Here is a 57671-nt window from a genome sequence, read left to right as displayed (position 1 = left end):
CCCGGCCTTCACCCTCACCGGCGACGACGTGGTGTTCACCGGCACCGACCGTCCGGAGTGGACGATCAGGGAACTCGGCGCGGGCCCGCGGCACGCCGCGGCCCTGGCCGTACAGGCGCGCCCGGTGACGGTGCGCGCGTTCGACTGGCTCCCGGCCGGAGCCCATCAGGAAGGGGTCCCGCGATGACCGATCCTCGGGCGGAACTGGAGGAGTTCATCGGCACCAAGGAGTTCAGCTGTCTCGGCGCCCGGTCCGCGCTGAAACGCGGGTCCATCGAACACGGCCACTACCCGGCGCTGGGCGACCCGGAGTCGGCACGCGCCAACTACCGCGACCTGCTGGGGTACGCGCGGGGTATCCGCCCGACGTTGTCGGACAAGAGCTTCCGCACGTTCGTGGCGACGTTCGAGACCCCGGGCGAGGTGCTGGACGAGCAGGTGCACGAGCGGCTGCTGTGGCAGCACCTGCAGCTGATGCACGACATCGACAGCCGCACCTACGGCCTCGACGACGGGGCGACGTCGGATCCGGACGAACCGAACTTCGGGTTTCACGTGGCCGGCCACGCGTTCTTCCTCGTGGGCATGCATCCGGGCGCGTCCCGGGCCAGCCGCCGGTTCGTCCGGCCGGCGATCGCGTTCAACTCGCTGATGCAGTTCATGTTGCTGGGCGAGAAGTTCTTTTCCATGCAGGACGCGATCCGCAAGCGCGAGGCGACCAACAACGGTTCGGTGAACCCGAGTTTCACGGAGTACGAGTACCAGATGCCCTCGCGCCACTTCTCCGGCCGCATGACCGAGGAGGACTGGAAGTGCCCGTTCACCTCGCGGCACGAGGCCTCGTCGGTGAAGTACACGTCGGATGTGATGCAGCGCCCGGCGGGCTGAGAGCACGTCCGCCTGACGCAGCGGGACCGCACCCGAGCAGGGCGGCCGCGACCCGGTACCGGGCGTGGCCGCCCTGCTTCGCATAGCAACCGGGTGCTCCTCCGTCAACCCATCGGGTGGTAACTGGCATCGTTCTGGTGACCGCTGGCACACGGCCAGTATCGGGTCGCAGCCGTTGTCGGCGGCCCGGTCGTGGAGCACGGTGGAGATCGTCTTCGCAAATCCGGTCAAGGCGGTGTCCCGTGCGTTTCGATCTTCTCGGCCCCCTCGACGTCGTCCACAACGGACGCGCGGTCGTCCTGCGCGGGGCGACCCAGCGCGCCGTGCTCGCCTACCTCCTGCTGCACCACAACGAAGTGGTCGCGACGAGTTCCCTGCTGTCGGCGCTGTGGCCCGAGGGGATCCCCGCGACCGCGCGGAAAATGGTGCAGAACGCGGTTTCCGGGCTGCGGACGATGTTCGCGACGAGGACCGGGAGCGACGGTGCCCAGCCGATGCTGCTCACCCACGCGCCCGGGTACCTGCTACGGGTCGAGCGCGACCAGGTCGACGTCGCGCGGTTCCGCCTGCTGGCCGCCGACGGACGGACCGCGTGCGGTGCCGGCGAAGCCGACCGTGCCGTGACGGCCTACCGCGAAGCCCTCGGCCTGTGGCGCGGCCGGATGCTGGCCGACCTCGCCGAGAACGGTGTCGACTGGCCGGAGCTGGCCGCGCTCGAGGACGAACGCCTGGCCGTGCACGAGGACCTGTTCGCTCTGGAGCTCGAACGCGGCCGGCACCACGAGGTGCTCACCACGCTGCGCGGGCTCGCCGAGGCGCACCCGCACCGGGAACGGCTCAACGCCCAGCTGATGACCGCGCTGTATCGCTGCGGCCGGCACGTCGACGCGCTGGAGGTGTTCCGCGCGACGCGGGCGAGCCTCGCCGAGGGGCTGGGTCTGGAGCCGGGCAAGGAACTGCGCGAGCTCGAGCGCGCCATCCTGCGGCACGACGAGACCGTGCTCGCGCACGGACCCGCGCCGGTGCACGTCCGGGAGCCCGCCGCACCGCCCGCGCCCGTTCCCGCATCGGTTCCCGTGTCGCCGCCCGTCGCCGCGCGGTCCGTCGTTCCGCCGCTCGTCACCACGCCGGCCGGCATCGTGCCGCCCGGCATTGCGCCGGCCGGCATCGTGCCGCCCGGTATTGCGCCGGCCGGGCCGCCGGTGATCGCGCTCGCCGGACCGGTCGAAGAGCGATGCGAGACCGAGCGGAAGCCCGTCGTCGCGGTCGGGATCGTTCCGGCCGAGTCCGACTTCGATCCCGAGGACGTCGCCGAAGCCCACGCCCGGCTGCGCGCCGTCGCCGAAGAGGAGGCGAAGGCGGAAGGTGCCCACCTGCCCGGCGGGCCGGGTCCGGTCCTGCTGGCGGTGTTCGGGGTGCCCGCCACCCACGACGACGACGCGGTGCGCGCGGTGCGCACCGCGCTGCGGATCCGCGACCGGCTCGCCGCGGTGGGCATCACTACGCAGATCGGCGTCGAAGCCGGTGACGTCCTCGTCGAGTTCGCCGACGCCGCCCCGGTCGCTGTCAGCGGGCCGGCGTTGGACCGGTGCGTCCGGTCCGCGCTGACGGCGCCCGCGGGCCGGGTCCGGGTGGCGGACGCGGTGCGGGAAGCCAGCGAACCCGCGGTGGTCTACGGCACCGCCGACGACTGTGCCGGCTGGTGGGAAGCGGGGCAGGTGCGCCCGCATCCGCTCGCCGAGCCGGCGGACCCGGGCACCTTCGCCGGCCGTGGCCAGGACCTCGATCTGCTGGAGCAGCTTCTGGAGTTCGTCGAGCGTGGCGGTCGCCCGCATCGGGTGACAGTGGTGGGGGAGCCGGGCATCGGGAAGACGCGGCTGCTCGCGGAGTTCGGCGAGCTGCTGGCGAAGCGGCCGGAGGTACGGGTGCTCGAAACGGCAGGCGACCTCGCCGAGACGTTCGCCGCCGCGCCGGGCCTGCTTCCCCGCACGGCGTCTCGGCTTCGCTCGGGAGGCGCCGGCGATGCCCTGCGTGCGGCCGCCGCGGAGCTGACGGCCCACGGCCCGCTCGTCGTGCTGGCCGACGACGTGCACGCTTCGGTGGCGAAGGACGCGCTGGCCGGTCTGGGCGGCAGCTGCGCCGGCCACCCGGTCCTGGTCGTCGCCGCGGCGCGGCCGGAGCTGCTCGACACGACCTCGGACTGGACTTCGGCCCGCCACGCGGGCACGACGCTGACGCTGGCGCCGCTGGCCGACGACGCGGTGGCCGACCTGCTCGACGTCCTGTTGCCGGACACGACCCGCTTGGCGAGGGGCCGTCGCGAGCTGGTCGCCCGCATCGGCGGCAACCCGAGGTTCGCCCATGCGTATGCGGCGGCGGTGCGCGGCCGGACGACGCCGTTCCCCGCGCCGGATCAGGCGGCGACGACCCCGCCGCTGGTCCGCCGGACACTCGCCGCCCTGCTGGACAGCCTTCCGAGGACGGAGAAGGCAGTGCTGAAGGCGGCGACGCTGACCGCGGAGGTGTTCGACGCGGCCGAGGTGGCCGAGGTGTGCGACCGGACCCCGGCCGAAATCGCGACGGCGCTGACGGCGCTGACGGAACGAGACGTGCTCAGGCGCACCGACGACGGCTACGCCTTCCGCCGGGCGGCGCTGCGGGAGGTGGCGTACCAGCGGATTCCCCGCGCGGTTCGGACCGAACTGCTGCGCCGCCCCACCGGCCGCCCCGCACGGCCCGCCTGAACTCGCGCCCGCGCGAGAACCGGGACGGTCACGACCCCTTCCGCCGATCCATCCGGTCCCGGTAAGTCCTCAGGCCGGCGATCACGAGGTGCAGGCCGAAGCCGAACTCGTCGACGAGCGGAACGCTGCCGACGCCGCCGGCGGTGCTGTCCCCGCGTTCCCCGTCCGCTTCCGGAATGCCCGGTGATCGGTGGCTTTCCGATCGGAGCTGAATGCCGAAGCCGAGAACGAAGCGCGCGACGGTGGCGTAGGTCTGGACCGCTTCTGCCGTGCTGAACCCGTTTTCCAGCAGGACCGAGGTGCACCGATCCCGCAGCTTCAGTGCGTGCGGTCCGGACGGCACCTGCTCGACCGCGAGGGCGGCGACGTTCTCGTGCCGGACCAGCGCGGCGAACAGCTCCTCGGCGATGTGTGCCACGCACTGGTGCCACGGCTCTGCGGCGAGGCGTGCCTCGTCCAGGGTGATCTCGGCGAGCATCGCGTCCACGACCTGCCGCGCGAGGTCGTCACGTCCGGTGAAATGCCGGTACAGCGTGGCGGTACTGCGGGACGCGCTGTGCTCGGTGCGTGATGACACGGCTCCAGTATCGCCGAGTTGCGCGACATGACAGGCTCTTTCATTTTCGGCTACGGCGTAGTCGAAATACCCGCCCGTCAGTGTCTTTAGGAGCCGGCCGATGACCGATCCGGCACCACCCCCGCGCTCATCCCGGATCGCGATCGTCTGTGGTGCGTCCTCCGGACTGGGGCTCGCGACCGCGGAACGCTTGCGCGTCGGCGGTGTCGAAGTCGTCGCGGTGGCGCGGAACGCGGAAGCGCTGGAAACCGAGGCACGGCGCATCGGTGCTGTCCCGGTGGTCGCCGACCTCGCCGGAAACGGTGCCGTGGAACGCATAGTCGACTACACCGCCGGCCGGTTCGGCGGGATCGACATCGTGGTCTGGAAAACCGGAGGTCCCCGTCCCGGGTCCGCGCTGCAGGTGACCGAGCACGACGCCGAGTCCGCGTTCCGCTCGATCCTGCTGCCGCTGGTGCGGCTGGCCGGTGCCGCGGTCCCGCACCTCAAGGCCAGCGCCGCGGGCCGCTTCGTCGCGATCACGGCTTCCACCGTGAAGGAACCGACCTCCCAGGTGGCGGTGTCCAGCCTCGTCCGCCCGGGTGTGGCCGGCTAGGCGCATCAGCTCTACCCGGACGGTGTGCCCGACGACGCCGCCGCGGACATCCCGATCGCTCGATGGGGAAGGCCGGAGGAGTTCGCCGCGGTGGTCGCCTTCCTGGTCTCGCCGCCGGCTTCGTACGTCACCGGCACCACCATCGCGGTGGACGGTGGGCTCAGCCGCGCGATCTTCTGACCCTTCGCGCCGCCGCTTGCGCGGCGAGGCCGGTCAGTCGGCGGAGGATCGCCCCGATTCGGGCGGGTGGAGATGGGTGCGGCGTCCGTCGTGATCGAGGATGACGAGGATTTCCGCGGGTCCGCCGTGTGCCCTGATGGCGTGCGGGGTCATGGTGGAGAACTCGGCGGCCTCGCCGGCTTCGACGCGGACGGTCCGCTCGCCGAGGAACAGCGCGACGGTGCCCGACAGGACGGTGAACCATTCCTTGCCGGGGTGCACGCCGAGCTGAACGGCCTGGGGGCCGGCGGCCTCGTCGGTGATGCGCATCTTGGCGACGGTGACCCCGGCGGGCGCCGATCCGCGGCTCAGCAGCCAGGTGGTCAGGCCACGATGCTCGTCCCGCTCGGGCCGGATCACGACGTCGTCGTCGTTGATGGTCTCGGCCAGCTGATCGATCGAGGTCCCCAGTGCGCGGGCCAGTGCGGTCAGCTGGTCGAGTCCGAGGCGCTGGCGGCCGGTCTCGATGCGGCTCAGGCTGGACGGACTCATGACGGCGCGCTCGGCGAGGTTGTCCAGCGACCAGCCCCGGGCTTGGCGCAGGCTCCGGATGCGCATGCGGACGGTGCCTTCCAGATCGCTTTCTTGCGTCATATGCAAGAGCATATGTAATTTGTGCAAGGCGACGCTACCTTCGAAGTCATGAAAAGCACCGAGAGCAGCCCGTTCGACCCGCACCGGGACCACGCCGCTGCCGGTGCCGGCACCGCCGCGATGGCCGAGCTCCTGGAACTGGACGCCGAGGTCCTGCACGACTACCTGGCGGAGCTGGTCGACTGGCTGGGTGAGCTGTCCGACGAGGAACCCCGCCACATCGTCGATCTGGGCAGTGGGACCGGGACTGGCAGCTTCGCCCTCGCGCGGCGCTTCCCGCGCGCCGGCGTCACGGCCGTGGATCTTTCCCCGCAGATGCTCCACCGGCTCTCGAAGAAGGCAGCCGCGCTCGGCCTCTCCGACCGGGTCCGTGGCGTCCAGGCGGATCTCGACGAGGGCTGGCCGCGGCTGGAGACCAGCGACCTGATCTGGGCGGCCGCCTCGGTGCACCACCTGGCCGACCCTGACCGCGTCCTGGCCGAGGCGTTCGGCGCTCTGCGGCCGGGCGGCCTGCTGGCGGTGACCGAAATGGACTTCTTCCCGCGGTTTCTGCCCGACGACCTCGGCGTGGGACGTCCCGGGGTGGAAGCCCGCGTCCACGCCACGCTGAACCCGTACCCGCCCGCCGACTGGTCCGCACACCTGGTCCGCGCGGGATTCGTCCTGGAAGCGCAGCGGCCGTTCGTCATCGATCTGCCCGCTCCGCTGCCGGCCGCCACGGCCCGTTACGCGCAGGTGTGCCTGCAGCGCCTGCATTCCCACCTCGAGGGCCGGCTGCCCGGCGACGACCTGGCCGCGCTCGACGCGGTCCTCGCCGGCGACGGCCCCCACAGCGTCCTGCGGCGCGACGACCTCACCGTCCGGACCACCCGCACCACCTGGGTCGCCCGCCGTCCCTGAGTCCGGCCACCACCCCTGTCCTTTCCGAGCACCACCCGCTCACCCCCCAGAAACGGTCCTGTCATGCCCGAAGAACGCCTGTTCCGTGGCCCCGCGCCCGCCGTGGCACCACCCGCACCCCCTCTCGACTCCCGGCGCTGGTGGATCCTCGTGATCATCGGCGTCGCCCAGCTGATGGTGACCCTGGACACCTCCATCGTGAACATCGCTCTGCCCTCGGCACAGGCGGACCTCGGCTTCTCCGACGGCAGCCGGCAGTGGATCATCACCGCCTACGCGCTGGCTTTCGCCTCGCTGCTGCTGCTCAGCGGCCGTCTCGCCGACCTCTTCGGCCGGAAGCCCGCTTTGCTCATCGGTGCCGCGGGCTTCGCCACGGCCTCGATCCTCGGTGGTGTGTCGACCAGCTTCGGCATGCTGGTCGCCGCGCGCGCCCTCCAGGGTGTGTTCGCCGCGCTGCTCGCACCGGCCGCGCTCTCCCTGCTGAACACGACGTTCACCGATTCCCGGGAACGGGCGAAGGCCTTCGGGATCTTCGGGGCGATCGGCGCTTCCGGCACCGTCGTCGGACTTCTGATCGGCGGCGCGCTCACCCAGGCCCTCGACTGGCGCTGGACGATGTTCGTGAACGTCCTCTTCTCCGCGGTGGCTCTCTTCGGCGGCTGGAAGCTGCTGACCAACACTCGCGACGCCGCGAACTCCCGGCTGGACCTGCCCGGCACGGTGCTCATCTCGGCCGGCCTGTTCGCCGTGGTCTTCGGGCTGTCCAACGCCGAGTCCCAGCACTGGGATTCGCCGCTGACGTGGGGATTCCTCCTCGCCGGTGTCCTGCTGGTCGCCGCGTTCGCCTGGTGGCAGACGCGCGCGGAGCACCCGTTGCTGCCGCTGCGCATCCTCACCGACCGCAACCGCGCCGCCTCCTTCGCCACGCTCCTGCTCACCGGCGCCGGTCTGTTCGGGGTGCTGCTGTTCCTCACCTACTACCTTCAGCTCGATCTCGGCTTCAGCCCCATCACCACCGGTCTGGCGTTCCTGCCGATGATCGTCCTCATGATGGGCGTGGCCCAGTTCTCGACGATGAAGCTCGTTCCCCGCTCGGTCAACGCGATGCAACAGGTCGGCGGCTCGATCGGCACCGCCCTGCTCAACACCCTCGCCGCCGGCGCCGCGGCCGCCTTCCTCGTCGGCAAGAATCCCGCGGACCCCACGGCACGCGCGGATGCCGCCATCGCCAGCTACACCACTGCCTTCTGGTGGGCGGCGGGACTCTTCGCGGCCGGCGCGGTGCTCACCGCCCTGCTCTACCGGCGCAAGGCCGTCGAACCGGCCACGGCCGAAGCCGCGCCTTCTCCCAGCTGACCCACCCGACTCCACGACAGCGCGCAGGAGAGTTCTCATGACCACGATCCACGGCTTCGCCGAAGAAGGCTTCGGGCCGGTCGCCGACGCCTTCAGGGACAACTTCGCCCGCGGTGCCGAGACCGGCGCTGCTCTCGCGATCCACCACCGCGGCCGGCTGGTCGTCGATGTACACGGTGGTCTCGCGGACGCCACCGCCGGACAACCCTGGAACGCCGGCACCGTCGCCGTCGCTTTCTCCGCCACGAAAGGTCTTCTTGCCCTCGCCGGGTACCTCGCCCAGCAGCGCGGTCTCCTCGACTTCGATGCGCCCGTCACGTCCCTGTGGCCGGAGTTCGGCGCCCACGGCAAGGAAAACACCACGATCCGCGACGTGTTCGCCCACCGCGCCGGCCTGGTCGCCCTCGACACCGACCTGACGTTCGCGGACCTCACCCGGTGGACCCCGGTGACCACCGCCATCGAAGCCCAGCGGCCGCAGTGGGAACCCGGCACCGATTTCGCCTACCACGCCCTGACCTTCGGCTGGCTCACCGGCGAGATCCTTCGACGTGCCACCGGTCTGCGGCCGCATGAGCTGCTGGCCGAGTACCTCTCGGCTCCCTTGGCAGCCGACGCCTGGATCGGTCTCCCCGCCGACATCGAGCCCCGTGTCGCCCGGATCCACCCGGCGCCGGAGGTCGCCGACGCGGAAACCCGCGCCCTCTTCGAGAAAGTGATGGCCATGCCGGCCGTCCTGAGGTCGATGACGCTCGGGGGAGCACTGCCCGCCCGGTTCCTCGGCGACGGTCCCGCCGACTTCAACTCCCCGGCCCTGCACGCCACCGAGATCCCCGCGGCCAACGGCATCATGTCCGCCGCCGCGCTGTCCCGGATCTACGCCGCGGCGGTGTCCACGATCGACGGCACGCCGCAGCTCCTCGACGACAAGAGCATCGCCGACGCGGTGACCCCCCGTTCTGCCGGCGACGGCTGGCCCGGCGTGCTCACCCCACCCGGGATTCGCTTCTCCACCGGGTTTCTCGTCAACGGATACCCGGGCCGGCCCCTTCTCTCCGATCGTTCCTTCGGCCACGACGGCGCCAACGGCGGCCTCGGTTTCGCCGACGCCGACGCCGAAATCGGTTTCGGCTACCTCAACAACCAGCTGGCCAACCCCGGCGACGAACGAGCCAACCGCCTCACCGCGGCGCTCCGGAAGTCCCTCGGCGCCCGATCCGGGTACGCAGCGCCGGTTCCCCGGCCCGGCGCCGCTGTGCTCACAGTTCGTTCTTGTGGAACCGCCCGGCTTTCATGATCACCGGCAGCGTGGCGCCCTGACGGCCCAGCACGCCGATGTCGGTCAACGGATCGCCGTCGACGACGAGCAGATCGGCGTGCGCGCCCGGGGCGATGACCCCCAGCCGGCCTTCCTGTTGCAGGATTTCGGCGGCGACGCTGGTGGCCGAGAGCAGGATGTCGTGGGGATCGAGCACCTCGGCACGCAGCTCGAACTCGATGCCCTGGCGGACGTGGTGCGCGCCGAGCAGGTCGGTGCCGAACCCGGTCTTGACGCCGGCGGCGTTGAGCAGGCTCAGCGCGTGCAGCATCGCGTCGTAGGTGCCGGCGAGCTTGCGGCGGCTGGCCTCGGGAAGGCCCAGCGCAAGCCCGTCGTCCTCCAGCGCCTTGACCACGGCCAGGGTCGGCACGGCGAAGGTTCCGTTGCGGGCGAGCACTTCCGCGGTCTCGGGCGTCAGAAAGGTGGCGTGTTCGATGCAGCGCACCCCGAGTTCGGAGGCGCGGCGGATGGCCGCGTCCGGATGGCAGTGCGCGAAGACGTAGCTGCCCCGCATGGTCGCCTCGTCGACGGCGGCGCGGATCTCGTCGTCGGTGAACTGCAACGCGTCGATCGGATCGCTGGGCGATGCCACGCCGCCGGAGGCCATGATCTTGATGGCGCGGGCGCCGCGGCGGAACTCCTCCCGCACGGCGCGGCGCACCGCGTCGGCGCCGTCGGCGATCGCGGTGAACCGTTCGTGCCGCGGCGGGCAGCACTCGCAGCCGGTGAGGTCCTGCTGCGAGCCGGCGCGGAAGTCCCCGTGCCCGCCGGTTTGCGAGATGTAGCGGCCCGAGTGGAAGAACCGGGGTGCCGCCAGCCAGTCGCGTTCGATCGCGCGGGCGTAGCCGGCGTCGGTGCCGCCCGCGTCGCGGAGTGTGGTGAAGCCGTGGTCGAGGCTGGTCTGCAGGAACCGGGCGGCGAACAGCGAGTAGTACTCGGTCGGCTGCTGGGCCAGCCTGGTGACGTCGAGGTCCGCGGCCCAGATGTGGACGTGCAGGTCGATCAGCCCGGGCATCAGCGTGCGGCCGCCGACCGCCACCGTCGTGTCGGCTCCGGCGATCGGGCGGTCGGAGATCTCACGGATCACTCCGTCCTCCACGAGGACGTGGCCGGGGCGCAGACCGGGGTTGATCCCGTCGAAGATGGCGGCGTCCCGGAACAACGTCGTGCTCATGCGTGGCCTCCCGGCGAGTTCGTGGTGCGCGTCTGCGGTCCGGGCAGCCGCCCGGTGCTCCGAGAATGCCCGACAGCGCCGCGCGGCGCATGCACCGGTAAGTCGACGCCCCCGCGCGCGAGGCGGGTAGTGACATCTGTCGGGAAACGGGTTCCGCTCGGTGAACGGATGTCGATGGCGCGGGCAGTGGAAGAGCGGGCACCGTCCGGCCCACCGGAGACTTTCCGGCACGGCGGGCGGCCGGGCGGATCCGGCGCGTCCCGCCCGCGTATCCGTCCGCCCGGGACGAAATAGCGCCGGAATCCGGCCTCGTACTCCGATCGGTGAGCACCTGTAGGTCCTCGGGCTCGACAACACCTACAGCCAGGTCCGGATCTGCACACTCGAGGGCGAACTCACCGGGCCGGGGATGAGCCGGGGTCCGACTTCATCGGGGCGACGGAAGAGACTCTCGGGCGCTATGTCGTCGGCGTCGACTATGGCGATCAACGGAACAGGCTCATGAGTCCCTCACTTCCGGAGTGCGTCGCGATGCGCGTGCCACGCGGTCCGCGGTTTCGTGCCAGGGCCGGCTGCGATCGCCGAAGACCGTCGCCGCGAGGTCCGGGGTCTGCTGCACCGCCCGGTGCAGCCTCTGGGTGATGTTCATGCCAGCTTGCCCGCCTGCGCGGCGAACTCGTCGAGGACCTCGGCCGCATGGTCGCGGTAGCTGCGCTGCCCGGGGTCGGAGATCCAGCGGCGGTAGGTGATGTCGAGTGCGAGAAGTCCGACGGCCGCCAGGAAGCGGGCGGCGACCTCGCCGCGTCCCTGCTCCCGTACCGCGTTCTCGATGGCGCTCTCGAGCTTGGCGGCCTTGAGCAACTCGCGTTCCCGCAGTTCGGCATGCGCGGCGACGACCGTCGCGCGGGCCGCCGCGGTGGAGCGGTATTCCGGAGGGAAGTAGCCGGCGAACACTTCGAGCACGGCGGCGAGGACGTCGGCCGGCGGTGCCCCGGCCGGGGTCGCGCGGACAGCTTCGGCCACCTGGGCGGTCATGCCGTCCTGGCCGAGGAAGAGGACCTCGCGTTTGTCGTTGCAGTGCCGGAAGAAAGTGCTCTTGGTCAGCCCCGCCCGCTCGGCGATGTCGTTGACCGTCGTCGCGTCGTACCCGCGCTCGGCGAACAGGGTCAGTGCCGCCCGTGCCAGCCGCTCCTGCGGGTGGGGTTCCCATCTAGCCACGGCGCCATCATAGGTCACGGGAGAAAGTCCCGTGGAAACGTTATCGTGATGGGACGAGCTCCCGTGATGCGGCGCGAGACCGTGCGCAGGAACCCACGGCGCAGGAGAAGAACGAGGGCACACCATGGCGACCATTCCGCCGGGACAGGGTCGGCCCACGGGGCCGGAACTCGCTGTGCCGCCACCACTGCCGTTCGACCCCGAGTTGGCGACAGCGCTGGCGGAGCTGGTCGACGCGGGGCCGGTGGTGCCGTCCCTCACCCCGGACATGATCCCGCCCATCCGGTCCACTGCCGTGCGCTCGGTCCGGCTCACTCCCGGGCGGCTGGGCCGCGACGGGCGGTTCGAAGTGGCGGAGCTGCCGGTCCCCGGCCGCGGTGTCGCACCGGAGGTGAGGGTGCTGATCTGCCGGCCGGCCGGCGCGGCGTGACCGGCCCCCGTGCTCTACCGGATACACGGCGGCGGCCTGGTCGCCGGAACCAATCAGACAGGGATCGGCGAGGCGCTGGACTACGCCGAGCACCTGCGGGCGGTCGTGGTCTCGGTGGAGTACCGGCTGGCGCCCGAGAATCCGTACCCTGCCGCGGTCGAGGACTGGGGCCACGACTCCGGGTTTCTTTCACAGCTGGTCGGCGAAGCGAACGTCGGGTTCAGGGGTGCCGGAACCGCGGTCTACGACTGGATTCTCGACTTCCACGACGCGGTGTTGCAGGACCGCGCGCCCGACCTGCCGAAGGTGCGGGCCTACGCGCTGGGCGCCCGGCAGTGGGTCGATCTCGAAACCTGGCCGCCGCCGGGCACCGGGGAAGTCGTGCTCGACCTGACCGCGGGGCACTTCACCGTCGACCCGGAGAACCCGGTCCCGACCCGGGGCGGACGAGGCGTGCAGGTCTTCGTCAACGGCGGCTTCGGCGTCATCGACCAGCAGCCGCTCGTGGGCCGTCCGGACGTCCACGTCGCGCTCCGGTATCGCCTCGAGCACGAGACGCTGCTGGCCGGGCCCATCGTGGCCCGGCTCAAGACCCGGACACAGGCCGAGCAGGCGGCACCGGACGCCACCCCCGGCCCGGCAATGGCGAGCCTGGGCATCGACGCTCGCTTGTGGACTGCCACCCTGTGTGTCGACCACCCCGACGGCCGGCTGCACAACCTCGTCGAAGGGGTCGCCACCAGCTCCCCGGACGACGATGAGGTCACCGTCGAACTGGGCGACACCTTCTTCCTGCTGCCGGCGGGCACGGAAATCGTCCTGCTCGTCGCCGGCTCGTCCTTCCCCCGATGGCCGATCCCGGACCTGGGCGTCGGACAGGCCGTGCTCGCCGGCTCGACGATCAGCCTCTCCACTGTGGACACAGCGGTACTCGAAGGAGGAGACAGTCAGGGCTGAGTACTTCGGCAGCTGTGACCTTCACTCGAGCCGACACGCCGACTGTCGACGCTGACCAAGATCAAGGGGCCGGCCGTACGGCACCGGGCTCACGGGCGGGCAGGCCACGCAACAGTGTGTCGAGGAACAGGTCGAATCTCGGTGCGTCGGCGCCGAGATGGAGGAGATTCTCGGTTGCCGCCAGCCAGCCGACGACACAGGTGATGAAGATCTGCCAGCTGTGCCCGGCCATCTCGGCGGTGACGCCGGACCGGCGGAGAGCGGCGTTGACCGCGCCACCGAGCCGGTCGATGGAGTGCGCGTTGTGCTTGTGCGGACGGGACAGGTGCGTGGCATAGCCAGGCAGAGCGAGGAATCCGTCGTGCATCGCCCACGCGAGCCGGGTGAGCCAGGCTCGGTATTCCGGGTCCCCGGCGTCGGCCTGCTGCAGGATGCGTTCGACAACGACATCGCTGACGAGATCGAAGAGTTCGTCGCGGTTCCTGACCCACCGGTAGAGCGCGCCGTGGCTGACGCCGAGGCGCGCCGCGAGCTCGCGCATGGTCAGCGTGTCCACGTTCTCGGCCAGCGAGACCGCTTCGACGATCTTGTCCCGGCTGATCCGGGCGGGACGTCCCGGACGCCGTCGCTCGGCCACTTCGTCGGTCATGGCACGACGATAGCCAGGACCCGCCGCCGGGCGGGCCGTCGTGGGCCGCCGGGGGTGACAAGTCTGACAACGGCACACCCGGATTTATTAGTGACCACTGGTTATTAACTAGCTATCGTGGGTCGTGTTCGGCGGATCGGCCGCCACCAGGGACAGCGGGAGGCACGATGAGGCAAGCAGGCGAGGGTGCGGCTGCTGGTGTCCAGGGCACAGTCGCGCCGGGATTCGAGGCCGTGCGCGAGCAGTTCGCCGCGCTGCTGGCGACAGAGGGCGGTGAACTGGACGTGCAGGTCGCGGCCTACCACCGCGGGGAGAACGTGGTCGACCTGTGGGCCGGGCCGGACATGAACACCGACTCGATCATGGGGATCTACTCGGCGAGCAAGGGGGTCGCCCATCTGGTGGTGGCGCTGCTGGTCCAGGACGGCGTGCTGGATCTGGACCGGAAGGTGAGCCACTACTGGCCCCAGTTCGCGGTCGAGGGCAAGCAGGACCTCCTGGTGCGCGAACTGCTCGCCCACCAGGCCGGTGTGGTCGGCGCCACGGACGGGTTCACGATGGAGGAACTCGCCGACGACCAGGTCGTGGCCGAACGACTCGGCGCGCAGCGCCCGTTCTGGCGACCGGGCCGGGCAGCGGGATACCACGCGCTGGTGCTGGCCGCGCTGAGCGGGGAAGTCGTGCGCCGCGCCACCGGCCGCTCCGTCCAGGAGCACTTTGCCGAACGGCTCCAGGCGCCGCTGAAGCTGGACCTGCACCTGGGCCTGCCCGCGGGGCAGGACGACCGGTTCCTCAGCGCGCAACCGATGTCGGCGACCCCGGAACGCCTGCGCGAGCTGGCCGCGGCGGCGACCGCCCCGGACAGTCTCAGCGGTATCGCCTTCAACCGCCACCATCCGCGCAACCGCGAGGTGTGGGAACTGCCCACCCTTCCGGTCGTCCGCGCCCGCGGGCCGGCCTCGTTCGGAGGCATCGGCACCGCCCGCAGCCTGGCCAAGCTGTACTCGGCACTCGTGTCGCCGGTTGACAGCGGCACCCCGCTGCTCGAACCCGCCACCGTGTCGGCGTTCGGCCAGATCCAGTCTCACGGTTTCGACCTGGTCCTGCGGCAGCCCAAGGCGTGGGCAGTCGGATTCCACGCTGTGTCAGAGACTTACCCAGTCCTCGGCGCCGGCGCGTTCGGCCACAGCGGAGCCGGTGGACAACAGGCGTTGGCCGACCCACGCCACGAGCTTTCCTACGCCTTCCTGCGCCGACGCTTCCTGTTCCCAGCCCAGGCCGACGCCGATCACCTGCGACTGCTGAGCGCGCTGGTCACCGCCGCGCGAAGGGCCACCGGGTGCGGGAGCACGGCACGGGACTGATGACCGGTCCACGTCCCTAGTGGGGCCATGAAACACGCTGACCGGCGCCCGAACCGGGGCCCGGTGCCGCGGCGGCCCGGGCTCCGCCCGAACGAGAATGGACGGACCCCATGCCACTGACGACAATCCGCCTCGGCGAGCTCGCCGGCGGCGGTGGCCGACTACGGGATTCCGATGCCGGTGGCCGACGTGATCGGCCTCCTCGACGCTGCCGGAGTGGCCGAAGCACACCTCGTCGGCCATGACTGGGGCGCGATCGTGGCCTGACACACCGCCGTTCTCCACTCCGACGCGACAGGGCAGCGCCGGTCGCTCTCGGCCGCGCGCGGAAACGGTCGCCCGCGTAGTAGCTTCGATTCGCGATCGAGAGGAGCGCAGGGGAGTGGCACGTCTTCATGTCGGATGCGCGATGTGGACCCACAAAGCGTGGCCCGGCCGGTTCGTGCCGCAGTCGCTGCCGGCCGGGGAGCGTCTGCGGGCCTACGCCGGCTGGTGCAACGCCGTCGAGGGCAACACGACCTTCTACGCGACCCCGGCCAGTGCCACCGTCGCGACGTGGGCGCGGCAGACCGGCCCCGGCTTCCGGTTCGTCGTGAAGGTGCCCAAGGCCGTCACGCACGAGCGACGGTTCGCCGGGGTCGAGCCCGAGATGCGCGCGTTCCTGGACGCGATCGAACCGCTGGGGGAGCGGGCGGTCCTGTGGACCCAGCTGCCCGGCTCGTTCGGTCCCGCGGACGTCGATGTGCTCGGCCGCTTCCTGCGGCGGCTTCCCGCCGACCGCCGGCGCGCCGTGGAGGTGCGGCACCCCGGGTTCTTCACCGAAGCCGGGTCGACGTCGCTGCTGGAGCGGACGCTCGCCGGCGCGGATGCCGAGTGGGTTCCGTTCGACACCACCGTCTTCTTTCAGAGCCCACCGGTCAGCGAGGCCGAGCAGGAGGCTTGGGCCAAGAAGCCGCGGCTGCCGCGGCGGACGCGGGCGCTGACCGACCAGCCGATCGTCCGCTACCTGGGCCGGGACTCGGTCGAGGAGACCGTCGCGGGGTGGCGGCCGTGGACCACGGTGGTCGCCGGCTGGCTGCGCGAGGGCCGGTCGCCGACGGTCTTCCTGCACACGCCCGACAACGTCGACGCGCCGGCGCTCGCCCGCCGCTTCCACGACGACGTGCGAGCGCTGCTTCCCGGTCTCGAGGCACTGCCCGAGCCGGAGCCGATCGAGCCCGCGACCCTGTTCTGAGGGCACTGAGCAGTTCGTCACCGGGCACCGGACCGGCCGCGCCGCGTGACAAGGCGCGGGCTGCCGAAGACGCGCGAAGTAAGCGAGCCGACGCAAGCGGGCCATCTGCTGTTCGCATCGGCTCAAGCAGCCGGGAATAGCGTCCGGTTCGCCGAGTGATTCTCCCTGGAAACCCGAATGAGGCAGAGCATGCGCGAAAATCAGGTGGGGTCGGACCGACGGTCCTTCCTGCGGAACGCAGGGCTGGCCGGCGTCGGCGCGACGGCGCTGGGTGCGCTCGGGGTCGCGCCCGCGGCCGCTGACAGCCCGGTCAGCGCGAACAGCCGCGGCGGCAGGTGGAACCCGGACGGCGAGAGCCGCCAGTTCACCGTCGCGGTGATGCCCGACACCCAGTATCTGTATTGGGGCAGCCAGAACAGCATCAACCCGGAGCCGCAGGAAGCGTCGCTGCGGTATGTGATCGAGAACAGCCGCGGGCCGGACGCCAACGTCGTCTTCATGGCCCACCTCGGCGACCTGACGCAGGACGGTGACGTCACGTCGTTCCGGGCGGTGGACCGGACGTTCAAGACGGCCGACTCGGCGGGCGTCGCCTACAGCGTGCTTGCCGGCAACCACGATGTTTCCGGTGACGACACGCGTGGCAACACGCCGTATCTGCAGATGATGGGACCGCGGCGGTTCCGCCGCCGGAAGTCGTTCCTGGGATCTGACGCCAGTGGTTACAACACCGCGCACGTTTTTCGCGCGGCCGGGCAGGAGTGGCTGCTGCTGGCCATGGACTGGCGCACCTCGGCCGCCGGTTTCGCGTGGGCCAATGACGTGATCGCGAAAAACCCGCGAATGCCGGTGATTCTCACCTGTCACGAGATCGTCGCGCCGACTTACGGTGACGAGGTCTACCCGTACGAATCGGGCGATCCCGAGAGCAACGCCGAGATCACCGACTACGGGCAGACCGTGTGGGACTCGCTGGTCAAGGACAACGACCAGGTCTTCCTCACGCTCAACGGGCACTACTGGCCGTCGGGCCGGATGACGAAGAAGAACGCGGCCGGCCACGACGTGCATCTGCACATCACGAATTACCAGAACCGGTACATGAGCGGTGGCGGGATGCTGCGCCTGTACCATTTCGACCTCGAGCGCAACACGATCGACGTCGAGACGATTTCGCCGTGGATCCTCGAAAAGGACCCGGCGAAGCGCAACCGCATGGAGGTGCTGGAGTCGCGGCTGACGACGCCGGTCGACCGTTTCTCGATGCCGTTCGACTTCGAACAGCGTTTCGCCGGCTTCCTCCCGATTCCGGTCCGCCCGGCGCGGCCGGCCGGGAGGATGCTCGTCCCGGGCACGGTGGCGTACTGGCGCTTCGACGGGGTCGGCGCGAACGGCAGTCCCGTCACCGGCGCGCAGCGGGTACGCGACCTGTCGGGCCATGGCAACGACCTCACGCTGCGGGCGGTCGCCGGCACCGCTCCCGATGCGCTGGTCTGGACCGACGAACACCATCCCGACCAGCCGGGCCACGCCAGCCTGCGGTTCGACGGCGGCAAGGAGCCGCTGCACGGCGCGTACCTGAGCACAGGCTCGCGCGCGCCGCTGAACACCGAGACGTTCCGGCGCGGCTACACCATCGAGACGTTCGTGAAGATCCCGCGCGACTGGGACGGTGGCACCAACGGCAACATGCCCGTACTCGTCCGCCGTGGCGCGTCCGGCGACGCGGGCAAGCACGGCAAGAACACCGACCCGAAAGAGCCGGTGGCACAGCTGATGACCACGAACAACGGTCGCGAGGTGCAGTTCAACTGTTATCCGCTCAACCAGACCTACCCGACCACCAACTGGAGCCACGGCCTGCCCGAAGAGCAGTGGTGGCACATCGCGGTGGTCAACGACGGACACCGCACCACGCTGTACGTGGAAAGCTCCCCGGTGGCCGACAACCCCTTCACCGACTCCGCCGGAATTTCGTCCCTCGGTCTCACCTGGCTGTTGGGCGCCCACGAATACGGCGGCGGTCTCGACAACGTATTCCACGGCTGGATCGGCGACGTCCGCATCGTCAACCGCGCACTGCGTACGGACGAGTTCATGACCACGTGACCAGCCTCTGTCACGCGTAAAGAATGTGGCGATTCACGCAGTTTCGACCGGCTGCGTGCCACCGTTGTAGCTCCACTCCGGTTTGCCGCCGGCGGCGTTCGACGTGACCGAAGGGCCGATGATGAGGAAACGGGCTTCGTCGCCGGCGACCGGGCAGTGCTCCACCCCGCGCGGAATCACGAACAGGTCGCCGGGTCGCAGTCGCACGTCTCCGGCACGCAGTTGAATCGTGAGTTCGCCGGCGAGGAGAAGGAACGTTTCGTCCTCGTCCTCATGGGCGTGCCACCGCGTTGAACCGATGCCCTTGGCCACCTTGAAGAGGCTGCCGTTGGCCTCCGCGACGACACGTTGGGACCAGTATTCGGTGAGGGCGTCGAGGTGGTCCGCCAGCGTGACCGGTGCGTTCATGCCCTCGACAGTAAAGCCGTCGGCGCCGGCCCGGCAGTGGTATAAATGGCACGTGACGAAAGAATCCTACCGATCTGCCGGTCCGCGCTCCGTTGCGTTGCTGGTCGACGAGGGGTCCAACCCGTTCGAGATGGCGTGCGTGTGCGAGGTGTTCGGCGCCCGCCGCCCGGAGCTCGGGTTCGAGGCGTACTCGCTGCGGATCGGTTCTCCTCGTTCGACCACGGTGATGCGGGACGGCCTGTTTCGCCTGTCGGGCGTCGCCGGTCTCGATGCGATCGCGGAGGCCGACACCGTGATCGTGCCCAACCGTCCGGACGTCGACGCCGGCACGCGTCCGGCTGTCCTCGACGCCATCCGGAAGGCGCATCGACGCGGGGCGCGGCTGGTCGGACTGTGCACAGGTGCCTACACGCTCGCCGAAGCAGGGGTGCTCGCGGGGCGGCGGGCAACGGTCCATTGGCAGCTGCTCGACGATTTCGTGGGCCGCCACCCCGATGTGCGGGTCGAGCCGGACGTCCTGTTCGTCGACGACGGCGACGTGCTGACTTCGGCAGGCAGCGCCGCGGCGCTCGACCTCGCGTTGCATATCGTGCGCAAGGACTGGGGCGCGGACGTCGCGAACCAGGTGTCCCGACGACTGGTGTTCAGTGCTTTCCGCGAAGGCGGCCAAAAGCAATTCATCGAACACTCGGTGCCCGAGACGACAGTACGCCCTCTCGCCGCGGCTTTGGAGCGGGTGAGCAGCCGCTTGAGTGAGCAGATCTCGGTCGCCGAAATGGCCGAACAGGCACACATGAGCACGACGACTTTTCACCGCCGTTTTCAGGCCGAGATGGGTACGACACCGTTGGCTTGGCTGACCACACAGCGCGTACAGCTGGCGCAACGGCTGTTGGAGCAGACCGATCTTTCCCTGGAAGCAGTCGCCCGTCGCAGCGGCCTGGGCACAACGGCAAACCTGAGAACCCTGATCCGACGGCACACCGGACTCAGCCCCGCCACGTATCGCCAGCAGTTCGCACTCGTCCGAGACTGAAAACGCAGCGCGACCGCACATTCCACGGTTCATGCGCCGTTTGCGCTTCAACGGGCGACCACGCCCGCCGAAAGATCGATGTCCGCCCCGGAATTACCGTTGTGGCCGCCGGGTTGCGCACCGGCACCGATTCGAACAGAGATCCGCGGATTCCCGCGGGCGATCAGGCGAATCCCTCCAGCTCGGCGATGCGGCGGAAGACCTCGCGGGTGTCGACCCGTTCCATCCCGGGATCCAGTTCGTAGTAGGCGGCCAGCACGTTTTGTGCGATCCGGCCGCGCTCGTCGAGTCCGGCGAAGCGACCGGGGGAGATGTCGCGCATGGCCTCCTCCGCGGACATGTCTTGCACGCGGCGATCCAGTTCGACAAAGGCCGGCCCAGCTGATCGGTGTGCCACCGATGAACAGCAGATCGCCCGCGTACAGCACGCCCTCCGAGGGCACGAGCACGACGCTGTCGCCCTCGGTGTGCGCGGGACCGAGGCAACTGGCCTGCACCGGTGCTCCCTCGAGGTCGAGGCGCAGCCTTCACGGCGCGCTTCGCGGAGCGGTTCGCCGCCTGAACGAACGAGACCGCAGAGGTGCGGGGACTCGCTCGTACCCGGTCCTCGCAGGCGATCGCAGCGGATGCGGTCGTCGTCGGCTCTGCTGATGCCGCCATCGGCCGAAGCCGAGGACTCCCACTGGCCGGGATAAGAGCTTGTCTCATGTGGTGAGTTTGCGGAGTTTCTTGTGGCAGGTGAGTGCTGCGCCGAGGATGAGGAAGGCGAGGAAGTGCTCGGCTTTGCGTTCGTAGCGCAGGGTCAGGCGCCGGTAGCCGGTGAACCAGGCCATGGTTCGTTCGATCACCCAACGGTGTTTACCGAGTTTGTCCTTGGATTCGATGCCTTTGCGGGCGATCCGGACCTTGATGCCGCGGTCGCGGACTGGTCTGCCCCGGGTTTCGTGGAGTCCGGTTGCTGGATTGTCATGCCACGATGGTTGCTTTTTCGTACTCTACTGGGCTGAGCCAGCCGAGGCTGCTGTGGCGTCGTTGGCGGTTGTGCCAGATTTCGAGGTACTCGAAGATCGCGTTGGCCAGCTCGACCCGGGTACGCCATCGGTGGCGGTCGAGTAGTTCGACCTGCATGCGCGACCAGAACGACTCCATCATCGCGTTGTCGTAGCAGTCGCCGACGCTGCCCATCGACGGAACCAGCCCAGAATCCTTGGCGCGCTTGGTGAAGGCCCATGATCCGTATTGGACTCCCTGGTCGGAGTGGATGATCGTGCCAGACTGCGGTGCCCGGTTGTCGATGGCCATGCCGAGCGCGTTGGTCACCAGGCCCGCTGTCGGTGAGGAATCGATAGACCAGCCGACCACACGGCGGGAGTAGACATCGAGAACGACCGCGCAGTAGACCTGGCCCTCGCGGGTGCGATGCTCAGTGATGTCTGTGAGCCACTTGCGGTTCGGCCCCGCGGCGGTGAAATCACGCTTTACCAGATCCTTGGCGATCTCATCGGGCTTGGTGCGCTTCCACCGCGGCCGCCTCATCGCGCCGACCAGACGGGCGCGGCGCATCAGCATCTCCACTGCCCCGTGACCGACCTGGATCCCCCGCCCCAGCCGCAGCTCGGCGTGCACGCGGCGGGCACCGTAGCGCCCCTGGGAGTTCTGGTGGATCTCGGTGATCAGATCGGTCAGCCAGGCATGCCGGATCGATCGGGCTGACGGTGACCGGGATCGCCGGGCGTAGAACCCCGACTCCGACACTCCCAGCACGCGGCACGCGAGCTGGGCCGGCAAACCCTCCTCAGTCATCGCCGCGATCGCGGCGTAGCGGGCTTTTGGGCGCACCGCCTCCTTCAGCAGCTCGGTCGCTCGCCGATGCACCGCCAACTCGCTCTCCAGCTCGGCGATCTTTTTCTTCGCGGCGGTCAGCTCGGCCTTCTCCGCGCTGGTCAACCCGGACTCCAGGCCCCGGTCGATCCGATCCTGTCGCCGCCAGCTGTAGATCGTCTGATCGCTGAGCCCCAGATCATGCGCCACGTCGGCGACCTTGCGGCCGGCCTCGATCAGGTCCAGCACCCTCCGCCGGAACTCCGGCGGATACCCACGTCGTCCCATACCACCCTCTCAAGATCAAGTGGCATAAGAGCGTGTCTCATTTGGCGAGTTTCTTGTAACAGGTGATGGTGGCGGCGAGGGTGAGGAAGGCGAGGTAGTGGCTGGGTTTGCGTTCGTAGCGGATGGTCAGGCGCCGGTAGCTGGTCAGCCAGGCGATGGACCGTTCGATCACCCACCGGTGTCTTCCGAGTTTCTCGGTGGATTCGATGCCTTTGCGGGCGATGCGCGGGATGATCCCGCGCCGGCGGAGCCAGTCGCGTAGGGCTGGGATGTCGTAGGCCTTGTCGGCGTGGAGCTTGGCCGGTTTCCGGCGGCGCGGTCCGCGGCGAGACCGGATCGGCGGCAGCGCGTTGACCAAGGGTCTGAGCGCGTGACTGTCGTGAGTGTTGGCCGCGGAGATCCCAACGGTTAACGGAAGTCCGGCCCGGTCGGACAGCACATGGATCTTCGAGCCGGGCTTGCCGCGATCGACCGGGCTCCGACCGGTCAGACCGCCCCCCTTTTGGCCCTGACGGATGCTCCGTCCAGGACCGCACGCGACCAGTCGATCATGCCCTTGCCGCCAAGTTTGTCCAGCACCGCCCGGTGCACATCGCGCCACAGGCCGACCTTGGTCCACTCGGTGAACCGCCGATGCGCTGTCGGCACGGTGCCCCCGAAGCTGCGCGGCAGATGCCGCCAGGCGCAGCCGCTGGTCAGCACGAACACGATCGCGGTGAACACCGCCCGGTCGCCCACTCGTGACATGCCGCCACCCTGCGGGCGCGTCTTTCCCGGCGGGATCAACGGTTCGACCAGCGCCCACAACTCGTCGGGCACCAGCCGTCGCGACAACTCGTCCATCACAGCTCATGATCATGCCCACACCTCAACCAACAACCAAGTGAGACACGCTCTAACTGGGATAAACACTCACGAGGCCTGTTAGACGTCCCGCCGGCGCAGTGTCAGGTAGCCGCCTAGCACGGCTGCCACAGCCCAGCACAGTGCGATGACGATCGCCCCCGGCCTGCCGTAGTACTCGTTGGGAATCCCGGACATCAGCACCGATCCGGCCTTGCCCTGCAACATCGCGCCGACCACCTTCAGCCCCACCGAGGGCAGCAGGGACGGCAGGATCAGCAGCAGGACGAACGCGGCCACGGTGGCGCTCGCCGCGCTGCGCAGCATCGTGGCCAGCCCGAGGCAGAACACCCCGACCATCGGGAGGTAGAGGGCGATGCCGAGGACGACCTCGGTCGCGTAGGACAGGGGGTAGGGCTCGCCGAACTCGCCGAGCCCGATGATCGCCCCGCCGATTCCGACCACGCCGACCGCCAGGCCGACGAGGAACAGGATCGGCACCAGGACCAGGACCTTCGACATCAGCATGCGCCCTCGGTTGGGCACCCACTGCAGGGTCGTGCGAATGCTCCCGGTGCTGTACTCGCTGGCGATCATCAGCACCGCGAGGATCACCGCCGCCCACTGCACCAGGAAGTCCGCGGTCTGCGCCGCCACGTACGGCGCCGAACTGGAGAAGGCGTCCGCGCCACCCGCCGCGTGCTGCGACCTCGTCGACACCGACGCGACGATGACACCCGCGGCGAGCAGGGCGAACGCGACGCCGAGGGTCCACCAGGACGAGCGCAGGGTGCGGAACTTCGTCCACTCGCTGCGCACGGCCCCGAGCAGGCCCGCCTTGCCTCGTCCGGTGTCCGCGCGGTCGGCGGCCACTTCGTGCGCGACCGTCATGACTGCCCCACCTTCGCCTTCTGCTCCATCAGCGCCCCGGCTTCGGGGACCCGCTCGACCGGTGCGGCGTACTCGGCCGCTCCCGCTGTCAGCTCCATGTACACGTTCTCCAGCGAGGCTTCTGAGGTCTGCAAGCGGTGCACCGGCACGCGATGGCGGAAGCACGCGTCGCCGACTTGCTCCGGTGCAGCGCCGCGGACCACCAGTTCGTAAGGCGAGGGACGGCGGACGTCGTGGAACGCCGCGCGCAACTGCTCGGCGACGGCGCCGAGCCCGCGCGTCTCCGGGCTGCGCACGGTGACGGTGTTGCCCTCGTTGTTCCTGATCAGGTCGGCCATCGAGGTGTCCGCGATCAGCTCGCCCCGGCCGATGATCACCAGGTGGTCGGCGGTCAGCTGCATCTCGCTCATCAGATGGCTGGACAGCAGCACGGTCCGGCCTTGCCCGGCCATCGCGCGAACCAGCTCGCGCACCCAGCGCACCCCGTCCGGGTCGAGACCGTTCACCGGCTCGTCGAACATCAGCACCTCGGGATCGCCGAGCAGCGCGCCGGCGATCCCGAGCCGCTGGCTCATGCCCAGCGAGAACTCGCCCGCGGGCTTGCCCGCGACCTCGGTCAGGTGCACTTCGGCCAGCACCTCGTCCACCCGGCGAGCGGGAATGCCGTGGCTGTGCGCTTGGGCCAGCAGGTGATTGCGGGCCGAACGCCTCGGGTGCAGCGATTTGGCCTCCAGCAGCGCGCCGACCTTGCGCAGCGGGTCCTTCAGCTCCCGGTAGGGCTTGCCGTCGACGAGGGCGGCGCCCGACGTGGGGCTGTCCAGCCCGAGGAGCATCCGCATCGTGGTCGACTTCCCGGCGCCGTTGGGGCCGAGGAAGCCGGTGACCTTGCCGGCTTGCACGGTGAAGCTCAGGTCGTTGACGGCGACCCGGTCACCGAAATGCTTGGTGAGTCGTTGAATGGAGATCATGGTCGTCCTTCGGTCGCATGCGAGCGCAGGGGGCAGACGGCACGCCGTTCCCGTTGCTGCCGCAGCTGGTCCTCGACGTGGTGCCGGAAATGCCCTGCGGTGAGGGAGACATCCGGGTCCAGTGCGCTGTCCGGGAAGCGGACGCCCAGCTGTTTCTCCAGCCGCAGCACCAGTTCCACCACGCCGATCGAGTCCAGGCCCGCTTCGGAGAGGTCTTGGTCGTCGTCGATCGTGGGCTCGTCGGCCAGCGCGGGGATCAGATCCCGCATGATCCGGTCGAAATTCGCGCTCTGGTCGGTTGAGCGCATAGGCCACCTCCACAGTGGACGCGGCACCGGCTCGGTGCCACGGAGGTGCGGCCCTGGAATCGGAGTCAGACCCGGATTCCAGGGCGACGTACGGTCACCGGTGATCGCGGCTGCGCGGGTCGAAACCGGGCCGCGGCTCGGCGCGGCCGTCCGAGGGCCAGGCGGTCTGTCCCCGGTCCGGCGGCGTCTGGCGGGACTGCGGGGGGCCAGACCTGCGGGGCTGGTCGCCGTAGCCGTGGTCGGCGGGCCGGTTCTGCCGCGGGTGCCGCATCGGTTCTTGAACGTTCGGCGCCTGCCGCGGCGCGGGGCGCCCCTGCGGCTGCATCGGCTGGCCCTGCCGTGGCCTCCTCAGCTGCTCCGTGGGCTGCTCGGCCGGGTTCGCGACGCGCCGGGCCGAGGGAGCCCTGGCGGCAGCACGCTCGCTCGGTTCCGCCTGGGCCGGGGCCTCGGCCGTGAGCAGCTTGCCCACCAGGGGGTGGCCGGTGAACCGCTCCACGAGGCCGGTCATCACGCCGGTCGAGAAGTACACGGCCGCCGCCGCGACCACCGCGCCGAGCAAGAGCCCGACGAGCACGTCGTGCGGGTAGTGCACACCGACGAAGACCCGGGAGAAGGTCATCAGCAGCGCGATGGCGATCACCCACGGCATCAGCTTGCGCCAGGCGAAGATCAACCCGACCGCGCCCGCGGCCGCGATCGTGGCGTGGTTGCTCGGCATCGACCAGTCGCCGACCTCCGGGCACTCCACCACCGTGGCGGTGCCGGGCAGTCCCCGGCACGGGCGGTCTTCGCTGACGAGGGTCTTGACCACTTCGCTGATGATGTAGGCGACGCCGGTGGCCAGCGGAGCGAGGATGGCCAGCGCGACCTCCCGCGGATTGCCGGGACCGCGGCCGCGGGCACGCCACCAGGTCACGAGGTACAGCACGGCGATGATCAGCAGACCCGCCTTGGTGAACGCCGCGCCGAGGCTTTGCATCCACGACGGCGTGCTCGCCGCGAACTTGATGACGGCGTCGTACAGGCCGTTGCCGGTGCCCGCGCCGATCGCGTCCGGATCGGCGGCGGCGTAGGCCGGAGCCGCGCCCAGCACACCGATCGCGGCGGCGATCCCGCCGGCCGCACCCACCTTCTTGATCATCGCTGTCCTTCCCCGTTCGGCTCGCGGTGTTCGCCGCGCTGCCTGGCTTTCATGATCACCACGGTAGGTAACCGAACGGGTCCGGCGCTGCGATCGATCGGCAACGGCCGCCGCATCCTTCGTCAGGTCCTCACCTGACTTTCGTTATAAAGCCCTGGTCACGACCTTCCAGGTAGCCGGCGAGCAGACGTCCGATCTGGCCGGTGGGCGCGGACTCGGTGAGCAGCTGTTCGTGCTCCGCGTCGATCTCGTGCGTGCGCACCTCGCCTCGCAGGTAGGGCGCCCAGGAGTGCGGCCCGAGCACGCCGGCCAGCTTCGCCGGGACTCGCGCCGCGGTGAACAGCACGGCTCCGCTGTCCAGCACCCTCGGCCGGTAGCCCCGCATCAGGCGAACGTTGTTGACGTAGACGTCCTTGAGCCCGCCGACGCGGTCCTCGCCCACGCCGCCCATGGCCTGGCCGGTCTCGGCCAGATGACGGACGAACCGGGCGAGCACGGCATCGGGGTCCGCGGCCAGTTCGCGGTCGTCGACCTCGAAACCCGCCGCCCGCAGGTTGCCCGCGACGAGGGAGTGCTCGTCCAGGTCCCCGGGATCGAGCCCCTGCTGCGGAGGGAAGGCGTCCACCAGCGCCAGCAGGGACACCTCCTGACCGCTGTCCTGGAGCAGGCGGGCGGCCTCGTGGGCCACCAGTCCGCCGAACGACCACCCGAGCAGCCGATAGGGCCCTTCCGGCTGGATCCGCCTCAGCTCGGCGACGTAGCCGGCGGCCATTTCGGGCACGCTCGCCGCGAGCGGGTCGGCCCGGTCCAGCCCGCGGGCCTGCAGCCCGTAGACGGGCACTGTCCGCGGCAAGTGCGTCATCAGCCCGGCGTAACACCAGCTCAGCCCCGCGCCCGGATGGACGCAGAACAGCGGCGGCTCGTTTCCGGTTCCGCGCAACGGAAGCAGGGCGTCGTACGAGCCCGCCGAGCGGCGCTCGCCGCCACGCCGGACCTCCTCGGCGAGCAGCCGCACCGTGGGTGCTTCGAACAGGCTGCGCACCGACAGTTCGACGCCGACCCTGGACTTGATCCCGGCGACCAGCTTGGTGGCACGGAAGGAATGGCCGCCCAGCGCGAAGAAGTCGTCGTCGATCCCGGGCTCCGGCACTTCGAGGATCTCGGCGAACAGCCCGCAGAGGGTCTCCTCGAGCGGGGTGCCCGCGGCAGCGCCGCCGCCCGCGCTCTCGGGCTCGGGCAGGGCACGCCGGTCGAGCTTGCCGTTGGGGGTCAGCGGCAGCGCTTCCAGCACCACGAACGCCGAGGGCACGAGATAGCCGGGCACCCGTTCGGCGAGATACTTGCGCAGGACTCCCGCGTCCGGCGCGGCCAAAGCCGGCACGACGTAGGCGACGAGCCACAGTTCCCCTCCCGCCGCGCGCTTCGGCACCACTGCCGCCCGCGCGATCTGCGGGTGCTCGGCCAGCACGGCCTCCGCCTCGCCCGGTTCCACCCGGACGCCGCGGATCTTGACCTGGGCATCGGACCGGCCGACGTACTCCAGCAGCCCGTCGGCACGCCAGCGGGCCAGGTCGCCGGTGCGGTACATCCGCGAACCCGGCACCCCGCCGGTCGCGGCGACGAACCGCTCCGCGGTCAGCCCTGGCCTGCGGTGGTAGCCGCGGGCCAGCGCGGCGCCGGAGAGGTACAGCTCTCCGGGCACGCCGGGCGGGACGGGCCGCAGCGACGCGTCGAGCACGTGCGCGCCGGCGCCCGGCACGGGCCTGCCGATCGGCGGTGCGGCGGGCCACCGGTCCGGATCGCCTGCGACGGCGGCGCTGGTGACGACGTGGCTCTCGGTCGGTCCGTACTGGTTGACCAGGTCCCGGTCCGGCCCCGTGCGGTACAGCGAACGCAGCGCGGCGCGTGGCACGAGCGCCTCGCCCGCCTGCACGATCCGGCGCAGCGCAGGCAGTTCCGCACCGCGGGCGAGCGCGGCTTCGGCGACGGCCTCGATCACCAGGTTCGGGGCGAACAGCTCCGCGATCTCCTGTTCGGCCAGCCAGCCTGCCATCCGGTCCGGGTCCGTGCGCACCTCCTCCGGGCAGACGACGAGGGTCCGGCCGGTGGCCAGTGCCAGCAGCATTTCCTGCACCGAAACGTCGAATCCGACGGCAGTGGCCAGCGCGGTCCGGGTGCCCGGCTCGGCGGGCAGCTGCGCCCGCTGGCCCTCGATGAGGTTGACCATCGCTCCGCCGGGCATCGCGACGGCCTTCGGCTGCCCGGTCGAGCCGGAGGTATAAAGCAGGTACGCCAGCTGCGCCGGTCGTACTCGCCCGGAGAGGGCGGCGGCCGGCTCGCCGAACGCGGCGAGGTCGAGCCTGATCGCGTCGGTCTCCTCGGGCAGCAGCCTTTCGTGACCGGGGGCGACAAGCACGACGGCGGGCTCGGCGTCGGCGAGCATCAGCTCGATGCGTTCGGCGGGCAGGTCCGGGTCGAGCGGGAGGTAGGCCAGGCCCGCGTGCACCGTGCCGGCCAGTGCGACGACCAGCTCCGCCGAGCGCGGTGCGAGCACCGCGACGACGGCGTCCGGCTCGGCCCCGGCGGCGAGCAGCGTGCCTGCCAGCCGTCTGGCGGCGAGGTCCAGTTCGCGGTAGGTCAGCCCGGTGTCCGCCACGGCGACGACGTCCGGGGTCCGCGCGACCTGGTCCCTGAGCAGGTCGGACAGCGTGCGGCCGGGCAGCGGCCGGGGGAGCCCCGACCATTCGGCCAGCCGCCCGCGCTCGGACTCGTCGAGCAGGGGAGCCGCGCCGATCCGGCGGGCGGGCGCGGAGACGAGCGCGTCGAGCAGCCGGACCAGCCGCGACATCATGACCTGCACCGTGCCGCGGTCGAACAGGTCCGCGGCGAACTCGGCGGACCCGCTGATCCAGCCAGGCAGGCCGGTCTCGGCGTAGCGCTCGGCGAAGGACAGCATCAGGTCGAACTTGGCGATCTGCTTGCCCGGGAGTTCGGGGGTGACCGCGAGCCCGGCCGGGCCCGTGGCGAGCGCGCCGTGATCGTTGTTGTCCCAGGAGAACATCACCTGAAACAGCGGGTGCCTGGCCAGCGAGCGCTCCGGGTTGAGCGCCTCCACCAGCCGCTCGAACGGCACGTCCGGATGGTCGAACGCCGCGAGGTCCCAGTCCCGCACCCGGCCGACCAGTTCGGCGAACGCGGGGTCGCCGGAGGTGTCCGTGCGCAGCACGAGGGTGTTGACGAAGAAGCCGACCATCCGGTCCAGCGCTTCGTCGGAGCGGCCCGCGACGGGAGTGCCCATGACGATGTCCGGCCCGGCGCCGAGCCGGGACAGCAGCGCCGAGACCGCCGCTTGCACGACCATGAACGCGCTGGCCCGGTATCGCCGCGCCACGTCGAGCACCTTGCGGTGCACCTCGGGAGGCACTTCGAAGCGCACCGAGCCCCCGCGGTGCGAGGCGACCGGGGGCCGGGGCCGGTCCGCCGGAAGCCGAAGCTCCTCCGGGGCGTCGGCGAGCGCGTCCCGCCAGAAACCGAGCTGACCGGCGACGACGCTCGCCGGGTCGTCCTCGTTGCCGAGAAAGTCCCGCTGCCACAAGGCATAGTCGGCGTACTGCACCGGCAACGGCGTCCAGCCGGGCGCGGTGCCGCGGTCGCGGGCCTGGTAGGCGGTCAGCAGGTCGCCCGAGAGCAGCGGCAGCGACCACCCATCGCCCGCGATGTGGTGCAAGACCAGGACGAGGACGTGCTCCTCCGGCCCGATTTCGAGCACGGCGACCCGCAACGGAGGTTCGGTCAGGTCGAACGGTTCGTGGACGATCTCGTCCACGGCGGCGGCCGCCTCGTTCGCGTCGATCCGGGCGACCCGCACCGGCGGAGTCTCCGTCGCGGGCAGCACTCGCTGGAACGCGTCCTGCTCGTCCTCGCCGAACACGGTGCGCAGTACCTCGTGGCGCGCGACGAGGTCGGCGACCGCCGCGCTCAGCGCGTCCACGTTCAGCTTTCCGGACAGACGCAGCACGACCGGCATGTTGTAGACCGGGCTGGCGCCCTCCAACCGGGCGAGGAACCACAGCCGTCGCTGCGCGAACGACAGCGGCAGCCGGTCCGGCCGCTTGGCTCGGACGACCGCGGGCCGGACCGGCCCGTCGCCGTCGAGGATCTCCGACAGCGCCGCGACTGTCGGAGTGGAGAACAACTGGCGCAGCCCGAGTTGCGCGCCCAGCACCGAGCGGACGCGGCTGACCAGCTTGGTGGCGAGCAGCGAATGCCCGCCGAGGGCGAAGAAGTCGTCGTCGATAACGGACGGGGTCGGCCGCGAGCACGACCGGGCGCAGCCCGCGGGCGCGGGCGGCCCGGCAGAATTCCCGGCCGGACCCGGTGGTGTTGCTCTCCACCAAGGCGAACCATTGTTCTCGCCGGGTGCTCATTTCGCGGTCTCCCCGTTCATCATCGCGGCGACAGCCATGTCGAGTTCCTCGCGGGCCGTTTGCTGGGCCGTGCGCGCCGCGGCGAGCCAGCTGCGGTGCTCGGACCAATCTCGGCACGCTTCGGCGAACACCTCGTCGAACGCGCCGGGCCCGCCACCGAAGGACGCCGCTTCGGCGGCCGCGGCGACGTCGTAGGACCGGCCGGACACCGCGGCGCGATGGTCCTGCGGCAGGTCCGCCGCCTCGACGGCCGAGCCGCCGCGTTCGAGCGCGGCGCGGACCGCGGCGCCCACGAGATGATGCGCGGCCCGGAACGGCACTCCCGCCCGGACGAGATCGTTGGCCAGTGCCGTGGCGGTGACGAATCCGCGCTCCGCCGAGGCCCGCATCCGGTCGGGCATCGGACGGGCCCCGCTCGCGACCACTTGCGCCAGCAGCACGCCCTCGGCCACCGCGTCCAGGCCGGGCCAGATCGCGGCGACCGCCTCGGTGCCGGTTTCGATGGAGTTGGTGAACGGGGTCGACTTCATCGTGCTGGCGGCCGCGGTCCACGCGCCGATCGCGTGCCCCGCCTTCGCCTTGAGGTGTTCGAGCAGGAACGCGTTGCGCTTTTGCGGCATCGCGGAGCTTCCGCCGACCAGCCGCTCGGGGAACGTCACGAACCCGAACTCGGCCGACGACCACAGTTGCAGGTCGGTGGCGAGCCTGCTCAACGTCACGCCCAGCCCGGCGACCGCGCCCAGCACCCGCAGCGGGACGTCCCGGCTGGCGACCGCGTCGAGCGCGTGCCCGGCGGGCCGGGCGAACCCGAGCAGCCGGGCGACCGCCGCCGGATCGATCGGCAGGTCGGTGCCCGCGACCGCGCCCGCGCCCATCGGGCACCGGTCGAGCCCGTCCACGGCCTGCCGCAGCGCGGCGAGGTCACGGCCGAGCAGCTGGGCGATCCCGGCGAGGTAGTAGCCGTAGGTGATCGGCATGGCGGGCTGGAAGTGCGTGTGCACCGGCATCACGGCGTCCCAGAACGTCCTGGCCCGGTTGAGCAGAACGGCCTGCAGCCGCACGGCCTGCTCGCCCGCCTCGCGCACCCAGCGGCCCAGCCGCAGCGCGGTGCAGGCGGCCTTGAGGTCGTTGCGGGACCTGCCTGTGTGCAGCATCCCGCCCGTCCGCGCACCGAGTTCGGCGACCAGGAAGTCCTCGTACATCAAGTAGAGCCCGCGCGGGGCGGGCCGGCCGGCCACTTCGGCGAAGTTCCCCTCGCGCAGCCGCGTGATCAGCCGCAGCAGCTCGGCCGCGGCGAGTCCGTCGAGCAGGCCCTGCCTGGCCAGCATCACCACGTGCGCGAGGTCGACGGTCGTGCTCAGTTCGAGCTCGGGAGCGATGTCGTGCTGACGGGACGTGCCGAAGACAAGCGACCCCGTCCGGCGACCGAGTCCTGCCTTCAGCCGTCCGGTGTCGGTCACTGCCGCCCCGCCGAGGGCGCCGTCCCGAGAACCTCCGAGTACTCCCGCCTCGCCCAGCGGAACCGGTTCCAGTCGCCGTCGGCCGCGCGCGGTTCGGACACCTCGACCGGCTCGGCGGCCGGCAGCACGGCCGTGAGACCCTGACCGGCCAGCCACTGGTCGTCGTAGACGGTCTCCTGGTAGCGGTAGCCCTCGTCGGGCATCATCACCACGCACAGGGCGTCCGGGTTCTTGGCCGCCCACCAGCGCGCCGCGACGTAGGCGGCGCCGCTCGTCGGCCCCTGGAACAGAGCATGCCTGCGGTGCAGCTCGCGGGTGGCCGCGTACGCCTGGCCCGCCGAGCACCAGTGCACCTCGTCGAAGATCCGGTGGTCCAGGTTCGCGGGCCAGAGACTGTTGCCGAGCCCGCGCAACGGGCGGACCCCGTCCTCGTGTCCGAAAAGGACACTGCGATGGGTGTCCACCGCGACCGCGGCGGTCAACGGCGACCCCGAACGCAGCGCGGACACCGTGCCGCACAACGAACCTCCGGAGCCGACCGGCCCGATCACGCAGTCGATCTCGCCGAGCGAATCCCGCAGGTGCTCGGCCACGACCTGATAGGACTTCGGGTTGTCCGGGTTGGTGTACTGCTCGGGGCAGAACGTGTCGGGCCGCTCCGCGCGGATCTCGGCGAGCCGCCGCAGCCGCGCGCCCTGATGGCCCCCTTCGGCGGCGGGCTGGTCGACGATTTCGACCTCGGCCCCGAGATCGGTGAGCCTGCGGTACAGGTTCCGGTCGATCACCGGATCGCTGACCAGCACCAGTTCGCGTTCCAGCAACGCGGACTGCATCGCCAGCGCCAGCCCGAACGTGCCGGACGTCGTTTCGACGATGACCGTGTCCGGCCCGATTTCGCCCCGGTCGTAAGCGGACCGGAGGATGTAGCGGGCGGGCACCAGCTTCATCAGCGTGAACACGGCGCCGTAGAGGTTGGGACCGAGCCGGACCAGCCGGGGCAGCGACTGCGCCTCGGTGATTTCCCGGAAAGGTGTTTTCGCTGCGGTCATGACTTCCTTCGTCGGGTGTGGTGGACGGTCAGCGCAGCGCCGCGGGCTCGAACGGGTCGGCGAAGGCCGCCACGACGTCCCGTTCGCCGCGGTAGGGCTCCCTGCTGTGCGCCATCCGGATGTTGTCGACCAGCAGCAGGTCGCCCCGCTGCCACGGTTCGCGCGAGGTGCGCTCGCCGTAGACTTTGTTGACGAGGTCCACGGTGGCCCGGTCGAGAGGTTCGCCGTCGCCGAACCTCGTGGTGAACGGGAGCCCGGCCGGGCCGAACGCCGCCAGCAGGTAGTCGCGGACGTCGGGTTCCATGGTGTGCTCGTTGAGGAAAGCCAGCTGGTTGAACCAGCAGCGCTCGCCGGTGCCGGGATGTGTCACCACACCGGGCCGGAGCTGGCTGGTGCGCAGCCCGCCGTCCGTCCAAGCGAACTCGATGTCGTTGTCCCGGCAGTACTTTTCGACCGCGGCGCGGTCAGAGGTGCCGAAGGCCGCTTCCCAGGGAACGCCGATCTCCTCGTGGTAGTTGCGGTCCAGCCACCACCCTTCGCCTGCCACCCGGCGCACGAGGTCGCCGGGCAGATCGCCGAGCACCGCGGCGGCGTCGGCGACGGCCGTGGCGCCGCCTTCGCCCGGCGCGGTCAAACACGAGAACATCAGCAGGCTCGGCGCGGTGCGCAGGTAGCTGAGCTCGTGGTGCATGCACATCACTTGGTCCGAGGGCCATTTGGTGCCGGAGTAGAGGTGGCGTCTGCGCTGTTCCCTCGGCGCGAAGCCTTCTCGCTCGACCATGACGCTCGTGCTGAGCAGCCTGCTGGCCAAATCGATCCGGGGCAGCTCGACCAATTCGAGCCCGCGCACGACCACGGCGCCGTGGCCGGCCACAACGGACCGGATCCGGTCGCACTGCCGCTCGACCCACGCTTCGGGACCGCCGACCCGCTCCGGCTTCGCCAGGATCACGGCGGGCTTTCCCCGCTCCGTTACGACATCGAACTCTTCGCGGCTTTCCGTCATGCTGTGTGAGTCCCCCTAGAAGTGGCAGAACGGCCAGCCCGGCCATGACATCGTCAGCCCCGCGCCGATTCAACCTGGCTCCGCGCGGAGCCGACAAGGCTTTAAGCCGACCGTTAACCACGTGGTGTCCCGCTCCGGCGGGCACTAGCGTTCGAGCCGAAACCGGTTCGAGACGAGGTGCCCGCCGTGCCCAGCAGGATCGACGTGGTCTGCCCGACCTACAACAGGGCCGAGCTGCTCAAGGCCGCGGTGCTGGGCGTGCTCGAACAGCGTGTGCGCGACTGGCGCCTGATCATCGTGTCGGACGGGTCGACCGACGACACCGAGGAAGTCGTGCGGTCGTTCGACGACGCGAGGATCAGCTTCGTCGCGGCGCCGCACAGCGGGCACCCCGGCGGACCCCGCAACCGGGCGCTGGAGTTGGCGACCGCTCCGTACGTGGCCTATCTCGACGACGACGACCGCTGGCGGCCGAACCACCTCGAAGTGCTGCTCGGCCTGCTGGAGCGGGGTGCCAGGTGGGCGGGCACCGGCAACGTGCACGTCGCCGGGGACGGCAGGGAACTGAACAACCCCAGTCTGTTCGGCACCGTGTGGCATCCCGATCTGCAGCTGATGCTGCCGATGTACGAGCCGTCGCGGATCGGCCACGTGCGGGGCATCGCCGAGGCCGCGGGCGGCTGGGCGACCGAGCGCATCGCCATGGAGGACTGGGATCTCTGGCTGCGGCTGGCCGAAGCGGGCGAGCGGCTGACCGTGACCGGCGAAATCACCGTGGTCACCAGGTTCGACCCGAAAAGCAGGCAGCGCACGGCCGAAGAGGGCTTCGCGGACCTCGTGCTGGGCACCGTGCCCAGCGAAGAAGCCGCCGAGCGAGTACTGGCCGAAGCGCGCTCCGCACCCGTTCGCGCCGATCTGCGCCGGTTTTTCCACGAGGACATGCGGAAGTGGCTGCTGGACATGTACTCGTCCGGGTCGATGTCGCTTCCCGCCGGCCGTACCGATCGCGATCTGGTGCGGGCGTGGGACGAGATGGACGCCAAGATCCCGGTGACCGCCGAACTTCCCCTGACCAGTGCGCTCACCTTCCGGCCCGGCGCGGACGGCTATGCGGTCGTGATCCCCGTCCCGTGCCTCGGCGGCACGCACGCCGACCGGGTCCGCACCTTGCTGTCCACAGTGGACCGCCGGCGGCTGGACCGGCTCCGCGACCTCGTCTTCTCCGGCAAGGACGAAGCCGCCTCGGGACGCTAGCTCAGTTTCTCGACCACTCCGGCCTCATAGGCGATGATCGCGGCCTGCACGCGGTTGCGGACGTCGAGCCGGTTGAGGATCGTGCTGACGTAGCTCTTCACCGTGCCCTCGACGAGGTAGAGCTCGCGCCCGATTTCCTGATTGGAGCGGCCCGCGCCGACCAGCGCGAGCACCTGGAGTTCCCGCTCGGACAGCGCTTCGATCCGTTGCCTGGCCGCGTCGCCGCGGGCGGTCCGGTCATCGTTGAACGAGCCGATCACGGTCGTGGCCGCGTGCGGCGAGAAGTAGGCGGCGCCGTCGGCGACGGCCCGCACCCCGGCGATCAGCTCGCGCGGGTCGCCGGACTTCACCAGGAACCCGCTGGCCCCGGCCCGCAAAGCCTTGGCGATGTAAGTGCTTTCGGAGAACGTCGTGAGCATGATGACCGCGGTCCGGTTCGACTCGGCGGCGCAGATCCGTTCCGCCGCGGCGAAACCGTCGAATTTGGGCATCCGGATGTCGAGGACGGCCACGTCGGGCCGGTGCCGGGCGACCAGTTCGATCGCCTCCAGCCCGTTGCCCGCCTCGGCGACCACTTCGATCTCCGGATCGGTGGTCAGGATCCCGCAGACCCCAGTGCGCACCATGGCCTCGTCGTCGGCGAGCACCACTCGGATCATGCTTGTGCCTCCTCATGTTCCGCGGCCATGCTAGCGGACCGCCGTTGTCCGCGGCGCCGCCGCAACTATTATGGACCTTGTGAAGATCGCCGCCGCCCGCGTCGCGAGATTACGCGCGCTCGCCACCGACAGGACGTACCGGGAACTGGGCATGTGGGCCGGGCTGATCCTGCTGGTGCTGGCCGAGCGCACGCTGCAGGGGGAGCGGGGCGTGCCGTGGCTGTCCCTGCTCGCCGGGGTCGGCGCGCTCGCCGTCGCGGGCGCGCTCGCCAGAGCGGTGCCGCTGGTCTCCTGGCTGCTCGTGGGAGCGGTCGCGCTGACGCAGGTCTCGAACCTGAGCATCAGCCCGCCGTTCCTGCTGTCCTACGTCGTCGCGCTGGTCGTGGTGAGCTACCGCATCGGCCGCACGGTCGATGCCGTCCGCGGGCCGCTGCTCGGCTTCTCGTTCAGCGTGCTGGCCGGGCTGCTGGTCGCGGTGGCGGCGGGAGTGCTCAGCGGCGGCTCGCTGCCGCGGATCGCGAGCAATCTGCTCTACTGGTTCTACTTCCTCGCCGCGCTGCTGTTCCTCGGCGTGCTGCCGTGGCTGGCCGGCCGGTACCGCAGGCTGTACGCCGGATTGATCAGCGCGGGCTGGGAGCGGGCACGTCAGCTGGAACGCGAGCAGGAGATCACCGCGGAGCAGGAACGGCTGCGGGAGCGGGCCAGGATCGCGCAGGACATGCACGACTCCCTCGGCCACGCGCTGAGCCTGATCGCCTTGCGGGCCGGGGTTTTCGAGGTGGACCCGGCGGTGGACGAGCGATGCCGCGAGTTCGCCGGGGACATGCGGCTCGCGGTGACCAACGCGACCAAGGAGCTGCGCGCGGTGGTCGGGGTGCTGCGGCACGATCTGGCGCCCGCGCCGGCCGAGCCGGTGCACGAGAGCGTCGCCGAACTGGTCGAGCGCACCCGGGAATCCGGTCTCGCCGTCCGGCTGGAGCACGAGGGCGAACCGGTCGAGCTGGCCCCGCTCGCCGACCGGGCTGCCTACCGGGTCGTGCAGGAGTCCCTGACCAACGTGACCAAGCACGCGCCCGGCGCGCAGGTGCTGGTCAAGCTGGTTTACCACGCTGATCAGACGGAAGTGACCGTGACCAACGGCCCCGCTCCGGGCAGCCCGCCGATCTCCGCGGTGCGGGGGCGGCGAGGACTGATCGGCTTGGAGGAGCGGGTGCGGCTCGCGGGCGGCGAGTTCGCCGCCGAACCGCACGACGGCGGATTCCGGGTCACTGCACGGCTTCCGCACGGCGAGGGGATCGCTGTGCGGACGTCGGCGGGCGCGGCGGGCGAAGCCGGGTCGCCGGCGGCGCGCGGAATGGCACGCGCCCAGCGGCGCATCCGCTGGCGGCTGGTGAAGGGGATCGCGCTCCCCGTGGGCATCACCGCGGCCGCGACGATGCTGGTGCTCGGCGTCTACGCGGTCTGGGTGTTGAACACCGTGCTCTCGCGCGCCGACTTCGACCGGCTGAGCATCGGCGAGACCAGCGAACAGGTGGAGAAGTCGTTGCCAGCCTTCGAATTGAGCGCACCTGAGCTCACTGACGAGGTGCCTCAGCCCGCAGCGGCGTCCTGCCGCTATTACCTGACCGGGGCCGCGATCGTGCCCGCGCCGGAGTCGTTGTACCGGTTGTGTTTCCGGGACGGTCAGCTGGCCGGCAAGGATTTCGTGCGCACTGGGCTGGGCTGAGCGCCAACCGTCCGCCCCAGCACCGCGTCCCCGAGCTGGGTTCCCGGGGTGCTCAGGTCGAGCGGCAGGTCGAAGTGGTTGCGCTCCCGCGCCACGAAGTCGGTCAGCGACGCTGCCCTCGGGCGTGCGGCGGCCACGAACTCGTCGTGCTGCCAGGCGAAGGCGTCGGTCTCGTCGTCGCCACGCGCGACCACGAGCGGCGGCAGGCGCTCCGGCAGCAGCGCGATCGGGCTGTTCCGGTCGGCCGCCTCGGCGTCGAGGCCGACAGCGTCGTTGATGTAGGTCCCGCGCAGCGGGTCGAGCAGGTAGACGCCGCTGAGCAGGGTCGCGCTGGCGAAGACGTCCGCGGGGTGCAGTCCGTCCGGCAGCCAGCCCGTCAGCAGGGCCATCGCGATCAGGTGAGCGCCGGCGGAGCTGCCGCTGAGATGGATCGCGCCCGGCCGTCCCGGCAGTCTGTCCGCCGTGCGGAGCAGCCAGAGCAGGCCCTCCCTGACCATGGTCACGATCTCGTCCAGCGAGTAGCGCGGGGCGAGGCCGTAGCCCAGCGCGGCGAAACCCGCGCCCGCCCGCAGGAAACCTGGCGCGGGGAAGTGCGAGTCGTTCTTGTCGAGCTGCTGCCAGTACCCGCCGTGGATATAGACGTGCAGCGGGGCGCCCTCGCCGGTCGGCGGAAAGTAGTCCAGCAGCTGCTCGGGACGGGGACCGTAGCGGAGGCAGTGGCGCCGGGGGAAATCGGCGCGGACCTGCCTGCTGCGCACGGCGTACTCGTCGAGATAGACGCCGATGTCAGGAATGCGCGAGCTGGGCGAGTATTCGCGGTCGAGAGTGTCGCGGTCGAGTGCCGGACCGAACGCCATGACGAGTTCCCCCTCGGTGCGCGAGCGGGCGGAACTGCCGCTCCACGCCGAATGATCGGTTCGCCGCCGCCGGGCCGTCAATCTGTTTAAGCAGGGAGTTAACATTTCTCGCGCCGCATATTTAGGCTGTTCTTGACCTGCTTGACACGTTTATCGTCGACTATAGTCTGCCATTGTCCGAGGGGAGGTCAGCGGTGGTGGAAATGGCTGCGGTGAAACTGGACCTGGCCGACGGCTTCGCGTGCTACGCGACCGTCGATCCGGCAGGCAAGTACGCCGAGATCAACTTCATCTACGACGAGGTGTTCACCCGGCGAAGCTATCTTCGGGAGGGGATCGACATCCCGGACCGCGCGCTGGTGGTGGACGTCGGCGCGAATGTGGGACTGTTCTCCTTGTTCGCGAGCAAGGAGGCGGCCGAGGTCGACGTGCTGGCCTTCGAACCGCATCCGGCGCTCGTGGCGGCCCTGCGCGCCAACCTGGAACTGCACGGAGCCGACCGGGTCCGGGTGTTCCCGTCCGGGCTGGGCGAGCGCGCGGAGGCGAGGGTGGACTTCACGTTCTACCCGCAGCTGCCCGGCAATTCCACGCGGTACCGGGAACTCAAGGAAGGCCCGCTGCTCGACCTGGTCGGCGAACGGGTTTTCCAGGAGGTGACCACGACCGGAGCGTTCCGGAGCGAGACGGTTCCGGTCGAGATCAAGCGGCTGTCCGACGTCCTCGCCGAGGTCGAGCCGACGCGCCCGATCGACCTGCTGAAGGTCGACGCCGAAGGCGCCGAGGTGGACGTGCTGCGCGGACTGGACGAAGGCGACTGGGCCCGGATCCGGCAGGTGGTCGCCGAGATCCAGGACACCGGCGGGGCGCTGGCCGCCGCCGAGGCGCTGCTCGGCGAGCGAGGTTTCACTGTCACGGCCGTGCTCGCCGACGACCTGCCGGACGGCATCGCCATCTATACCCTTTACGCCTCGCGCTGAGCGTCCGCGCGAGTCGCTCCGTTTTCGCGGTGCGCGGGCCTTTTGCGCGCCGCCGAAGCCGAACACATCCGCGGCTAGCCGGGAGATCGGCCCCGGTGCACCTGCCGCCGTCGTCGGAGAGGCGAAGTTTTGGTCGAAGACATGGACAATCTGGTCGACGGCGCCACCTATCTCGACGGCCTGCCGTTCTCGCTGTGGCAGTGGATGCGCGAGTACGAGCCGGTGGCCTGGCACGAACCGGCGGCGTTTCCGGGATTCTGGTCGGCGACCCGGTACGACGACGTCAAGGCGGTCCTGCGCGACCCGGAGCACTTCCGTTCCTCCTCGGGGATCGTACTGCGGCCTTCGGCGCAGGGAGCCGATCCCGGCGGCAATCGCACTTTCGCGCTGTCTGATCCGCCGAGGCATACGGTGATCCGGGAAGCGGTCGCGGCCTGGTTCGCCCCGCGGCATCTGAATACCTTGCAAGCCGAGCTGGACGTCGCTGCTCACCGCATTGTGCAGAAGGCGGTCGAAGCGGGCACGATCGACTTCGTCGCCGATGTCGCCGCGCAGTTGCCGGTGGATTTGATCTGTGCCTTCCTGGACCTCCCCGAGGCGGACCGGCCCGCGGTGGCCGGCTGGACCAATCAAGCCTTCTGTGCCGGCACCGCGAGAGAGCGCAGCCTCGCGCATGCGAAAATCCTCGGCTATTTCGCGGACCTGGCGGCGGAGCGCCGGGAGAAACCGGGAGACGACCTGGTCAGCGCGCTCGCTTCGCTTGCGGTCGACGGCGAGCTGATGTCACTCGACGAGGTGGTGCTCAATTGCGACAACCTGCTGGTCGGCGGAACGGAAAACGTCCGGCTCGCCACTGCGAGCGGAATGCTCGCCCTCCTGGAGCACCCGGAGCAATGGGAGCTGCTGCGCCGGCGTTTCGACGCGGTGGAAAGCACTGCTGTCGACGAGATCCTGCGGTGGACCTCAAGCGCGACGCATATGATGCGAAAGGCGGTCGCCGACACCAGGGTCGGCGATCAGCAGATCCGCGAAGGCGATCTGGTGGTGTGCTGGCTGCCGTCGGCGAACCGCGATCACCGGCAATTCGGCGATCCGGACGTGTTCGACCTCCAGCGCTCTCCTAACCGGCATCTCGCGCTGGGAGCCGGACCGCATTTTTGCGTGGGCGGCCGGCTGGTGCGGCTCGAGATGCGGACCATCTTCCGGGAGCTCTGCGCACAGGTCGGCTCGGTCCGGTCCGCGGGAATTCCGGAGCGGCTGGATTCGATCGTGGTCAACGGTCTGCGAAGCCTTCCACTGACGTTACAGCCAAACAAATAATGCGCGACGCTCGTCAAGGAGTCTTTCGAGTTCCTTGCCGTGCGGCCGAAGTATCTGTAAAGTCCGATCTGGCGCAGTCAGGCGCCGGTCCGTGAGACAGTCAGGCGAGCGTACGGCCGCCTTCGAATGTCCCTTCCAGTTTTCCTTTGAACGTCATTGCCGCGGTGGGCGCGCGAACCAGGAGCGCGGGACGGCCGACCACGTGAACTGAGGTGCTGATGTGAGTGCGAAGAACCCTGACCGGGTGGTCATTGTCGGCGGCGGCACCGCCGGGTGGATGACCGCCTCGTACCTGAAGGCTGCGTTCGGCGACCGGTTGTCGGTGACCCTCGTCGAATCCGGGAAGATCGGCACTATCGGGGTCGGCGAGGCGACTTTCAGCGATATCCGGCACTTCTTCGAGTTTCTCGACCTCAAGGAAGAAGACTGGATGCCGGCGTGCAACGCCACCTACAAGCTCGCTGTCCGGTTCGAGGACTGGCGCGGGCCGGGCCATCACTTCTACCATCCGTTCGAGCAGCTGCGCTCGGCAGGCGGGTTCCCGCTGACGGATTGGTGGCTGCGGAACGGACCGAGCGAACGCTTCGACAAGGACTGCTTCGTGATGGCGTCCTTGTGCGACAACGGACGCAGCCCGCGGCGGCTGGACGGCTCGCTGCTGGATCAGGATTTCGCCGAGGGGGCCGGGGATCCCGCCGGGCTGACGATGTCCGAGCACCAGGGCAAAACCCAGTTCCCGTACGCCTACCACTTCGAGGCGGCGCTGCTGGCCGAGTATCTCGCCGGGTATTCGATCGACCGGGGAGTCCGGCGCATCGTCGACGAGGTGCGGCACGTGCGGCTCGACGAACGGGGCTGGATCGACCACGTCGTCACGAAGGAACACGGACAGATCCACGGCGACCTGTTCGTCGACTGCACCGGGTTCCGCGGCGTTCTGTTGAACCAGGCGCTCGATGTCCCGTTCGTATCCTATCAGGACACCCTGCCCAACGACAGCGCGGTAGCCCTGCAAGTGCCGCTGGACACGGAAAAGGCAGGCCTCCGGCCGTGCACCACCGCGACCGCGCAGAAGGCGGGCTGGATCTGGACGATCCCGCTGATCGGCCGGATCGGCACGGGTTATGTGTACGCCAAGGACTATTGCGAGCAGGAGGAAGCCGAACGCACTCTGCGCGAGTTCGCCGGCCCGGGGGCGGCCGAGGTCGAGGCCAACCACATCCGGATGCGGATCGGCCGCAGCGAGCAGTCGTGGAAGAACAACTGCGTCGCCGTCGGACTGTCCAGCGGATTCGTCGAGCCGCTGGAGTCCACCGGGATTTTCTTCATCCACCACGCGATCGAGCAGCTGGTGAAGCACTTCCCGGCGGCTGACTGGCATCCGAGGCTGCGAGAGCGGTACAACTCCGCCGTCGCCAACGTGATGGACGGCGTGCGGGAATTCCTTGTCGTGCACTACAAAGGCGCGGCCCGCGACGACACGCGGTACTGGAAGGACACGAAGACCCGCGCCATGCCCGACGCGCTGGCCGAGCGCATCGAACGGTGGCAGGTGCAGTTGCCGGATTCGGAGAACGTGTTCCCGTACTACCACGGGTTGCCGCCGTACTCGTACATGTGCGTCCTTCTCGGGACCGGCGGCATACCGCTGCGTCCTTCTTCCGCGTTGAACCTTTCCGACGAAACGGCCGCGCGCAAGGAGTTCGCCGCGATCCGCGACAAGGCAAAGTTCCTGGTGGACACGTTGCCGAGCCAGTACGAGTACCTCGCCGAGCTGCGCGCATGACCGGTATCGAGGCCCTGCTCCGGACTTCGCACGTGCTCGCGGCGCTGGTCGTCGTCCTCGCGATCGGCTGGCTGGGCCGGACCGCGGCGCGACGGCTGCGCCAGCCGGAGGTGATCGGCGAGATCGTGGCGGGCCTGCTCGCCGGTCCCGTCGCTGTCGCGCTGCTGGGCCAGGCGTCGTTCGCGACGGTCCTGCCCGCCGAGGTCAGCAAGATCCTGTCGCTGTTTGCCGAGGCGGGTCTGGTCCTGTTCCTTGTCGGGCTCGCGCACAAGCTTCGTCTCGGCGGACAGCAATTCTCCTGGCGTACAACGGGATGGGTCGTGGCTGGCGGGTTCGTGCCCGCGCTGCTGTCGGGAGTGCTGTTCGCGTGCTGGGTCATCTTCGTCGAGGACGGACAGGTGCGCGGCAGCGCGCCGCTGCCTGCGTTCGTGCTGATGTGCGCGGTAGCGCTGTCGATCACCGCGGTGCCGGTCCTGGCCAGGATCCTCGCCGACCGGGGCATCAGCGAAACGGCGGAGGGACGGCTGTCGATGACGGCCGCGGTGGTCATCGACGTCGCGGGCTGGTTGCTGCTGTCGGTCGCGGTCGGGCTCGGTTCTGGCCGGATAGACGGCTTCCTCCAGGCTGTCGCGGTGCTCGGGGGCGGTGCGCTGGCCGCCTTGGCGGTGCGGCACGCATTGCGCAGCCGGGCCGCGAGTGTCCTTTGCGGACGCTGGCCGATGGTCACCGCTGTCGGGCTCGGGACGCTCGCGGTCGGGGTCGCGATCGCGGTCGAACGGCTTGGCCTGACAGCGATCTTCGGCGCCGTGCTGGTCGGGCTCGCGGTGCCGCACGATGCTGCGTGGGCGAAGGTGGTCACCGCGGTGACCAGAGTGGGAAAAGCGCTGATTCCGGTGTTCTTCGTGGCGACCGGCCTGACCGTGTTCTCATCGGGGATCGGTTCTCTGCCTTGGGCGCTCATTGCCGTGGCGGTGCTGATGGCCGTCCTCGGCAAGGGCGGCGGAAGCTACCTCGGCGCCAGGCTGGCCGGAGAATCGAACCGGACGGCCGCGAAGGTCGGGACCTTGATGAACACCCGGGGTCTGACCGAACTCGTCGTCCTCAAGGTCGGATACAGCGCGGGGCTGCTCACCGCGCCGATCTTCGTCGCGCTGGTCGTAACGGCGGTCGTGACGACGATGATGACGGGTCCCTTGCTGTCGCTGCTCGAGCGGAAGCCGGTCTTGGCCGGCTTCCCGGACCCGGAAGGCCTTTCCGGCTCGAATGGTGATTCGCCCGATACGACGCGCACTCCGCGCGAAAAGTCTGGGAGTTCCTGACGTGCAGGACAGAAAATTCCGTTGTTCGCATGAACCCGGTGAGTCCGGGAAATCCGCGGCTGACCGGGCCGGCCAGGCGCTGGAGTGGATGGAGAGCTTTGTCGCCGCGCCGCACCCCGATCTCGGCAGGCCGGGCGATGTCTGTCCGTTCATGCGCAACGCACTGCGGAACGGGCGAGTGGAGCTGCGGCAGTGGGACGCGACCGCAGGCCGGGTCGAGCTGGACCGGATTCTGGTTAGCGTGCGCGAAGAGCTCGCTGGCGACGAGTCGGCCGAAGCAGCCCGCCGAAGCGTCGTCGTAGTGCCCTATGGCATTCCGGACGACGAGCTGATCGGCCTGGTGCAAAGTGTCCAGCGCGAATTGAAGTCGAGCTTTGTCGAGTCCGGGCTCATGCTCGGGGAGTTCTTCCCCGGCAATGCCGCGGCAGGCCTGCACAATTCGGAATTTCACCCGTTGGCGAGCCCGGTGCCGCTGCTGGGCGCGCGGCATATGGCACCCACGGATTTGGCCTTCCTGGCCGCTTCGGACATTCCTGGGGACGAAGCCCTCCGGTTGCTCGGGCACTATCGGCGGATCTTCGCCGGTACGCTCGGCGATGCCGCGGAACGCAAGCTGGCCGAGGCGGAAGAGCGGGCGCGCGCGGCGGTTCTCGCTCCTTCGGAGGCGCGCAGGCTGCGTTCGCTGGCCGACCCGGCTCCCGGGCGGGTGCTGCACGCCCTGGCCGTCCTCGGGGTGGCCGATCACCTGGCCACGCCGCGGTCCGCCGTCCAGCTGTCCGAACTCGTCGGTGCACCGGCACCGGTACTGGACCGGATCCTGCGGGCCGCGGCGACGCTGGACGTGGTGGCGCCGGGGCCGGGGGACGAGTGGCGGCTTCTTCCCGCGGGCACGCTCCTGGCGACTGACACGCCGGGAAGCCTGCGGGCGGAGTTCGCCGACAACGACATGTTCGCCCTGTGGACCGGCTTCATGCACAGTGTCCGCACCGGCGAACCCTGCTATCCGGAGGTGTTCGGCGCTCCCGTGTTCGAGCGGATCACGGACGCGCCCGAAAAGCTCGCCGCGTTCCATCGCCAGATGCACAGCCGCGCGCACGAAATGTACGAGCCGTTGCTGGAACTGCCGGTGTGGCCCGGCACCGGGCTGATAGTCGATGTCGGCGGCGGCACCGGCGCCCTGCTGGAGCTGCTGCTCGGTTTGCGCCCCGAGCTGCACGCGGTCTTGGTGGACCTGCCCGAAGTGGTGGCGCTGTCCGCACTTCCGGAGCATCCGCTGCTGTCGGACCGGGTGCGCCTGCGAGGCGCGGACATGCTGACCGACGAACTTCCCCGGGGGGATGTCGCTGTACTGGCCGCCGTGCTGCACAACTGGCCGGACGAACGCGCTGTCGACATCCTGGCCGCCTGTCGCGACGCGGCCCCGCGCCTGCTGATCGTGGACCGGGTGCTGGCCGAGACCGGAGACCGGTCCGGGCGCCTGAACGATCTCCTCATGTTGTCCGCCTGCGGAGGCAGGGAAAGAACCCGATCCGGCTGGAGCGAACTGCTGGGTGCGGCCGGGTTTCGGCTCGAAGGCGTGCACGAGATGCCGGGCGCTGAGCTGTCGGTGCTGGAATGCGGCGTGGCTTGGCCCGGCCGCGCGGGGAGGCGACCTTGAGACCGGCGAGCCGTGGCGCAGCTGGCGGTCCGTCTATCCCGGTCCTGTTCCGGCGCTGGGTGCGCGAAACTCCGGAGGCCGTCGCGGTCGAACTCGGCCGGCGGAAGCTCACCTACCGTGAACTGGGCGCCGCCGCGAACCGGGTCGCGCGGGCCCTTGTCCAGGCAGGCGCGGCCGCGGAATCGGTCGTCGCGGTCGCAGCGGAACGCTCCCCCGACTGGGTCGCCGCGGTACTCGGCGTGGTCCAGGCCGGGGCGACCTACCTGCCGCTCGACGCGGACTACCCAGCACAACGCATCAGCTTCATCGTGTCCGATTCCGGCTGCGCAACGGTGTTGACGGACTGTGCGACCAAGGCGAAGCTGCCTGAACTGGCAGTGCCCATACAGGAGCTGCCTGTACAAGAGCTGCCCGAGCTTCGAGCCGGTGCTGTGCGGCTGCCCGAGATCAGGTCCGCGCAGTCGGCGTATGTCATCTACACCTCAGGTTCGACCGGGCAGCCGAAAGGCGTGGCGGTTACCCATTCCGGCATGGAGGCGCTCGTCGCGCAGGCACGCGGCCATCTTCGGATAGCGCCGGGCAGCCGGGTCCTGCAAGCCTCGTCGCCCGCGTTCGACACCTCGGTGTGGGAGCTGTTCGCCACGCTGCTGTCCGGCGCGACGCTGGTGCTGGCGAAGAAGGAGGAACTCGAGCCGGGCCGCCCGCTGGCCGGCACGATCGACCGGAACGGGGTGACCCATGTCGCGCTGACGCCCTCGGTCGTCGTCCCGCTGCGTCCGGAATGGGTACCGGGCCTGCGATGCCTGATCGTCGCCGGCGAGACGACCAACCCCGATCTCGTGGCGACCTGGGCGCCCGGACGCACGATGATCAACGCCTACGGTCCGTCGGAGACCACAGTCTGCGCCAGCATGAGCGGTCCGCTGGCCGTCACCGGGAAAATGCCCACGATCGGCCGTCCGGTCGAGAAGGCGTCGATTCAGGTGCTGGACGGACGGCTCGCTCAGGTCCCGCCCGGTTCGATCGGCGAGCTCTACGTCGCCGGACCGGCATTGGGACGCGGCTATCTGAGCCGCCCGAAGCTGACGGCGGAACGGTTCGTCGCGGATCCGTTCGGCGGTGCGGGCGAACGGATGTACCGCACCGGCGATCTGGCCTCGTGGACGGCGGGCGGCGAGCTGATGTTCCACGGCAGAGCCGATTCGCAGATCAAGATCCACGGCGTCCGGATCGAACCGCACGAGGTCGAGGCGGTGCTGACCGGCCATCCGGGGGTCGCGGACGCACTGGTGACTTCGCTCGACCTGCCGCGGGGCAAGCAACTCGTCGCCTATGTCGTGCCCGCCGCGGAGACCGGCCTCTCGACGAGCCGCGATTACGGGTCCATCGCGCTGGATTCAGAATTCGTGCACAGCGAATTGCGCCAGCTCGTCCTGAGCAGGCTTCCCGCCCCTTTTGTCCCCGCCTCTTTTGTCACGGTGGACCGGATACCACTCACGCTGAACGGCAAGCCGGACCTGTCCGCGCTTCCTCAGCCCGCGCCCCGCCGCACGGAGTACCGGGCGGCGCGCAATGAAATCGAAGAGAGCTTCGCCGCGCATTTCGCGGAAGTGCTCGGGTTAGGCCAGGTCGGCATCGACGACGACTTCTTCGCCATCGGCGGCGACAGCATCCAGTCGATTCAGGTCGTCTCCCGGGCAAGGCGGCACGGCGTCGAGGTCAGTGCCAGGGAGATCTTCGAGAAGCGAACGGCCGCGGCGCTCGCCGCTCTGGTGGCATCGCGATCGGCCTCCGGGGCCGCGCCTCGCCCGCCGGAACTCGAGCACGGCAGTGCGGGCTCGTTCCCGCTTCTGCCGGTCGCGCAATGGATCCGGGGCTGGGGAGCGGGCTTCGACCGGTTCCTGCAAGCGATGGTCGTGCAGTTGCCGGAGGGGATCGACAGCACGACGCTGACTGCGACATTGCGAGCTGTTCTCGAGCATCACGACATGTTTCGGATGCGTCTGACGGCCGACGAGATCGTCCTGGCGCCGCGGGGGACTGCGGAGCCTGCACTGGACCGGGTCGAGTGGACCGGCCAGTGGGGCGCTGAGTGGCAGGCCAGCGTGCGGCAGGAACTGGAACGGGTCGCGGCCGGACTGGACCCGGCTACCGGTGACGTCGCCCGGTTCGTCTGGTACGACGGCGACCCGGGAAGACTGCTGATCGCGTTGCACCACTTGGTGATCGATGGCGTGTCCTGGCGCATCCTGCTGGCCGACCTCGAGGACGCGTGGGCAGCCGTTCGCGAGGGACGCCGGCCCGAACTGCCGAAGGCCGGGACTTCACCAGGCGTCTGGGCGCGCGCCCTTGCCGAAGAAGCACGCAGTTCGCGGCGCGCGGCGGAGTTGCCGCTCTGGCAGTCGATCTTGGCGGGTCCGGCCTCGTCGCTCGGAACGCGGTCGCTGGATCCGGACGTCGATACGCTGGAAACCGTTGTCCGGACCTCGATTTCGTTGCCGGTGGCGGTCGCCGAGCCGCTGCTCACCGCGGTGCCGACGGCATTCCGTGCGGAGGTCATGGACGGCTTGACCGCCGGTCTGGCTCTCGCCTTGGCGAAGTGGCGAAGCGACAAGGGAATGGACGAAAGCTCTCTGCTGCTTCATGTCGAGGGGCATGGCCGGGAGGAGGAAGCTGTTCCCGGCGCGGAGCTGTCCCGGACCGTGGGTTGGTTCACCACGGTGTTTCCGATCCGGCTCGATCTCGCCGGAGCCGACCTCGAAGACGCATTCGACGGCGGTGCCGCAGCAGGCAAGGCAGTCAAGCTCACCAAGGAACTGTTCCGGTCGATTCCCGACAAGGGTCTCGGCTATGGATTGCTCAGGCATTTCAACCCCGACACCTCCGCCGAACTCGACGGCCAGCCTCTCGGCGAGATCTGCTTCAACTATCTGGGGCGCTTCGCGCCGACGGACTCCGGAGCCTGGAGCCAAGTCGAAGTGCCCGCGCTGACCGTGCTGGATGCCGCGCAGGACCCGAAAATGCCCGCTTCGGCGAGCCTGGAAGTCAGTGCGTTGCTCAAAGCCGGTCCGGAGGGGGAACGGCTGCAGGCTGTGCTGGCGGCGCCGAGCGGCCTGCTGTCCCAGGACGAGCTGACCGCACTGGCCGGTCTCCTGACGGCCGCGTGGACGGGGCTGGCCCGGCACGCGAGGGCGGCGGCCTCCTCGTTGACTCCGTCCGACGTGCCGCTGGCTCCGGTCGCGCAGGACGATCTGGACCAGTGGGCGCACGAACATCCGGGTCTCGTCGAGGTGTGGCCGCTGCTGCCGTTGCAGGCGGGGTTGCTGTTTCACAGCCTGCACAGCAATTCCGGCGCCGACGCCTATCAGATGCAGTACGTTTTGCGCCTGACGGGCGACCTCGACCCCGGCCGGATGCGGGCCGCGGCACAGGCGCTGCAGGACCGGCACGCCGGATTGCGGACGACCTTCGCCCCGGACAGCCGCGGCGAGCTGTTTCAGCTGGTGCTCGAGTCGGTGGCGCTGCCATGGGAAACGAGGGATCTGTCCGCCCTCGACGCGGCCGAAAGGGATCGGCTATTCGAGCGTTTCCTCGCGGAGGATCTGCGCGATCGGTTCGCTCTCGGCACGCCGCCGATGGTGCGAATGACCCTGATCCGGATGTCGGAAGGCGAATCCGAACTCGTCCTGACCGTGCATCACGCGATTCTCGACGGGTGGTCGGTGCCGGTTCTGGTGCGAGATCTCTTGCTGCTCTACGGTTCGGCGACTGCCGGACTGCCCAGGGCCGGAAATCAGCGGGATTTCCTGGCCTGGTACGCGAAACAGGACAAGATCGAGGCCGAACAAGCCTGGAAGCGCGAACTGGACGGCGCGCAGCCGACGCTGGTCGGCGACGCGGCGGGACGTCCCGGCGGCACCGACACCATCCGAAAGGCGCACGTGCCGCTCGACGCCGCCGACTCGCGTGCACTCGTCTCGGCCGCCGCTGATCTGGGCGTCACCGCCAATACTGTCTTCCAGGCCGCTTGGGGCATGCTGCTTTCGCAGTTGACCGGCCGTGCGGACATTATCTTCGGCGCGGCGGTTTCGGGCCGGTCGTCGCCGGTTCCCGGCATCGAAACAGTGGTGGGCATGCTGCTCAATACGGTCCCCGTGCGCGTGGACTGCTCCCCGGAGCGCACCGTCGGCGGTTTGATCGTCGCGCTGCAGGCTCGGCAGGCCGGATTGGTGAGTTATCAGCACCACGGGTTGAGCGAGCTTCAGCAACTGACTCGCAGGCGGACCTTGTTCGACACCATGGTTTCCTTTGAATCGTTCCCGCTCGATCGGGCCGGGATCGCGCAAGAGGGGGAAAGCGCCGGCGTCAGCGTGACCGGCATCCGTGCCTTCACGCCGAATCACTATCCGTTGTCGCTCGTGGTCTATGCGGATTCGGAGAGTCCGTTGCGCGCCATCGTGCACTACCAGAGCCACATTTTCTATGCCGACGCGGCGGCATCGATCGCGAGCCGGCTGGCCGCGATCCTTCAGCAGGTGGGGAGAGACGTCGCGAAAAAGGTCGGCGCCTTGCTGCTCGAAGGTGCTGCGGGAGACGCGAGTGCGGCTGACATCAGGAGGCTTGGATGGAACGCGAAGTGACAGGTTCGAACAGCGTCAATGCGGGCGCACCGCAGGACCTCAAGACCGCTTGGGAGCTGTTCGCGGAACAGGTCGCGGCACACCCTGAATCCATTGCTTTGGCCTGCCCCGGGGAGCAGGTCTCTTACCGCCGGTTGGCGGCCGACGCCGAAGGGCTGGCCGCCGAGCTGCTCCGGCGGGGCGCGGGCCCGGAGTCGATCGTCGCGCTGAGTTTCCCGCGTGGCCGCGCCCTGATCACGGCGATGCTCGCGGTGTGGCGCGCTGGAGCGGCGTACTTGCCGGTCGACCACACCTATCCGGCCGAGCGCATCGAGGCGGTGCTGAGCCAGGCCAGGCCCCGGCTGCTGGTGCGCGCCCGGGACATCGCGGTGCCCGGCTCGGAATTCGACTGGCTGCCGACCGTGGTCGTCGATGACCTGGCGGGCGGCGACCCGGCCGGCGAAGTCCCGGCCGTCCCGCCTTGCCTGCCCGCGCATCCCGCGTACGTGATCTATACCTCCGGCACGACCGGGGTGCCCAAGGGCGTGGTCGTCACCCATCAGGGCCTGGCGAACCTGGTCTTGTCGCATGTGGAGCCGCTGAAAGTCGACACTCGGTCCCAGGTGCTGCAGTTCGCGTCCACGAACTTCGACTCGCCCATGGCGGAGGTCGCGATGAGCCTGTTCGCCGGCGCGACCTTGGTGGTCGCCCCGGCGGAGCAACTCACGCCTGGCCCGGAGCTGGTCAAATTGGCCGCCCGCACCGGTACCACCCACTTGACGGTGCCGCCCTCCGCGCTGTCGGTCATGAAGGAGACCGAGCTCCCGTCGGTGACCACGCTCGTAGTCGTCGGCGACACGGTTACCGGCTCGACGGCGGAGCGCTGGGCACCCGGTCGCCTGATGATCAACGCGTACGGTCCGACGGAGAGCACGGTGTGCGCGACGATGAGCCGAGCGCTCGCCGGCGCGGAGCGGCCGCCGATCGGCAGCCCGATCGCCGGGACGACGGGGTACGTGCTCGACGATGCACTGCGCCCGGTTCCTCCCGGCACCGTCGGCGACCTCTACCTCGCGGGCACCGGCGTCGCCCGGGGCTACCTGCACCAGTTCGGTCTCACCGCGCAACGCTTCGTCGCGTGCCCCTTCGGGTCGCGCGGCGAGCGCATGTACCGAACCGGCGATCTCGCCCGCTGGCGCGACGACGGCCAGCTGGACTTCCTCGGCCGCACCGACGACCAGGTCAAGGTGCGCGGCTACCGGATCGAACCGAACGAGGTCGAGTCGGTGATCGGCAGCCACCCGGATGTGGTGCACGTCGCGGTCGCCGCGCACGAAGACCTGCTTGTCGCCTACGTCGTGCTCGCCCCGGACCGCGGGGACGCGAAGACGGTGAAAACCTTCGCCAAGAGCAGGCTGGAACCGCACCTGCTGCCGGATCGGTTCGTCGCGACGGACAAGCTTCCGCTGACCCCGTACGGAAAGATCGACCGCAAGGCCCTGCGCGCCCCGGCCGGCGAGTACGCGCCGAAGGGCGAGGCTCCGAGCACGTCGTCGGAGCGCGGGCTGTGCGAGGTGTTCGCCGAGGTGCTCGAGTTGCCGTCGGTGGGCGTCGACGACGATTTCTTCGACCTCGGCGGGCATTCGTTGCGCGCCACCAGGTTGATCATGCGCGCGCGGGCACGGCTGGGGCTGGAGATCACGATCCAGGACCTGTTCGATTGGCCGACGCCGGCGGGTTTGGCACGGTTGATCGACGGCGTCCCCGATCAACCGCCTCCGGGCCCAGAACCGGCGCCGTTGTCCTTCGGGCAGCGCCAATTGTGGTTCCACCACCGCTTCCACGGCCCCAGCCGGACTTACAACATCCCGCTGGCCTTGCACCTCGAAGGCAGGCTCGACGTCTCGGCGCTGCGATCCGCGATCCGCGATGTCGCCGACCGGCACGAAACACTCCGCACGATCGTGGCGGAAAGGGACGGCGATCCCTTCCAAGAGCTCGCCTCAGCCGAGCGAATCGAGTTCCGGCACCACGAAACAGCCGCGGCCGACCTCGACGCCCGGCTCGCGCACGCCGCCCGGCATCCGTTCGACCTGGAAGCCGAGCTGCCGCTGCGAGCGGAATTGTTCACGACTGGGCCGGAATCGCATACTCTGCTTCTTCTCCTGCACCATATCGCCGCCGACGGATGGTCCTTTCGCCCGCTTCTCGCCGACCTCGGCACGGCGTACGCCGCGCGCCTGGACGGCACTTCGCCGAAATGGGCGGAGCTTCCCCTTACCTATCGCGAATACACGCGTTGGCAAGCGGAGCGTCTCGGTGAGATGACCGATCCGCACAGCATCGCGCATCGCCAGCTGGACTACTGGCGTGACGCCCTTTCCGGAGCGCCCGCGCAGCTGGAATTGCCGGTGGACCGTTCGCGACCGGTGGTGCCGGCTTACGAGGGGGAGGTGCATTCCTTCGGAATCGACGCCGCCCTGCGCAAGCGGCTTCTCGCCCTGGCCAAGGACACCGGCACGACCCTGTTCATGGTGATGCAGGCGGGCCTCTCCGCATTGCTGACGCGGCTCGGCGCGGGCACTGACCTCCCGCTCGGCACTCCGATCGCCAGCCGCGCGGACGAACGGGCGGACGATCTGGTCGGGTTCTTCATGAACACGATCGTCCTGCGGACCGATACCGCCGGAAATCCGGAATTTCATGAACTGCTCGGCCGGGTCCGAAAGACCGGACTGGCCGCCTACGGGAATCAAGACCTGCCTTTCGAATTGCTCGTGGAACACCTCAGCCCGCATCGCTCCGGCACCTATCAGCCGCTGTTCAACGTGATGATCACGATGGACCGCGATGACGGCGCCGAAATCGATCTGCCGGGTCTGGCCGTGCGGTCGAGCTTCGTCCCTTTCGGAGTGTCGCGGTTCGACCTCTCGCTGTCGGTCACCGATCGGCCGCGCGGCGGACGCGGGGAGGGCGAGATCGAGTGCCATCTGGAATTCAACACCGCGATTTTCGAGAAGGAGACGATCGCCGCCTTCTCGTCCCGGCTCCTGGGCATCCTCGGGCAGGTGGCCGCCGGACCTGACATCGCGCTCGATGCCCTGGACGTGCTGACTCCGGGTGAACGGGCGGCCTTGACCGCGGCGGACCAGGCCGGTGCCGACCACGGCACGAGCGGCACTGTCGCGAGCGCATTCGAAGAGCGGGCAGCGGAAACGCCGGACGCCGTGGCTCTCGTCGCCGGTGCGCAACAGCGGACCTTCTCGGAGCTCAATGCCGCCGCGAACCGCCTCGCTCGCGTGCTGGCCGGTCATGGCGCCGGGCCGGAAACCGTGGTCGCCGTGCAGTTGCGCCGCGGTCTGGCGCTGGTCGAAACCCTGCTCGCGATCAGCAAAGCGGGCGCGGTCTATCTGCCGGTGGATCCGGACTATCCGGCCCATCGCGTCGCCAGCATGCTGAACGACGCGAAGCCGATCCTCGTCGTGCGCGACTCCTCGACGAGCACGCCGGCTCCAGGCGACTGCCCGGTACTGCTCGTCGAGGAGAATTCCGGAGACGTGCGGGCGGACAATGTCGCCGACGCTGAACGACGTTCGGCGCTGCGTCCGGACCACCCCGCGTATCTGATGTACACCTCCGGTTCGACCGGACGCCCCAAAGGGGTGCTGGTGCCGCATCGCGGCGTGCTCAACCTGCTCGCCGGGTCCCGGACCCAGCTGGGCCTGCTCGGGCCGGACACGGTCCTGCTCCACTCCACGTCGCCGAGTTTCGACACGTCGTACTGGGAAATCGTCGTCACGCTTCTCGCGGGCGGGCGGGTCGTCCTGTCGCCCGCGGGCGGCTGGAACGCGGGGCGCGACCTGGTGCCGCTGATCGCCGAGCATGCCGTCACGCACGTCCCGGTGCCGCCCTCCTTGCTCGCGGCTTTCCCGGCGGACGCCATCCCGGACGGCACGACGATCATCGTCGGCGGCGAGCCGTGCCCGCCGCGTCTCGTGCGGGAATGGAGCGGGCGGTGCCGGATGTTCAACGCCTACGGCCCGACCGAGGCGACGATCGCCGCGACGGCCGCGGGCCCGCTGACCGACGGCCCGCCGCCGATCGGCAAGCCGCTGCACGGCGTGCGGACCTATGTGCTCGATCAGCGGCTGCGCCCGGTGCCGACCGGCGTCGCCGCGGAGCTTTATCTCGCCGGCGCCGGTGTCGCCCGGGGCTACCGCGATCTTCCCGCCGCCACCGCGGAGCGGTTCGTGGCCGACCCGATCGGTCCCGCCGGCTCCCGTATGTACCGCACGGGCGACCTCGCGCGGCTGCGTCCGGACGGCGAGCTGGAGTTCGTGGGCCGGTCCGACGAGCAGGTCAAAGTCCGCGGCTACCGGGTCGAACTGGGCGAGGTCGAGGCGGTGCTTCAGGACTGCCCGGGCACGGCGGGTTCGGCCGCGACGGTGCACCGGGGCACAGGCGGCGCGCACCTTGTCGGCTACGTCGTTCCCGGTGCGGGCGAGGCACTGGACCCGGCCGCGATCCGCGCCTTCGCGGCGGATCGGCTGCCCGCCCACATGGTGCCCGGCACGGTACTGGTGATCGAGGCGATTCCGTTGTCTCCCAACGGGAAACTGGACCGAGCTCAGCTCCCTGAGCCGGATTTCGCGCAGCTGGCGGACGGGCGCGCGCCGCGGACCCCGCTGGAGGAGGCGCTGACCGGTCTCTTCTCGGATGTGCTCGGCGTGCCATCGCTGAGCATCGACGACAACTTCTTCGATCTCGGCGGGGACAGCATTGGCGCGATTCGCCTCAGCAGCCGCGCGCGCAAGGCGGGAGTGGAGTTCGCCCCGCGCGACGTCTTCCGGCACGGAACGGTCGCCGGACTCGCGCTGACGGCCAGGCAGGCGAGCGAAGAACCGCCCGCCGAGCCCGACGACGGCATCGGCGAACTGCCGCTCACCCCGGTCATGCACTGGCTTCGGGAGCTCGGAGGGTCCAGCGCGGGCTTTCACCAATCGATGCTCGTGGTGACGCCGTCCGGGCTCGGCCGGGACACGCTGGAGTCCGTGCTGCGGGTCGTCGTGGACACTCACGATGCCCTGCGGCTGCGGCGAACCGTCCGCGGCGCCGAATGGTCGCTCGAGGTCGAGCCGGCGGGAGTGCCGGTCGAGCTGCGCCGGGTGGAGGTCGCGGGACTGACCTCCGGCGCACTGGCCGATGTCGTCGCGGCCGAGTCCTCGCATGCGGTGCGGAAACTTGATCCCGACGCGGGCCGGGTCGTGGTTCCGGTCTGGTTCGATGCCGGCGAGACAGCGCAGGGACGCCTGTTCGTCGCGATACACCATCTCGCGGTCGACGGCGTGTCGTGGCGGGTTCTTCTGGACGACCTCGGCGACGCGGCCGCCGCGGCGGCCACGGGCCGGTCGCCGCTGCTGCTCCCGCCGCGAACGTCGTTCCGGCGTTGGGCGAAGACCCTGACCGCCGAGGCACGCCAACCGCGCCGAGTCGGCGAATTGCCGTACTGGCGGCAGGTTCTTTCGCATCCGGAACCCGCCGATCTCGTGCCGGTTCCCGGCCGGGACACCACGGCGACGACGGACCGGTTGACGGTCACGCTGGCCAGTGACCACACCGCGCGACTGCTCGCGGAGGTGCCGGCGAAGTTCCATTGCGGAATCGACGACCTGCTGCTCACCGCGCTGGTGCTCGCGGTCGCCCAGTGGCGAGGCGACTGTCCGGTCATCGACGTCGAAGGGCACGGCCGAACCGATCTGGCGGACGTCGACACCTCCCGCACAGTCGGCTGGTTCACCAGCGCGCACCCCGTGCACGCGGACCTCGGGGGCATCGACGCGGGCGCGGTGCGGCAGGGAGGCCCGGCGCTCGGCACCGCGATCAAACACGTGAAGCAACAGCTGCGCCGCACTCCGGGCGACGGCCTCGGTTACGGTTTGCTGCGGTACCTGAATCCGGAGACCGCGCCGCAGCTGGCCGGACGGCGGCCGCGGATCGCTTTCAACAATCTCGGCCGGTTCTCGCTGGGGCAGAACAAGGATTGGTCGACAGCCCCGGACGCCGGATCCTTCGGCGGCGGTGCCGGCCCCGAGCTGCCCCTCCAGCACGGGCTGGCCCTGGACACGATCGTCGAAGAGCGTCCGGAGGGGCCGCTGCTGCGCGCGACCTGGACCTGGCCCAGCGCGCTCGTGCCGGAAGCGACGGTCGGCGCCTTGGCCGGCTCGTGGCTCGCGGCTCTCGTCGCCATGGCCGCACTCGGGGACGACGCCGGCGGCTTCACTCCGTCCGATCTGGCTCTGGTCGAACTGGACCAATGCCAGATCGAACGCCTCGAGAACGCTTGGCGGCGGCCATGACGGCATCCGGGATCGCCGATGTGCTTCCGCTGTCCCCGTTGCAGGAGGGCCTCTTCTTCCACACCCTGTACAACGAAGACGGCCCCGACGTCTACGTCACCCAGCTCGTGGTGGAGCTGACCGGCAGACTGGACCGGGACGTGCTGCGCGCCGCGGTCAACGCGCTGCTGTCCCGGCATCGGCACGTCGGCGCCGCGTTCGTGGTGGAGCATGTCGAGCGCCCGGTGCAGATCGTCCCGCGCGAAGTCACGGTTCCGGTGCGCGAGGTCGACGTCGCCGATCAAGCGGAGCTGGCCGGACAGCTGGCCGCGGAAAGGGAATCCCGCTTCGTTCTGTCCGAGCCTCCGTTGCTGCGGCTGCTGCTCGCGCGGCTGGGCCCCGAGCGCAGCGAACTGGTGCTCACCGGTCACCACATCCTGCTGGACGGATGGTCGCTACCGGTCCTCGTGCGGGAACTGCTGCAGCTGTACCGGACCGCCGGAGACGTTTCCGGATTGCCCGCCGCCCTGCCGTACCGCGAATACCTGCGGTGGCTGGCGGGCCAGGACCGGGAGGCCGCGCGCGCGGCGTGGCAGGCGGAGCTGTCGGACCTGGACGAGCCGACGCTGGTGGGTTTGCCGCGGCACGCCCGGAACCAGCCCACGCTGCCCCGGCAGGCCGTCGCGGAACTGTCCGCGGGCACCACCGCGGCGCTGCTCCGCAGGGGACGCGCCCGCGGCGTGACCCTCGCCGATGTCGTGCAGGCCGCGTGGGGCATCGTGCTGGGCCGGTCGACCGGCCGGGACGATGTGGTCTTCGGCACGGTGACGACGGGGCGGCCGCCGGACCTGCCGGACGTCGAGCAGATGGTCGGGCTGTTCGTCAACACCGTCCCGGTCCGGCTTCGCCTGCGCTCGGACGCGCCGGCGTGGGCCGTCGCGCGGACGGTGCGGGACCGCCAGCTCGAGATGACGCCGTTCCAGCATATGCCGCTCGCCGAGATCCAGGCCCGCGCCGGGCTGGACGAATTGTTCGACACGATCGTCGTGTTCGAGAACTATCCGGTCGAGCCGCTGGACGCCGAGGACTTCGGCGGCGTCCGGGTCGCCGGGGTGCGCGGGCTGGACGCCTCGCATTACCCGCTGATGCTGGCCGCGATCCCCGGCGAACGGCTGCGGCTGCGGCTGGAC

44 protein-coding genes and 1 pseudogene (2 of these 45 running past the window's edge) are annotated in these 57671 nt (G+C 69.9%); 25 read left to right on the top strand and 20 right to left on the bottom strand.

Annotated features, from left to right (window positions below):
- The 3 genes from BJY18_RS06300 to BJY18_RS06290 all read left to right on the top strand — a co-directional run.
- Nucleotides 1-187, top strand: the 3' end of a protein-coding gene (locus BJY18_RS06300; protein WP_184778499.1) for a 4'-phosphopantetheinyl transferase family protein. It extends 554 nt beyond the left edge of the window; only the last 187 of its 741 coding nucleotides appear in the window; its start codon lies beyond the left edge, outside the window; it ends in the stop codon at nt 185-187.
- A complete protein-coding gene (gntA, locus tag BJY18_RS06295; RefSeq protein WP_184778497.1) occupies nt 184-888 on the top strand; it encodes a guanitoxin biosynthesis heme-dependent pre-guanitoxin N-hydroxylase GntA in 705 nt (234 codons plus the stop codon). The genes BJY18_RS06300 and gntA overlap by 4 nt, the downstream gene beginning before the upstream one ends.
- A 242-nt stretch (nt 889-1130) precedes the next feature.
- Nucleotides 1131-3632 carry an ATP-binding protein gene (locus BJY18_RS06290; protein WP_184778495.1) on the top strand — a complete coding sequence of 834 codons (2502 nt, stop codon included), beginning with the start codon at nt 1131-1133 and terminating at the stop codon, nt 3630-3632.
- Between the two features lie 28 nt (nt 3633-3660).
- Here the strand turns inward: BJY18_RS06290 and BJY18_RS06285 are convergent, their stop codons facing one another.
- Complete coding sequence (locus BJY18_RS06285) at nt 3661-4209, bottom strand: TetR/AcrR family transcriptional regulator C-terminal domain-containing protein (RefSeq protein WP_184778493.1); 549 nt, start codon at nt 4207-4209, stop codon at nt 3661-3663.
- A gap of 100 nt (nt 4210-4309) precedes the next feature.
- Between BJY18_RS06285 and BJY18_RS06280 the strand changes: the two genes are divergently transcribed.
- Nucleotides 4310-4804: an SDR family NAD(P)-dependent oxidoreductase gene (locus BJY18_RS06280; protein ID WP_184778491.1), complete on the top strand. Its 495-nt coding sequence runs from the start codon at nt 4310-4312 to the stop codon at nt 4802-4804.
- Between the two features lie 24 nt (nt 4805-4828).
- On the top strand, nt 4829-4984 hold the full coding sequence (locus BJY18_RS06275) for an SDR family oxidoreductase (protein WP_184778489.1): 156 nt from the start codon (nt 4829-4831) through the stop codon (nt 4982-4984).
- Nucleotides 4985-5017: 33 nt separating this feature from the next.
- Here the strand turns inward: BJY18_RS06275 and BJY18_RS06270 are convergent, their stop codons facing one another.
- Nucleotides 5018-5617, bottom strand: coding sequence for a helix-turn-helix domain-containing protein (locus BJY18_RS06270; protein WP_184778487.1), 600 nt, complete (start codon nt 5615-5617; stop codon nt 5018-5020).
- Nucleotides 5618-5665: 48 nt separating this feature from the next.
- Here BJY18_RS06270 and BJY18_RS06265 point away from each other — a divergent pair, with 48 nt between their 5' ends.
- From BJY18_RS06265 to BJY18_RS06255, 3 genes are all read left to right on the top strand, one after another.
- Nucleotides 5666-6517: a class I SAM-dependent methyltransferase gene (locus BJY18_RS06265; protein ID WP_221457590.1), complete on the top strand. Its 852-nt coding sequence runs from the start codon at nt 5666-5668 to the stop codon at nt 6515-6517.
- Between the two features lie 63 nt (nt 6518-6580).
- Entirely contained in the window at nt 6581-7873 is a 1293-nt protein-coding gene (locus tag BJY18_RS06260; protein WP_184778485.1) for an MFS transporter, read from the top strand.
- 37 nt (nt 7874-7910) lie between these two features.
- On the top strand, nt 7911-9170 hold the full coding sequence (locus BJY18_RS06255; protein ID WP_184778484.1) for a serine hydrolase domain-containing protein: 1260 nt from the start codon (nt 7911-7913) through the stop codon (nt 9168-9170).
- Here BJY18_RS06255 and BJY18_RS06250 read toward each other — a convergent pair.
- Both BJY18_RS06250 and BJY18_RS06245 read right to left on the bottom strand, forming a co-directional pair.
- Nucleotides 9133-10365: a metal-dependent hydrolase family protein gene (locus tag BJY18_RS06250; protein ID WP_184778483.1), complete on the bottom strand. Its 1233-nt coding sequence runs from the start codon at nt 10363-10365 to the stop codon at nt 9133-9135. The genes BJY18_RS06255 and BJY18_RS06250 overlap by 38 nt on opposite strands.
- Nucleotides 10366-11010: 645 nt before the next feature.
- Nucleotides 11011-11583: a TetR/AcrR family transcriptional regulator gene (locus BJY18_RS06245; protein WP_184778482.1), complete on the bottom strand. Its 573-nt coding sequence runs from the start codon at nt 11581-11583 to the stop codon at nt 11011-11013.
- 124 nt (nt 11584-11707) lie between these two features.
- Here BJY18_RS06245 and BJY18_RS06240 point away from each other — a divergent pair, with 124 nt between their 5' ends.
- A complete protein-coding gene (locus BJY18_RS06240) occupies nt 11708-12013 on the top strand; it encodes a hypothetical protein (RefSeq protein WP_184778481.1) in 306 nt (101 codons plus the stop codon).
- A 9-nt stretch (nt 12014-12022) separates the two neighbouring features.
- Nucleotides 12023-12970 carry an alpha/beta hydrolase fold domain-containing protein gene (locus BJY18_RS06235; protein WP_184778480.1) on the top strand — a complete coding sequence of 316 codons (948 nt, stop codon included), beginning with the start codon at nt 12023-12025 and terminating at the stop codon, nt 12968-12970.
- A 61-nt stretch (nt 12971-13031) separates the two neighbouring features.
- On the opposite strand, the gene BJY18_RS06230 is transcribed toward BJY18_RS06235, so the two are convergent.
- On the bottom strand, nt 13032-13619 hold the full coding sequence (locus BJY18_RS06230) for a TetR/AcrR family transcriptional regulator (RefSeq protein ID WP_184778479.1): 588 nt from the start codon (nt 13617-13619) through the stop codon (nt 13032-13034).
- Between the two features lie 167 nt (nt 13620-13786).
- On the opposite strand from BJY18_RS06230, the gene BJY18_RS06225 reads away from it, so the two are divergent.
- The 4 genes from BJY18_RS06225 to BJY18_RS06215 all read left to right on the top strand — a co-directional run bounded on the left by BJY18_RS06225 (nt 13787) and on the right by BJY18_RS06215 (nt 18326).
- Nucleotides 13787-14983 carry a serine hydrolase domain-containing protein gene (locus tag BJY18_RS06225; protein WP_184778477.1) on the top strand — a complete coding sequence of 399 codons (1197 nt, stop codon included), beginning with the start codon at nt 13787-13789 and terminating at the stop codon, nt 14981-14983.
- Nucleotides 14984-15136: 153 nt separating this feature from the next.
- Nucleotides 15137-15250, top strand: coding sequence for an alpha/beta fold hydrolase (locus tag BJY18_RS37965; RefSeq protein WP_376774644.1), 114 nt, complete (start codon nt 15137-15139; stop codon nt 15248-15250).
- 115 nt (nt 15251-15365) lie between these two features.
- Nucleotides 15366-16217, top strand: coding sequence for a DUF72 domain-containing protein (locus BJY18_RS06220; RefSeq protein WP_512699126.1), 852 nt, complete (start codon nt 15366-15368; stop codon nt 16215-16217).
- Between the two features lie 189 nt (nt 16218-16406).
- Nucleotides 16407-18326, top strand: coding sequence for a LamG-like jellyroll fold domain-containing protein (locus tag BJY18_RS06215; RefSeq protein WP_184778475.1), 1920 nt, complete (start codon nt 16407-16409; stop codon nt 18324-18326).
- A gap of 33 nt (nt 18327-18359) precedes the next feature.
- Here BJY18_RS06215 and BJY18_RS06210 read toward each other — a convergent pair whose 3' ends face one another.
- On the bottom strand, nt 18360-18734 hold the full coding sequence (locus BJY18_RS06210; RefSeq protein WP_184778473.1) for a cupin domain-containing protein: 375 nt from the start codon (nt 18732-18734) through the stop codon (nt 18360-18362).
- Here BJY18_RS06210 and BJY18_RS06205 point away from each other — a divergent pair.
- Complete coding sequence (locus tag BJY18_RS06205) at nt 18718-19770, top strand: GlxA family transcriptional regulator (RefSeq protein ID WP_312873755.1); 1053 nt, start codon at nt 18718-18720, stop codon at nt 19768-19770. The genes BJY18_RS06210 and BJY18_RS06205 overlap by 17 nt on opposite strands.
- A gap of 163 nt (nt 19771-19933) precedes the next feature.
- On the opposite strand, the gene BJY18_RS36685 is transcribed toward BJY18_RS06205, so the two are convergent.
- The 12 genes and pseudogenes from BJY18_RS36685 to BJY18_RS06145 form a co-directional block, all read right to left on the bottom strand.
- The gene (locus BJY18_RS36685; RefSeq protein WP_246458783.1) at nt 19934-20110 is read right to left on the bottom strand and encodes a hypothetical protein; all 177 of its coding nucleotides are present in this window, start codon (nt 20108-20110) and stop codon (nt 19934-19936) included.
- Between the two features lie 364 nt (nt 20111-20474).
- A pseudogene (locus BJY18_RS06195) lies at nt 20475-20696 on the bottom strand (transposase); the annotation flags it as partial.
- A gap of 40 nt (nt 20697-20736) precedes the next feature.
- The gene (locus tag BJY18_RS06190) at nt 20737-21879 is read right to left on the bottom strand and encodes an IS3 family transposase (protein ID WP_184778471.1); all 1143 of its coding nucleotides are present in this window, start codon (nt 21877-21879) and stop codon (nt 20737-20739) included.
- 37 nt (nt 21880-21916) lie between these two features.
- Nucleotides 21917-22722 (bottom strand): IS5 family transposase gene (locus BJY18_RS06185; RefSeq protein ID WP_184778469.1). Its coding sequence is split into 2 segments (ribosomal slippage): nt 21917-22383 and nt 22383-22722, totalling 807 coding nucleotides; the frame shifts between segments, so codons are not numbered across the junction.
- An 81-nt stretch (nt 22723-22803) separates the two neighbouring features.
- Nucleotides 22804-23613, bottom strand: coding sequence for an ABC transporter permease (locus BJY18_RS06180; RefSeq protein WP_184778467.1), 810 nt, complete (start codon nt 23611-23613; stop codon nt 22804-22806).
- A complete protein-coding gene (locus BJY18_RS06175; protein ID WP_184778465.1) occupies nt 23610-24581 on the bottom strand; it encodes an ABC transporter ATP-binding protein in 972 nt (323 codons plus the stop codon). Before BJY18_RS06175 ends, BJY18_RS06180 begins: the two co-directional genes overlap by 4 nt.
- Complete coding sequence (locus BJY18_RS06170; protein WP_184778463.1) at nt 24578-24889, bottom strand: acyl carrier protein; 312 nt, start codon at nt 24887-24889, stop codon at nt 24578-24580. The genes BJY18_RS06175 and BJY18_RS06170 overlap by 4 nt, the downstream gene beginning before the upstream one ends.
- Before the next feature lie 94 nt (nt 24890-24983).
- Complete coding sequence (locus tag BJY18_RS06165; protein WP_246458781.1) at nt 24984-26030, bottom strand: phosphatase PAP2 family protein; 1047 nt, start codon at nt 26028-26030, stop codon at nt 24984-24986.
- A 130-nt stretch (nt 26031-26160) separates the two neighbouring features.
- Complete coding sequence (locus BJY18_RS06160) at nt 26161-30291, bottom strand: non-ribosomal peptide synthetase (RefSeq protein WP_376774753.1); 4131 nt, start codon at nt 30289-30291, stop codon at nt 26161-26163.
- Nucleotides 30292-30453: 162 nt separating this feature from the next.
- Nucleotides 30454-31917 carry an argininosuccinate lyase gene (locus BJY18_RS06155; RefSeq protein ID WP_184778460.1) on the bottom strand — a complete coding sequence of 488 codons (1464 nt, stop codon included), beginning with the start codon at nt 31915-31917 and terminating at the stop codon, nt 30454-30456.
- Nucleotides 31914-32966, bottom strand: a complete 1053-nt coding sequence (locus BJY18_RS06150) for a cysteine synthase family protein (protein ID WP_184778458.1) — start codon at nt 32964-32966, stop codon at nt 31914-31916. Before BJY18_RS06150 ends, BJY18_RS06155 begins: the two co-directional genes overlap by 4 nt.
- 28 nt (nt 32967-32994) lie before the next feature.
- Complete coding sequence (locus tag BJY18_RS06145) at nt 32995-33972, bottom strand: TauD/TfdA family dioxygenase (protein ID WP_184778456.1); 978 nt, start codon at nt 33970-33972, stop codon at nt 32995-32997.
- A gap of 186 nt (nt 33973-34158) precedes the next feature.
- On the opposite strand from BJY18_RS06145, the gene BJY18_RS06140 reads away from it, so the two are divergent.
- Nucleotides 34159-35226, top strand: a complete 1068-nt coding sequence (locus tag BJY18_RS06140) for a glycosyltransferase family 2 protein (protein WP_184778455.1) — start codon at nt 34159-34161, stop codon at nt 35224-35226.
- Here BJY18_RS06140 and BJY18_RS06135 read toward each other — a convergent pair.
- A complete protein-coding gene (locus tag BJY18_RS06135) occupies nt 35223-35885 on the bottom strand; it encodes a response regulator (RefSeq protein WP_184778453.1) in 663 nt (220 codons plus the stop codon). The genes BJY18_RS06140 and BJY18_RS06135 overlap by 4 nt on opposite strands.
- A 79-nt stretch (nt 35886-35964) precedes the next feature.
- Between BJY18_RS06135 and BJY18_RS37360 the strand changes: the two genes are divergently transcribed.
- Entirely contained in the window at nt 35965-37611 is a 1647-nt protein-coding gene (locus BJY18_RS37360) for a sensor histidine kinase (RefSeq protein WP_184778451.1), read from the top strand.
- Here the strand turns inward: BJY18_RS37360 and BJY18_RS06125 are convergent.
- Complete coding sequence (locus BJY18_RS06125; RefSeq protein WP_184778449.1) at nt 37569-38468, bottom strand: alpha/beta hydrolase; 900 nt, start codon at nt 38466-38468, stop codon at nt 37569-37571. The two genes, BJY18_RS37360 and BJY18_RS06125, sit on opposite strands and share 43 nt — an antisense overlap.
- Nucleotides 38469-38671: 203 nt before the next feature.
- Between BJY18_RS06125 and BJY18_RS06120 the strand changes: the two genes are divergently transcribed.
- The 8 genes from BJY18_RS06120 to BJY18_RS06085 all read left to right on the top strand — a co-directional run.
- Nucleotides 38672-39445 carry an FkbM family methyltransferase gene (locus BJY18_RS06120; RefSeq protein ID WP_184778447.1) on the top strand — a complete coding sequence of 258 codons (774 nt, stop codon included), beginning with the start codon at nt 38672-38674 and terminating at the stop codon, nt 39443-39445.
- Nucleotides 39446-39586: 141 nt separating this feature from the next.
- Nucleotides 39587-40765, top strand: a complete 1179-nt coding sequence (locus BJY18_RS06115; protein WP_184778445.1) for a cytochrome P450 — start codon at nt 39587-39589, stop codon at nt 40763-40765.
- A gap of 220 nt (nt 40766-40985) precedes the next feature.
- Nucleotides 40986-42551 (top strand): tryptophan halogenase family protein, encoded by a 1566-nt coding sequence (locus BJY18_RS06110; RefSeq protein WP_184778442.1) that lies wholly within the window; start codon nt 40986-40988, stop codon nt 42549-42551.
- A complete protein-coding gene (locus BJY18_RS06105) occupies nt 42548-43870 on the top strand; it encodes a cation:proton antiporter (protein ID WP_184778440.1) in 1323 nt (440 codons plus the stop codon). The genes BJY18_RS06110 and BJY18_RS06105 overlap by 4 nt, the downstream gene beginning before the upstream one ends.
- 88 nt (nt 43871-43958) lie before the next feature.
- Nucleotides 43959-45527, top strand: a complete 1569-nt coding sequence (locus BJY18_RS06100) for a DUF6875 domain-containing protein (protein WP_184778438.1) — start codon at nt 43959-43961, stop codon at nt 45525-45527.
- A 59-nt stretch (nt 45528-45586) separates the two neighbouring features.
- Nucleotides 45587-50167, top strand: a complete 4581-nt coding sequence (locus BJY18_RS06095; protein WP_184778436.1) for a non-ribosomal peptide synthetase — start codon at nt 45587-45589, stop codon at nt 50165-50167.
- Nucleotides 50152-56502, top strand: a complete 6351-nt coding sequence (locus BJY18_RS06090) for a non-ribosomal peptide synthetase (protein WP_184778434.1) — start codon at nt 50152-50154, stop codon at nt 56500-56502. Before BJY18_RS06095 ends, BJY18_RS06090 begins: the two co-directional genes overlap by 16 nt.
- Nucleotides 56499-57671 carry the start of a non-ribosomal peptide synthetase gene (locus tag BJY18_RS06085; RefSeq protein WP_184778432.1) on the top strand. The gene runs 2679 nt beyond the window's last position, so only the first 1173 of its 3852 coding nucleotides appear in the window; the start codon lies at nt 56499-56501; its stop codon lies beyond the right edge, outside the window. The genes BJY18_RS06090 and BJY18_RS06085 overlap by 4 nt, the downstream gene beginning before the upstream one ends.

Origin of the sequence: Amycolatopsis jiangsuensis (assembly GCF_014204865.1) — a bacterium.
Classification (GTDB): domain Bacteria; phylum Actinomycetota; class Actinomycetes; order Mycobacteriales; family Pseudonocardiaceae; genus Amycolatopsis; species Amycolatopsis jiangsuensis.
The sequence above is the reverse complement of the archived record's forward strand: the minus strand, read 5'-3'. Positions and strand labels throughout refer to the sequence as shown.

Excerpts from the sequence above, each read along its gene's own strand:
- BJY18_RS06190 (WP_184778471.1), bottom strand. The coding sequence starts at position 21,879 with ATGGGACGACGTGGGTATCCGCCGGAGTTCCGGCGGAGGGTGCTGGAC.
- BJY18_RS06255 (WP_184778484.1), top strand. The coding sequence starts at position 7,911 with ATGACCACGATCCACGGCTTCGCCGAAGAAGGCTTCGGGCCGGTCGCC.
- BJY18_RS06180 (WP_184778467.1), bottom strand. The coding sequence starts at position 23,613 with ATGACGGTCGCGCACGAAGTGGCCGCCGACCGCGCGGACACCGGACGA.
- BJY18_RS06125 (WP_184778449.1), bottom strand. The coding sequence starts at position 38,468 with ATGGCGTTCGGTCCGGCACTCGACCGCGACACTCTCGACCGCGAATAC.
- BJY18_RS06260 (WP_184778485.1), top strand. The coding sequence starts at position 6,581 with ATGCCCGAAGAACGCCTGTTCCGTGGCCCCGCGCCCGCCGTGGCACCA.
- BJY18_RS06170 (WP_184778463.1), bottom strand. The coding sequence starts at position 24,889 with ATGCGCTCAACCGACCAGAGCGCGAATTTCGACCGGATCATGCGGGAT.
- BJY18_RS06135 (WP_184778453.1), bottom strand. The coding sequence starts at position 35,885 with ATGATCCGAGTGGTGCTCGCCGACGACGAGGCCATGGTGCGCACTGGG.
- BJY18_RS06240 (WP_184778481.1), top strand. The coding sequence starts at position 11,708 with ATGGCGACCATTCCGCCGGGACAGGGTCGGCCCACGGGGCCGGAACTC.
- BJY18_RS06230 (WP_184778479.1), bottom strand. The coding sequence starts at position 13,619 with ATGACCGACGAAGTGGCCGAGCGACGGCGTCCGGGACGTCCCGCCCGG.
- BJY18_RS06150 (WP_184778458.1), bottom strand. The coding sequence starts at position 32,966 with ATGACCGCAGCGAAAACACCTTTCCGGGAAATCACCGAGGCGCAGTCG.
- BJY18_RS06210 (WP_184778473.1), bottom strand. The coding sequence starts at position 18,734 with ATGAACGCACCGGTCACGCTGGCGGACCACCTCGACGCCCTCACCGAA.
- BJY18_RS36685 (WP_246458783.1), bottom strand. The coding sequence starts at position 20,110 with ATGTCCGCGGAGGAGGCCATGCGCGACATCTCCCCCGGTCGCTTCGCC.
- BJY18_RS06100 (WP_184778438.1), top strand. The coding sequence starts at position 43,959 with ATGGAGAGCTTTGTCGCCGCGCCGCACCCCGATCTCGGCAGGCCGGGC.
- BJY18_RS06175 (WP_184778465.1), bottom strand. The coding sequence starts at position 24,581 with ATGATCTCCATTCAACGACTCACCAAGCATTTCGGTGACCGGGTCGCC.
- BJY18_RS06165 (WP_246458781.1), bottom strand. The coding sequence starts at position 26,030 with ATGATCAAGAAGGTGGGTGCGGCCGGCGGGATCGCCGCCGCGATCGGT.
- BJY18_RS06215 (WP_184778475.1), top strand. The coding sequence starts at position 16,407 with ATGCGCGAAAATCAGGTGGGGTCGGACCGACGGTCCTTCCTGCGGAAC.
- BJY18_RS06250 (WP_184778483.1), bottom strand. The coding sequence starts at position 10,365 with ATGAGCACGACGTTGTTCCGGGACGCCGCCATCTTCGACGGGATCAAC.
- BJY18_RS06105 (WP_184778440.1), top strand. The coding sequence starts at position 42,548 with ATGACCGGTATCGAGGCCCTGCTCCGGACTTCGCACGTGCTCGCGGCG.
- BJY18_RS06270 (WP_184778487.1), bottom strand. The coding sequence starts at position 5,617 with ATGACGCAAGAAAGCGATCTGGAAGGCACCGTCCGCATGCGCATCCGG.
- gntA (WP_184778497.1), top strand. The coding sequence starts at position 184 with ATGACCGATCCTCGGGCGGAACTGGAGGAGTTCATCGGCACCAAGGAG.
- BJY18_RS06120 (WP_184778447.1), top strand. The coding sequence starts at position 38,672 with ATGGCTGCGGTGAAACTGGACCTGGCCGACGGCTTCGCGTGCTACGCG.
- BJY18_RS06225 (WP_184778477.1), top strand. The coding sequence starts at position 13,787 with ATGAGGCAAGCAGGCGAGGGTGCGGCTGCTGGTGTCCAGGGCACAGTC.
- BJY18_RS06115 (WP_184778445.1), top strand. The coding sequence starts at position 39,587 with ATGGACAATCTGGTCGACGGCGCCACCTATCTCGACGGCCTGCCGTTC.
- BJY18_RS06145 (WP_184778456.1), bottom strand. The coding sequence starts at position 33,972 with ATGACGGAAAGCCGCGAAGAGTTCGATGTCGTAACGGAGCGGGGAAAG.
- BJY18_RS06090 (WP_184778434.1), top strand. The coding sequence starts at position 50,152 with ATGGAACGCGAAGTGACAGGTTCGAACAGCGTCAATGCGGGCGCACCG.
- BJY18_RS06265 (WP_221457590.1), top strand. The coding sequence starts at position 5,666 with ATGAAAAGCACCGAGAGCAGCCCGTTCGACCCGCACCGGGACCACGCC.
- BJY18_RS06280 (WP_184778491.1), top strand. The coding sequence starts at position 4,310 with ATGACCGATCCGGCACCACCCCCGCGCTCATCCCGGATCGCGATCGTC.